61 protein-coding genes and 1 pseudogene (1 of these 62 only partly in view) are annotated in these 54,213 nt (G+C 58.7%); 26 read left to right on the forward strand and 36 right to left on the reverse strand.

All coding sequences use genetic code 11. The features are described 5' to 3' along the window. Positions 1–162: 162 nt before the first annotated feature. From ACGSLL_RS24260 to ACGSLL_RS24270, 3 genes are all read right to left on the reverse strand, one after another. On the reverse strand, positions 163–1,179 hold the full coding sequence (locus ACGSLL_RS24260) for an ABC transporter substrate-binding protein (RefSeq protein ID WP_394508232.1): 1,017 nt from the start codon (positions 1,177–1,179) through the stop codon (positions 163–165). Between the two features lie 126 nt (positions 1,180–1,305). Beyond that, the gene (locus ACGSLL_RS24265; RefSeq protein ID WP_394508233.1) at positions 1,306–1,503 is read right to left on the reverse strand and encodes a hypothetical protein; all 198 of its coding nucleotides are present in this window, start codon (positions 1,501–1,503) and stop codon (positions 1,306–1,308) included. Further along, positions 1,500–1,949 (reverse strand): hypothetical protein, encoded by a 450-nt coding sequence (locus ACGSLL_RS24270; RefSeq protein WP_394508347.1) that lies wholly within the window; start codon positions 1,947–1,949, stop codon positions 1,500–1,502. The genes ACGSLL_RS24265 and ACGSLL_RS24270 overlap by 4 nt, the downstream gene beginning before the upstream one ends. Positions 1,950–2,427: 478 nt before the next feature. On the opposite strand from ACGSLL_RS24270, the gene ACGSLL_RS24275 reads away from it, so the two are divergent. Together ACGSLL_RS24275 and ACGSLL_RS24280 are read left to right on the forward strand one after the other, a co-directional pair. Beyond that, positions 2,428–2,637, forward strand: a complete 210-nt coding sequence (locus ACGSLL_RS24275; protein ID WP_394508348.1) for a hypothetical protein — start codon at positions 2,428–2,430, stop codon at positions 2,635–2,637. 50 nt (positions 2,638–2,687) lie between these two features. Continuing rightward, positions 2,688–2,927 (forward strand): DUF2789 family protein, encoded by a 240-nt coding sequence (locus ACGSLL_RS24280; RefSeq protein ID WP_394508234.1) that lies wholly within the window; start codon positions 2,688–2,690, stop codon positions 2,925–2,927. A 5-nt stretch (positions 2,928–2,932) separates the two neighbouring features. On the opposite strand, the gene ACGSLL_RS24285 is transcribed toward ACGSLL_RS24280, so the two are convergent. The 3 genes from ACGSLL_RS24285 to ACGSLL_RS24295 form a co-directional block, all read right to left on the reverse strand. Next, the gene (locus ACGSLL_RS24285) at positions 2,933–3,136 is read right to left on the reverse strand and encodes a hypothetical protein (protein WP_394508235.1); all 204 of its coding nucleotides are present in this window, start codon (positions 3,134–3,136) and stop codon (positions 2,933–2,935) included. A gap of 113 nt (positions 3,137–3,249) precedes the next feature. Next, on the reverse strand, positions 3,250–4,854 hold the full coding sequence (locus ACGSLL_RS24290) for a methyl-accepting chemotaxis protein (RefSeq protein WP_394508236.1): 1,605 nt from the start codon (positions 4,852–4,854) through the stop codon (positions 3,250–3,252). A 216-nt stretch (positions 4,855–5,070) separates the two neighbouring features. Continuing rightward, positions 5,071–5,475: a TraR/DksA family transcriptional regulator gene (locus ACGSLL_RS24295; RefSeq protein WP_065260998.1), complete on the reverse strand. Its 405-nt coding sequence runs from the start codon at positions 5,473–5,475 to the stop codon at positions 5,071–5,073. A 403-nt stretch (positions 5,476–5,878) separates the two neighbouring features. Between ACGSLL_RS24295 and ACGSLL_RS24300 the strand changes: the two genes are divergently transcribed. Next, positions 5,879–6,787, forward strand: a complete 909-nt coding sequence (locus ACGSLL_RS24300) for a MurR/RpiR family transcriptional regulator (protein WP_394508237.1) — start codon at positions 5,879–5,881, stop codon at positions 6,785–6,787. Positions 6,788–6,812: 25 nt separating this feature from the next. On the opposite strand, the gene ACGSLL_RS24305 is transcribed toward ACGSLL_RS24300, so the two are convergent. Beyond that, positions 6,813–7,919 (reverse strand): hypothetical protein, encoded by a 1,107-nt coding sequence (locus tag ACGSLL_RS24305; RefSeq protein WP_394508238.1) that lies wholly within the window; start codon positions 7,917–7,919, stop codon positions 6,813–6,815. Between the two features lie 129 nt (positions 7,920–8,048). Between ACGSLL_RS24305 and ACGSLL_RS24310 the strand changes: the two genes are divergently transcribed. The 3 genes from ACGSLL_RS24310 (at position 8,049) to ACGSLL_RS24320 (ending at position 10,201) form a co-directional block, all read left to right on the forward strand. Further along, entirely contained in the window at positions 8,049–8,654 is a 606-nt protein-coding gene (locus tag ACGSLL_RS24310; RefSeq protein WP_394508239.1) for a glutathione S-transferase, read from the forward strand. A 2-nt stretch (positions 8,655–8,656) separates the two neighbouring features. Further along, positions 8,657–9,760, forward strand: coding sequence for a DNA alkylation repair protein (locus ACGSLL_RS24315; RefSeq protein ID WP_394508240.1), 1,104 nt, complete (start codon positions 8,657–8,659; stop codon positions 9,758–9,760). Positions 9,761–9,910: 150 nt separating this feature from the next. Next, positions 9,911–10,201, forward strand: coding sequence for a hypothetical protein (locus ACGSLL_RS24320; RefSeq protein ID WP_394508241.1), 291 nt, complete (start codon positions 9,911–9,913; stop codon positions 10,199–10,201). A 486-nt stretch (positions 10,202–10,687) separates the two neighbouring features. Here ACGSLL_RS24320 and ACGSLL_RS24325 read toward each other — a convergent pair whose 3' ends face one another. The 4 genes and pseudogenes from ACGSLL_RS24325 to ACGSLL_RS24340 form a co-directional block, all read right to left on the reverse strand. Beyond that, positions 10,688–10,987, reverse strand: coding sequence for a hypothetical protein (locus ACGSLL_RS24325; RefSeq protein WP_394508242.1), 300 nt, complete (start codon positions 10,985–10,987; stop codon positions 10,688–10,690). A gap of 118 nt (positions 10,988–11,105) precedes the next feature. Beyond that, the gene (locus tag ACGSLL_RS24330; RefSeq protein ID WP_394508243.1) at positions 11,106–11,567 is read right to left on the reverse strand and encodes a hypothetical protein; all 462 of its coding nucleotides are present in this window, start codon (positions 11,565–11,567) and stop codon (positions 11,106–11,108) included. Positions 11,568–11,719: 152 nt separating this feature from the next. Then, a pseudogene (locus ACGSLL_RS24335) lies at positions 11,720–11,944 on the reverse strand (DUF2931 family protein); the annotation flags it as partial. A 181-nt stretch (positions 11,945–12,125) separates the two neighbouring features. Continuing rightward, positions 12,126–12,569 carry a GNAT family N-acetyltransferase gene (locus ACGSLL_RS24340; RefSeq protein WP_394508244.1) on the reverse strand — a complete coding sequence of 148 codons (444 nt, stop codon included), beginning with the start codon at positions 12,567–12,569 and terminating at the stop codon, positions 12,126–12,128. A 215-nt stretch (positions 12,570–12,784) separates the two neighbouring features. Between ACGSLL_RS24340 and ACGSLL_RS24345 the strand changes: the two genes are divergently transcribed. Then, a complete protein-coding gene (locus ACGSLL_RS24345) occupies positions 12,785–13,228 on the forward strand; it encodes a GNAT family acetyltransferase (protein WP_394508245.1) in 444 nt (147 codons plus the stop codon). A gap of 106 nt (positions 13,229–13,334) precedes the next feature. After that, positions 13,335–13,520, forward strand: coding sequence for a hypothetical protein (locus ACGSLL_RS24350; RefSeq protein ID WP_095049917.1), 186 nt, complete (start codon positions 13,335–13,337; stop codon positions 13,518–13,520). A gap of 154 nt (positions 13,521–13,674) precedes the next feature. Here ACGSLL_RS24350 and ACGSLL_RS24355 read toward each other — a convergent pair whose 3' ends face one another. The 4 genes from ACGSLL_RS24355 to ACGSLL_RS24370 form a co-directional block, all read right to left on the reverse strand. After that, entirely contained in the window at positions 13,675–14,358 is a 684-nt protein-coding gene (locus ACGSLL_RS24355; protein ID WP_394508246.1) for a DUF2931 family protein, read from the reverse strand. 2 nt (positions 14,359–14,360) lie between these two features. Beyond that, positions 14,361–15,017, reverse strand: coding sequence for a DUF2931 family protein (locus ACGSLL_RS24360; RefSeq protein ID WP_394508247.1), 657 nt, complete (start codon positions 15,015–15,017; stop codon positions 14,361–14,363). Then, positions 15,017–16,558: a phospholipase effector Tle1 domain-containing protein gene (locus ACGSLL_RS24365; RefSeq protein WP_394508248.1), complete on the reverse strand. Its 1,542-nt coding sequence runs from the start codon at positions 16,556–16,558 to the stop codon at positions 15,017–15,019. The genes ACGSLL_RS24360 and ACGSLL_RS24365 overlap by 1 nt, the downstream gene beginning before the upstream one ends. Before the next feature lie 135 nt (positions 16,559–16,693). Beyond that, positions 16,694–17,056 (reverse strand): DUF6124 family protein, encoded by a 363-nt coding sequence (locus tag ACGSLL_RS24370; protein WP_394508249.1) that lies wholly within the window; start codon positions 17,054–17,056, stop codon positions 16,694–16,696. Positions 17,057–17,945: 889 nt separating this feature from the next. Here ACGSLL_RS24370 and gabP point away from each other — a divergent pair. The 5 genes from gabP (at position 17,946) to ACGSLL_RS24395 (ending at position 22,116) form a co-directional block, all read left to right on the forward strand. Next, on the forward strand, positions 17,946–19,346 hold the full coding sequence (gene gabP, locus ACGSLL_RS24375) for a GABA permease (protein ID WP_394508250.1): 1,401 nt from the start codon (positions 17,946–17,948) through the stop codon (positions 19,344–19,346). Positions 19,347–19,483: 137 nt separating this feature from the next. Further along, the gene (locus ACGSLL_RS24380; protein ID WP_394508251.1) at positions 19,484–20,317 is read left to right on the forward strand and encodes an oxidoreductase; all 834 of its coding nucleotides are present in this window, start codon (positions 19,484–19,486) and stop codon (positions 20,315–20,317) included. Between the two features lie 28 nt (positions 20,318–20,345). Next, positions 20,346–21,287 (forward strand): AraC family transcriptional regulator, encoded by a 942-nt coding sequence (locus ACGSLL_RS24385; RefSeq protein ID WP_394508252.1) that lies wholly within the window; start codon positions 20,346–20,348, stop codon positions 21,285–21,287. A 189-nt stretch (positions 21,288–21,476) separates the two neighbouring features. Further along, positions 21,477–21,800: a type II toxin-antitoxin system RelE/ParE family toxin gene (locus tag ACGSLL_RS24390; protein WP_090284246.1), complete on the forward strand. Its 324-nt coding sequence runs from the start codon at positions 21,477–21,479 to the stop codon at positions 21,798–21,800. Positions 21,801–21,804: 4 nt separating this feature from the next. Beyond that, on the forward strand, positions 21,805–22,116 hold the full coding sequence (locus ACGSLL_RS24395; RefSeq protein WP_394508253.1) for a helix-turn-helix domain-containing protein: 312 nt from the start codon (positions 21,805–21,807) through the stop codon (positions 22,114–22,116). A 732-nt stretch (positions 22,117–22,848) separates the two neighbouring features. On the opposite strand, the gene ACGSLL_RS24400 is transcribed toward ACGSLL_RS24395, so the two are convergent. Continuing rightward, entirely contained in the window at positions 22,849–23,187 is a 339-nt protein-coding gene (locus ACGSLL_RS24400; protein WP_394508254.1) for an FKBP-type peptidyl-prolyl cis-trans isomerase, read from the reverse strand. A 138-nt stretch (positions 23,188–23,325) separates the two neighbouring features. On the opposite strand from ACGSLL_RS24400, the gene ACGSLL_RS24405 reads away from it, so the two are divergent. Both ACGSLL_RS24405 and ACGSLL_RS24410 read left to right on the forward strand, forming a co-directional pair. Further along, a complete protein-coding gene (locus ACGSLL_RS24405; protein ID WP_394508255.1) occupies positions 23,326–24,372 on the forward strand; it encodes a M4 family metallopeptidase in 1,047 nt (348 codons plus the stop codon). Positions 24,373–24,386: 14 nt separating this feature from the next. After that, a complete protein-coding gene (locus tag ACGSLL_RS24410; protein WP_258448758.1) occupies positions 24,387–24,698 on the forward strand; it encodes a protealysin inhibitor emfourin in 312 nt (103 codons plus the stop codon). A 22-nt stretch (positions 24,699–24,720) separates the two neighbouring features. On the opposite strand, the gene ACGSLL_RS24415 is transcribed toward ACGSLL_RS24410, so the two are convergent. Continuing rightward, entirely contained in the window at positions 24,721–25,029 is a 309-nt protein-coding gene (locus ACGSLL_RS24415) for an RcnB family protein (protein ID WP_394508256.1), read from the reverse strand. Between the two features lie 768 nt (positions 25,030–25,797). Between ACGSLL_RS24415 and tcuC the strand changes: the two genes are divergently transcribed. Both tcuC and ACGSLL_RS24425 read left to right on the forward strand, forming a co-directional pair. After that, on the forward strand, positions 25,798–27,090 hold the full coding sequence (gene tcuC, locus ACGSLL_RS24420) for an MFS transporter (RefSeq protein ID WP_394508257.1): 1,293 nt from the start codon (positions 25,798–25,800) through the stop codon (positions 27,088–27,090). Between the two features lie 12 nt (positions 27,091–27,102). Next, positions 27,103–27,873, forward strand: a complete 771-nt coding sequence (locus ACGSLL_RS24425) for a substrate-binding domain-containing protein (RefSeq protein ID WP_394508258.1) — start codon at positions 27,103–27,105, stop codon at positions 27,871–27,873. Here ACGSLL_RS24425 and ACGSLL_RS24430 read toward each other — a convergent pair. Beyond that, positions 27,863–28,777 carry a LysR family transcriptional regulator gene (locus tag ACGSLL_RS24430; protein ID WP_394508259.1) on the reverse strand — a complete coding sequence of 305 codons (915 nt, stop codon included), beginning with the start codon at positions 28,775–28,777 and terminating at the stop codon, positions 27,863–27,865. The genes ACGSLL_RS24425 and ACGSLL_RS24430 overlap by 11 nt on opposite strands. A 247-nt stretch (positions 28,778–29,024) precedes the next feature. On the opposite strand from ACGSLL_RS24430, the gene ACGSLL_RS24435 reads away from it, so the two are divergent. Continuing rightward, a complete protein-coding gene (locus ACGSLL_RS24435; protein ID WP_394508260.1) occupies positions 29,025–30,833 on the forward strand; it encodes a monovalent cation:proton antiporter-2 (CPA2) family protein in 1,809 nt (602 codons plus the stop codon). Positions 30,834–31,101: 268 nt separating this feature from the next. Here the strand turns inward: ACGSLL_RS24435 and hcnC are convergent, their stop codons facing one another. The 8 genes from hcnC to ACGSLL_RS24475 all read right to left on the reverse strand — a co-directional run bounded on the left by hcnC (position 31,102) and on the right by ACGSLL_RS24475 (position 38,065). Beyond that, positions 31,102–32,361, reverse strand: a complete 1,260-nt coding sequence (gene hcnC / locus ACGSLL_RS24440) for a cyanide-forming glycine dehydrogenase subunit HcnC (RefSeq protein WP_394508261.1) — start codon at positions 32,359–32,361, stop codon at positions 31,102–31,104. Next, positions 32,354–33,763 carry a cyanide-forming glycine dehydrogenase subunit HcnB gene (gene hcnB, locus ACGSLL_RS24445; protein WP_394508262.1) on the reverse strand — a complete coding sequence of 470 codons (1,410 nt, stop codon included), beginning with the start codon at positions 33,761–33,763 and terminating at the stop codon, positions 32,354–32,356. Before hcnB ends, hcnC begins: the two co-directional genes overlap by 8 nt. Further along, a complete protein-coding gene (gene hcnA / locus ACGSLL_RS24450; RefSeq protein WP_090284264.1) occupies positions 33,760–34,074 on the reverse strand; it encodes a cyanide-forming glycine dehydrogenase subunit HcnA in 315 nt (104 codons plus the stop codon). Before hcnA ends, hcnB begins: the two co-directional genes overlap by 4 nt. 240 nt (positions 34,075–34,314) lie before the next feature. Next, the gene (locus ACGSLL_RS24455) at positions 34,315–34,854 is read right to left on the reverse strand and encodes a hypothetical protein (RefSeq protein WP_394508263.1); all 540 of its coding nucleotides are present in this window, start codon (positions 34,852–34,854) and stop codon (positions 34,315–34,317) included. A gap of 123 nt (positions 34,855–34,977) precedes the next feature. Then, a complete protein-coding gene (locus ACGSLL_RS24460) occupies positions 34,978–35,382 on the reverse strand; it encodes a delta-60 repeat domain-containing protein (RefSeq protein ID WP_394508264.1) in 405 nt (134 codons plus the stop codon). Positions 35,383–35,409: 27 nt separating this feature from the next. After that, entirely contained in the window at positions 35,410–36,321 is a 912-nt protein-coding gene (locus ACGSLL_RS24465; protein ID WP_394508265.1) for a hypothetical protein, read from the reverse strand. A 289-nt stretch (positions 36,322–36,610) separates the two neighbouring features. Then, positions 36,611–37,540, reverse strand: coding sequence for a hypothetical protein (locus ACGSLL_RS24470; RefSeq protein WP_394508266.1), 930 nt, complete (start codon positions 37,538–37,540; stop codon positions 36,611–36,613). 189 nt (positions 37,541–37,729) lie between these two features. Then, the gene (locus tag ACGSLL_RS24475) at positions 37,730–38,065 is read right to left on the reverse strand and encodes a YdcA family protein (protein ID WP_394508267.1); all 336 of its coding nucleotides are present in this window, start codon (positions 38,063–38,065) and stop codon (positions 37,730–37,732) included. Between the two features lie 167 nt (positions 38,066–38,232). Here ACGSLL_RS24475 and ACGSLL_RS24480 point away from each other — a divergent pair, with 167 nt between their 5' ends. Continuing rightward, positions 38,233–38,916 (forward strand): response regulator transcription factor, encoded by a 684-nt coding sequence (locus tag ACGSLL_RS24480; RefSeq protein WP_203418544.1) that lies wholly within the window; start codon positions 38,233–38,235, stop codon positions 38,914–38,916. Then, the gene (locus tag ACGSLL_RS24485) at positions 38,894–40,288 is read left to right on the forward strand and encodes a sensor histidine kinase (RefSeq protein WP_394508269.1); all 1,395 of its coding nucleotides are present in this window, start codon (positions 38,894–38,896) and stop codon (positions 40,286–40,288) included. The genes ACGSLL_RS24480 and ACGSLL_RS24485 overlap by 23 nt, the downstream gene beginning before the upstream one ends. A gap of 159 nt (positions 40,289–40,447) precedes the next feature. On the opposite strand, the gene ACGSLL_RS24490 is transcribed toward ACGSLL_RS24485, so the two are convergent. The 3 genes from ACGSLL_RS24490 to ACGSLL_RS24500 all read right to left on the reverse strand — a co-directional run bounded on the left by ACGSLL_RS24490 (position 40,448) and on the right by ACGSLL_RS24500 (position 42,208). Continuing rightward, positions 40,448–40,858 (reverse strand): SRPBCC family protein, encoded by a 411-nt coding sequence (locus ACGSLL_RS24490; protein ID WP_394508270.1) that lies wholly within the window; start codon positions 40,856–40,858, stop codon positions 40,448–40,450. A gap of 213 nt (positions 40,859–41,071) precedes the next feature. After that, positions 41,072–41,740 carry an HAD-IA family hydrolase gene (locus ACGSLL_RS24495; RefSeq protein WP_394508271.1) on the reverse strand — a complete coding sequence of 223 codons (669 nt, stop codon included), beginning with the start codon at positions 41,738–41,740 and terminating at the stop codon, positions 41,072–41,074. A gap of 54 nt (positions 41,741–41,794) precedes the next feature. Beyond that, positions 41,795–42,208 carry a response regulator gene (locus ACGSLL_RS24500; RefSeq protein WP_394508272.1) on the reverse strand — a complete coding sequence of 138 codons (414 nt, stop codon included), beginning with the start codon at positions 42,206–42,208 and terminating at the stop codon, positions 41,795–41,797. A 199-nt stretch (positions 42,209–42,407) separates the two neighbouring features. Here ACGSLL_RS24500 and ACGSLL_RS24505 point away from each other — a divergent pair, with 199 nt between their 5' ends. Beyond that, positions 42,408–43,349 (forward strand): class I SAM-dependent methyltransferase, encoded by a 942-nt coding sequence (locus ACGSLL_RS24505; RefSeq protein ID WP_394508273.1) that lies wholly within the window; start codon positions 42,408–42,410, stop codon positions 43,347–43,349. Positions 43,350–43,552: 203 nt separating this feature from the next. On the opposite strand, the gene ACGSLL_RS24510 is transcribed toward ACGSLL_RS24505, so the two are convergent. After that, a complete protein-coding gene (locus ACGSLL_RS24510; RefSeq protein WP_394508274.1) occupies positions 43,553–44,185 on the reverse strand; it encodes a TetR/AcrR family transcriptional regulator in 633 nt (210 codons plus the stop codon). Positions 44,186–44,352: 167 nt separating this feature from the next. Between ACGSLL_RS24510 and ACGSLL_RS24515 the strand changes: the two genes are divergently transcribed. Continuing rightward, entirely contained in the window at positions 44,353–44,793 is a 441-nt protein-coding gene (locus ACGSLL_RS24515; protein ID WP_394508275.1) for a hotdog fold domain-containing protein, read from the forward strand. A 151-nt stretch (positions 44,794–44,944) separates the two neighbouring features. Here the strand turns inward: ACGSLL_RS24515 and ACGSLL_RS24520 are convergent, their stop codons facing one another. The 3 genes from ACGSLL_RS24520 to ACGSLL_RS24530 all read right to left on the reverse strand — a co-directional run bounded on the left by ACGSLL_RS24520 (position 44,945) and on the right by ACGSLL_RS24530 (position 47,702). Next, positions 44,945–45,631, reverse strand: coding sequence for a GNAT family N-acetyltransferase (locus ACGSLL_RS24520; RefSeq protein WP_394508276.1), 687 nt, complete (start codon positions 45,629–45,631; stop codon positions 44,945–44,947). A 75-nt stretch (positions 45,632–45,706) separates the two neighbouring features. Further along, the gene (locus ACGSLL_RS24525; protein ID WP_394508277.1) at positions 45,707–46,264 is read right to left on the reverse strand and encodes a YceI family protein; all 558 of its coding nucleotides are present in this window, start codon (positions 46,262–46,264) and stop codon (positions 45,707–45,709) included. Between the two features lie 82 nt (positions 46,265–46,346). After that, positions 46,347–47,702 (reverse strand): MATE family efflux transporter, encoded by a 1,356-nt coding sequence (locus ACGSLL_RS24530; RefSeq protein WP_394508278.1) that lies wholly within the window; start codon positions 47,700–47,702, stop codon positions 46,347–46,349. 201 nt (positions 47,703–47,903) lie between these two features. On the opposite strand from ACGSLL_RS24530, the gene ACGSLL_RS24535 reads away from it, so the two are divergent. Both ACGSLL_RS24535 and ACGSLL_RS24540 read left to right on the forward strand, forming a co-directional pair. Further along, positions 47,904–48,464 (forward strand): chorismate mutase, encoded by a 561-nt coding sequence (locus tag ACGSLL_RS24535; protein WP_394508279.1) that lies wholly within the window; start codon positions 47,904–47,906, stop codon positions 48,462–48,464. Between the two features lie 135 nt (positions 48,465–48,599). Beyond that, positions 48,600–50,243 carry a sensor domain-containing diguanylate cyclase gene (locus tag ACGSLL_RS24540; protein ID WP_394508280.1) on the forward strand — a complete coding sequence of 548 codons (1,644 nt, stop codon included), beginning with the start codon at positions 48,600–48,602 and terminating at the stop codon, positions 50,241–50,243. A 54-nt stretch (positions 50,244–50,297) separates the two neighbouring features. On the opposite strand, the gene ACGSLL_RS24545 is transcribed toward ACGSLL_RS24540, so the two are convergent. Both ACGSLL_RS24545 and ACGSLL_RS24550 read right to left on the reverse strand, forming a co-directional pair. Next, a complete protein-coding gene (locus ACGSLL_RS24545) occupies positions 50,298–50,684 on the reverse strand; it encodes a c-type cytochrome (RefSeq protein WP_394508281.1) in 387 nt (128 codons plus the stop codon). Between the two features lie 51 nt (positions 50,685–50,735). After that, on the reverse strand, positions 50,736–52,067 hold the full coding sequence (locus tag ACGSLL_RS24550) for an aminotransferase-like domain-containing protein (protein ID WP_394508283.1): 1,332 nt from the start codon (positions 52,065–52,067) through the stop codon (positions 50,736–50,738). Positions 52,068–52,158: 91 nt separating this feature from the next. On the opposite strand from ACGSLL_RS24550, the gene ACGSLL_RS24555 reads away from it, so the two are divergent. Further along, positions 52,159–53,052 carry a DMT family transporter gene (locus ACGSLL_RS24555; RefSeq protein ID WP_394508284.1) on the forward strand — a complete coding sequence of 298 codons (894 nt, stop codon included), beginning with the start codon at positions 52,159–52,161 and terminating at the stop codon, positions 53,050–53,052. On the opposite strand, the gene ACGSLL_RS24560 is transcribed toward ACGSLL_RS24555, so the two are convergent. Next, a complete protein-coding gene (locus ACGSLL_RS24560) occupies positions 53,053–53,871 on the reverse strand; it encodes an AraC family transcriptional regulator (RefSeq protein ID WP_208940659.1) in 819 nt (272 codons plus the stop codon). Between the two features lie 271 nt (positions 53,872–54,142). Between ACGSLL_RS24560 and ACGSLL_RS24565 the strand changes: the two genes are divergently transcribed. After that, positions 54,143–54,213: the beginning of a carboxymuconolactone decarboxylase family protein gene (locus tag ACGSLL_RS24565; RefSeq protein WP_394508285.1), read on the forward strand. Its footprint extends 448 nt past the window's final position; only the first 71 of its 519 coding nucleotides appear in the window; the start codon lies at positions 54,143–54,145; the stop codon falls past the right edge of the window.

Raw genomic sequence — 54,213 nt, forward strand, 5'->3', positions numbered from 1 at the left:
ACGAAGCATTCTTTATCGGCGCTTTGGTGGAAGGGGTGGGGCGATGTCTCCCACGGTCTGTACTGCGGCTAACAGTCAGAAGCCAGCTTGAGGTCCCACCCACCCCTTCGAGTCCTACCATACAAGCCAGCCTGCTGGCGATGAACTCAATCGCCGAGACGACTATTTCAAATCAGCCGAAACCTTATCCGCGACATCTTTCGGCAACCACGCCTGCCAGACATCCGGGTGCGCCTTCATGAACGCGACTGCCGCCTCCCGTGGCGCGGTGTGCTTCTCGCTCATCTGCGCCAGCGCTTTATTCAGCGGTTCGATCGGGAAGTCCACCTTGCTGAAGAATTCAGCGATCTGCGGATATTGCTTCTGGAACGGCGTAGACACGCCGATCGACAGCTTCGAGGCCAGCGAGCGCGTAGGTTTTGGATTGGGGTTGTCGGCGTCGGTCAGGGTCTTCCAGGCTTCGGCATCGAACGCGGGCTCTTCCAGTTGCACCAGTTTGTACTTGCCGAGCAACGGGGTTGGCGACCAGTAATAAAACAGTACCGGCTTGCCGCGACGGATCGACGAGCTGATCTCTGCATCGAGCGCTGCCCCTGAACCGCTGCGGAAATTGGTGAAATCGTTCTGCAGACCGTATGCCGTCAACTTCTGCTTGTTGACCACTTCCGAAGTCCAGCCGATCGGGCTGTTCAGAAAACGCCCCTTGCTGGGGTTTTCCGGGTCCTTGAACACGTCTTTGTACTTCTTCAGGTCGCTGACGCTGCGCAAGTCCGGGGCCATGGGCTTGATGCCCTTGGCCGGGTCGCCCTTGATCACGTATTCCGGCACCCACCAGCCTTCGGTGGCACCTTTGACCGTATCGCCGAGGCTGACCACCTTGCCCTCGGCCTCAGCCTTGACCCACACCGGACTGCGCCCGGCCCACTCCTCGCCGATCACTTGAATGTCATTGTTGGCGAGTGCGGTTTCCAGCGTGATGGTAGTTCCCGGCAACGTGTCGGTCGGCAATCCATAGCCCTTCTCGACGATGACCCGCAAGACATCGGTGATCAGGCTGCCGCTTTCCCAGTTCAGGTCGGCAAAATGGATCGGCGCCTGCGCGGCCGAGACCGATTGCGCTGACGTCAGCAAACCGAAGGTGGCCACGCTGGCGGCCAGAAACCGTCGAAATCCGTTCATGCATTGCACCTCGTGCTGTTCACAGCCATGGCAGTTGGCCTGAGAGAAGACCGCAAGCCGCTGAATACTCAGTCAACTCACTGTAGCCGAGGTTCCTGCTTTTTCCGGGGCGAAGCGTGGACAAGGTTACGTATCAGACTTTTCCTGCAGCCTTTGCAGCTCGCGTCTGACCATTCCGGCATATTCTGCGGGGCGCAGCGTATAGAGCTGCGCCGCCACCCAATTAAGCCACGCGCCGTGCATTTCGGTTTTTGCGGCGAATAAGCGCTGGGCCTCTTGGCGTGCAGCTTCAAGGTGCTGCGAATGGAAATTCGCCCGGCTCACTCGCTTGCCTTGAAGGTCACGAGTTCGCCCTTGCGCCACTTGGCCGCTTTGGCGGTGACGGCTTTGAGGGTCTTGGTCAGGCCTTCCTGCAACTGTTGATGCGCGGCGAACACCGTCACCACGCTGTGACCTTCCTTGAACAGGATCGCATGGCCGTCAGCGGTCTCGACGAAGGCGTAATCGCCCAGGCCATATACGGTCAGTTTGATTTCACGGAAGCGGATATCCATCTTGCCGCCTTCACGGCTAGGCAAGACCGATGCACTGAAATGATCGCCGACCTTGAGCTTGAGGCCGGGCTTGTCGTCGACTACCAGAGCACTTTCGGTATCGATCTCGGCAACGTAAATGCCTTCGGCGTTTTGCTCGGTGATGTAAACAAAACGTGCTTGGAAAAGTTTGACCAGCTTTGCGCGCAAATCACCCAACACGAACAAAGCATGCATATCGAGATTACTGACTGCCAAGGAAACATCCCCACACTTAAAAAAACCGCACACGGAAAACGCGCACGGCAAAAACGTCCAGGCCGATGAAGCTGCCAAAACTCAACTGAAATCCGATTCGAGCAGAGCGCTCGTTCAACGCGAGGTTGGTAAGACTACTGGATTGTCACCCGCGAGACTCGTCCCAAAGTCGCCACAGGTCGAAGGAAAAATCCTTACTGTTGGCGTAAGCAGACTGACTACTGACTTTAGGGAAAATTCTCACGAAAAAAAGCATTTTTCCGACATATCGCTGGCGAAAAATTGCTTTAGATAAGCCCTGTCGTCAACAGGCACTGGCGATTCTAGAGCAGCGATGCTCATTCCGACTACCCGAAAGCGCCGGGAATTCCCGGCTAACTGATGAAAAGGACTTCATATGTGCACTCTGACGCATTTCGCCGTATCGACTGACACCCGCAGCAGCGCATCGCTGATCATGCAGGTCGCCCATCTGAACGGTCTGCCGACAACTTCTAACAACCCGTCTCCGCGCTTTCAGGTTGTACCTGCCGGTAACGCGTTCTTCCATATAAAGGAAACATCCACCGGCCTTGTCAGAGGTTTCCGCGGCGATCACAACGAAGCGTGCGCCCTCGCCCGCTCCCTTGAATTAAAAATCGAACTCCACGCCCACCGCTACCTCTGATAAGGGGAGTGAACGCACACGCCGTACCGGCACCGATCTGGGAGTAGATGATGGAACTGCCAACCGAACTTAACCTGACCACCCTTTTTGCACAGCTGGGCTTGCCGTCGGACGAAGCGTCGATCAACGATTTCGTCGAAGCACACCCGCTCGACCCGGACACCAAGCTTATCGATGCCGACTTCTGGTCGCCGCAACAGGCGCAATTACTCAAGGAATGGCTGCGTGCAGACGGCGAAGAAGCGCCGATTGTCGATGAGCTCAACGTGCGTCTGCATCGCGGCAAATGAGGCAATCAGTGCAGACGGTCGCCAGGCTCGATATTCAGTTGTTCGAGCCAGGCAGCCTTGCACGCCTCAGCCTCGTCGCGGCTGGCGAACGCCGTGCCGCGCCGCTCGCCGTTGAGCAACACCACCCAGCACACACTGCGCCCCATGGCGCGCAAACCGGCCGGCACACCACTGCCGATCATGACCGCCACATCAATTCTGCATTGCATGCAGCCCTCCCTAAATCATTAGGCACCTAACTAAGCGTGCAGATTAAGGGTTTCGGTCGAGCGGAAACAGCAATGCCCGTGCACAGATTCATTGCGCAAGGCGTAACAATCACTTAGCGCGGCTTCTCCGGCTTATACCCCAAACGCAACCCGCCCCAATGTCGGCCCTTGACCATGATCGGCACCGACAAGTCATGCATCAGCTCCCCAGTGTCGCGTGTGTAGGTCTGCAATAGCACCGGTTGTTGATGACTGCCGCAACGAATCCCGGTGCGGTCGGCGAACTTGCGCTTGGTGCGGTTATTGATGGCGTCGACCTGCGCATCGCCCGTCAGCGGCTGGCTGAATTGCTGATTGTGCGTCGGCACATAACCCTGCGGCGTGCAGGCGATGGCGAACACCAGCCCTTCGTGACGCGGCAGCATCGGTTCCTGGATCGCCGGCAGCACTTGATCGGTGTAGCGGTCGAAACGGCTGTGAAATTTCGCCGGCTGGGTGTTCGGGATCGGCTGGTACTGACGATCGAACAGATCTTCCAGGCTGATCTTGCCCTGCTCGACATCCGCCTCGAAACGCGCGGCAATCTGGCTCGCGCCTTCACGGGCCAGATCGTAGACGCGCTGGTGATAGTCATCCAGACCGACTTCGGCCAGACGCTCGCTGATGGTTTCCGCCTGCCCTTCCATCTGTACCGCTGCTTCAGCAAGGCGCCGAGTCTGTTGATCGCTGATCGCCAGGTCGCTGCGCATCTGCTCAATCGCTATGAACAAGCTGTCGAGCTGCTCGCGATTGGTTTGCGCACCCTGGGCGATTTCGCTGACCTGATTCTCCACCCCAGCAGCCAGTCGGGCGATGTTTTCCAGATGCTCGCCAGTGTGCTCGACCTGCTCAACGCCAGTCTGCAGATCGCCGGAGAGCTGGCGTATCTGCTCAACCACCTGAGCCGTGCGCTGCTGAATGTCGGCGACCATTTCGCCAACTTCGCCGGTCGCCGACGCCGTGCGCGCCGCCAGACCACGCACCTCATCGGCCACCACGGCAAATCCGCGACCATGTTCACCGGCCCGCGCCGCCTCGATCGCCGCATTCAATGCGAGCAGATTGGTCTGGCTGGCTATCGACTGGATCACCAGCGTGACGCGCTGAATGTCATCGCTGCGCAGGCTCAGGGCTTCGATCAGTTCACGACTGGCATTGGCGCGTTCACTGAGTTGATGCATGCGCGCAATCGAATCCACCAACTCCGTGCGCCCCGCCGCGCTGCTGTGATGCGCCTGACTGGCGGCTTCCAGCGCGGCGCGGCTGAGCTGCGACGTGGCTTGTTCGGTGGCGATCATCACCTCGGCATTGCTAACGATCTGCGCCGCCGCGTCCAGTTGCGATTCAAGCTTGCTCGCCAGCTCTTTGACCGAAAACGCCACGCCGGCCGCTGACAGCGCGTTATGGCTGGTCGTGTAGGAAAGATCGCGGGTCAGTTCGGAAATCGCGCTGCGGTTGTCGCTTGGCAGCGAATCGGCGACAGTGCGGCTGCGCAGGCGCGGCAGCCAGACAATCAGCACCGCCAGCGGCAGGATGATGTACAGCGACCACTCGGCCAGAGTCATGCCGGTCAGCAAGAGCATCAGGGCGATGCTTTGCAGGGTCGGTGCGATCCAGCGGTTTTTTGCTAATTGCACTGGTGCAGGCAGCGCCGCAACCAGAGATCCGTCTCTCGTCATATCATCACCCCACGCCTGTTCTCATTGTTGTGACTGCATTAAACGCCACTACAACGCCATTATCCATGGTCCGTTAGTCGTGGGGTCTGTGGCAGGTCAATGCAAACGCGGAGGAAATGTTGCAGGCGATAAAAAGCTTCGCGGGCAAGCCCGGCGCCCACCGGTTCGATTCGAACCTGATGGGGCGGACTTGCCCGCGATCACAGCGCCGGAAAATCAGGCCTGACGCTGGTGCTTGTCGATCTGCTCGTGACGCTCCTGAGCTTCGATGCAGTACTTGGTGGTCGGACTGATCAGCAGGCGTTTCAGCCCGATAGGCTCGCCGCTGTCGTCACACCAGCCGAAGCTGTCTTCCTTGATGCGCTCAAGGGCTTGTTCCAGTTGCGGCAGCATGCGCTGGTCGCGATCGATCGCGTTGACCAGCCAGGTGCGCTCTTCTTCAACCGAAGCCGCGTCTGCCGGGTCAGCCGGGGTGTCCAGGCTTTCGATGGCGATACGGTTTTGCTCAATGCGCTCGTGGGTTTCGACTTTCATGTTCTGCAACAGCTCAGTGAAGAAAGCGTGTTGCTCTGCATTCATGTAGTCATCTGCCGGCATCGCCAGCAACTTGTCCTTTGTCATTGATATCTCTATAAAAAAACGTGCATTAAGGCGAATTAGGGAGCGTTTCGGCGAGCCGTGTCCGGTCGTCGAAAAGGCATCGTTTATTGCAAACGCCACCCGGCACTCAATTTACGAAGGGGCGGCAGTCTAAGGCCCGATCGAGGCCTCAGCAACTGTAAATACTGGGAATTTGTCCGACAACGCCCGGAAACTGCTCTGACACAGGCTTCACACGGCCATCGGAGTGCGTTTATAGCAAGAAATTCAGTCGAGCGGCTGTATATAGAAGACAAACGGCTAACTACGCCGCGCTTGCCGATGAATTTTTCCGCGCGAAGTGCATCGTTTCAGCACAGCAGAGCGCGCCAAGCCCCACTACTATCAGGCGCAACGAGTGCTCAAACAGCCTGAAGGATGACGTATGCCCCGCCCCGATCTGCCGGCCACCGCCGAGGGCGCCCTCGCCAGCCCCCCGATCAACGCCGAGCGTTTGCTGCACCTGATCACCGAGCAATACGACAGCTTGCCGCGCCAGCTCAGACGCATTGCCAGCTACATCAGCCAGCAAAGCGAGCGGATCATGGTCGACCGCATCAGCGACATCGCCCGCGAATGCGAAGTGCAACCCTCCGCCATCGTGCGCTTCGCGCAACGCTTCGGTTTCAGCGGCTTCAGCGAAATGCAGGCATTGTTCCGCAGCGCCTACACGCACAAGGCTTCGCCCGCGCAAAACTACCAGCAACGCATCCGCAGCCTGATCGCCAGCCCCTCACGCAACGCCAGCGACGGCGACCTCGCCCGCGAATGCATCGACGCGACGCGCTCAGGCATCGAACGCCTCGGCCGCGAACTCGACGACGTGGCGTTCACAACCGCCGTCGACCTCATCGTCAACGCTGACAACATTTATGTCGTCGGCGTACGCCGCGCCTTCGCCGTCGCCGACTACCTCGTCTACAACCTGCAACACACGCAGAAACGCATCCATCTGGTGTCCGGGCTTGGCGGCAGCTATCGCGAGCAGATGCGCAGCGTGCGCGCCGGTGATCTGGTCATCGCCATCAGCTTCGTCCCCTACGCCAAGGAGACCCAACACTGCCTGCGCTTCGCCCGCGAGCAACAGGCCAGCACCCTGATCCTCACCGACAGCCACCTCTCGCCGCTGGTCAAACAGGCCAACAGCGTGCTGCTGGTCAACGAAGGCAGCGCCCTCGCCTTTCGCTCGCTGAGTGCGACGCTGTGTTTGTGTCAGGCGTTGTTTGTCGCGGTGGCGTATCGGTTGGGGCTGAATGTTGAAGAGATTCACGAACAACCGGGCTTCGACGACTGAGTTACCCAGCACCTAATCGGCTCAATCAAAAGGGTCCTTTATCAGCCTCAGTCATCGGCTGCGCTGTACGAAACAGACAATCGAAGTAAGGTTCAACCGTATTCCAGCTCAAGTGTTTATCCCTCATCTCTTTTATTGCTTGGCCAACATCAACGAGGTTGGGCGTAGGTGTGTTTGATAATTGCCGCGTCACCGCTATCAATTCATCCTTTCGCCCATGATTTCGTGAGTTCTGACCAACATAGGTGTAATACCGGACAGCACGGCCAGGACGGTCATAGTTAGTTTTCTCGCATAAACGACCGTCGGGATCCTGTCGAGCCATATGGGCTTCGGAATAGCTGTCCTGAACGAGGTGTAACAAGGTACCGAAAGCAAAGTCGCGATAGTCTTTGTTATAGCCCGCCTCGCCTTTGAACAGAATGCTCTGGACCGTATCTCTGAGGTCGAAGAAGTCGAGCAACAAAGGCACGTCAACGGATGCTTCTGCGATGGTGGTACCCCGACTGTATTCACTGGTAGTGATTCGCCAGACAAACTCCGCCCACATCATGATGTTGTCCGCGGTCTCACCCGCACGCTCTCCCGGGCGCGAAGCCATCGCATGCAAAAACTGCAGATCGCCAAAATGTGATCTGAGCAACATTGAGTACTGCTCGGGTTTGTTGGATTGGAATTTGTAAAGAACCGCACCCTTGGCCATCTCGGCTTTCTTTTTCCCATCAGAGAAAACCGAAGCCCAACAACTCCCTTGCATAGGCAACTGCACATACACGTTCTTACAGCCAGAAAGTGATGTATCGCTCAAACGAAAAGGTGGGTTGTCATTCCATCGAACTCCAGCCAGCACAGCCATGGGCGCCGCTGGCTGCATGAAACGGTTACCCACCGTCACCGCACAGCCGTCATCCGACCCGCAACCGTAAATCCTGTTGGTAATAATTTCGTGAACCGGGTTGGTGAACTGCTCTATACCCCAGTACCCCACGACATTCATTTTCATTCGCCAGTAGGCATCGTCCGATGCCCTAAGCAGCTTTTCCCCGTTTTTAACCTCCGGTCGCAGTTGAAATGCAGAAGCAGGAACGGCTACCGTCAACGCCAGCAAATAAACCAGTATTGTCCATTGCATGATGAGCTCCATTGGCAATGCGCCATCACATGGATTAGTCGACGCACGTCAACATTGCAAATCCCCGCACCGGTTTTCTTGAAGCCGTTAGGGGCAAAAAACCGAACGATCCAATGCAAGGAGCCATGAATGAAACTGATCGGCATGCTGGACTCCCCTTACGTGCGCCGCGTAGCAATCTCCGCCAAACGCCTCGGCATCGACCTCGAACACGAGTCGGTCTCGGTGTTCCGCCACTTCGAGCAATTCCAGCAGATCAACCCGGTGGTCAAAGCCCCGACGCTGATCCTCGACGACGGCGTCGTGCTGATGGACTCAACGCTGATCCTCGACTACCTCGAAGCCCGCTCTGGCAAGACCCTCCTGCCGACCGAACTGAGCCCGCGCGCCCACGCCCTGCGCCTGATCGGCCTCAGCCTCGCCGCCTGCGAAAAAGCCGTGCAGCTTTATTACGAACGCAACCTGCGCCCCGCCGACATTCAGTACCAGCCATGGGTCGAGCGCGTCGAAAGCCAACTCGCCGCCGCTTTCACCGCTCTCGAACAGGAACTGGACAAACACGCCTTGCCCACCGACGGCGCCCTCACCCAAGCCGGCATCAGCCTCGCCGTGGCCTGGAGTTTCACCGACCTGGTCGTCCCCGATCAAATCGACGGCAATCGCTACCCGCACATCGCCCAATACACCGCGTACGCCGAAACCCTTGAAGCGTTCGTCAGCACGCCGATGACCTGAGCATGAGCGCGCCCGACACCGCCGCTCCGGCGCTAAAGGAAATCTTCAACGCCGAACGGCTGCAACACATCGCCAGCGAGATGAGCGCTGTTTACCCGGCGTTCAACGCCAAGGCATTTCTTGAACATGCCCAGCACGGACTCGCCGAATTATCAGTGATGCAGCGCATGGCGCGTGTCAGCGAAAGCCTGCACGCCGTGCTGCCACTGGATTACGAAGATTCCCTCGAAAGGCTGTTCGAACTCGCCCCGCGATTGAACAGCGGATTTGTGAGCATGTGCCTGCCGCACTATGTCGCGAGCTACGGCGCACACGCGTTCGACACATCGATGAACGCGCTGAAATACTTCACCACCTTCGGCTCCTCCGAATTCGCCATCCGCCACTTCCTGCGCGGCGACCTCGAACGCACCCTGGAACACATGCACGACTGGGCCCACGACGAAAACCACCACGTCCGCCGCCTCGCCAGCGAAGGCAGCCGCCCTCGCCTGCCGTGGTCGTTTCGACTGGAACCCATCCAAGCGAATCCGCAGTTAACCGCCGGGATACTCGAGCGGTTGAAGGCCGATGAGAGCTTGTACGTGCGCAAGTCCGTGGCGAATCATTTGAATGATGTGACAAAAGTGCATCCAGAGTGGGTGCTGGACACGATTGAAGGTTGGTCGCTGGAGAACAAGCACACCGGCTGGATTGCGAAGCATGCGTTGCGCAGTTTGATCAAGCAGGGAGATACGCGCGCGCTGACAGTGATTGGTGCGGGAGCGAAGGCTGAGGTGGAATTGCTGGATGTGCGGGTTGAGCCGGCGGTGGTGCGGTTGGGGGATGCGATTACGTTGTCGTTTGTGGTGAAGTCCACGGTGGCGCATGAGCAGCGGTTGGTGATTGATTATGCGATTGACTATGTGAAGGCGAATGGCGGGGTTTCGCGGAAGGTTTTCAAGTTGAAGATGGTGGAGTTGGCGGGGTATGGGAGTGAGGTGGTGAAGCGGAGGCAGGTGATCAGGGACTTTACGACGCGGAAGCATTTTGCGGGGCGGCATGGGGTTTGGGTGATGGTTAATGGGGAGGTTTTGGGGAGTGGGGCTTTTGATTTGGTTGGTTGAGGGTGCTGTGGATGGAGTTGAAAGAGCGCCCAGTTATTGATGGATGCTCATTCACGGACATGCTGATTCTGCGGAAACAGACATTCGAAAATCGAGCCCCGCAGGCCATGTTATTGTCCGGAACCAGAAAGTAATGCATGGGATTCAAATATGGATTTGGTTCGGCTCAAACCTGCGGCGTACCACATAACAGACAGCTATTGGCATCTTCTCAACGCAGAAGACGGCTCAACTTATATTCTCGTTGAGTGTGAAGCATCTTTTGTCAGTTACGAGTGCCTGATCAAGCTCAACGATGAGGAATTGCGTGACTACAGAGGCCTAGGCTGGCTGTCTATTCAGCACTTGGCTAACCGAATCAATTACTTTGTCGGTGATTACAACGGTCGACGGATCACGGGGCCTTTGCTCGAAGAAGCCATTGAAGCGTCGAAGGACTAGTTAAACCAGGAAGTCTGGCTAATGTTCGTCAGTCCGCAACTGGATGAGGGGTAAGGGTCGGAAGCGTCCGGCCGTCAGCGGAAACGGAACCTTCCGGCCAGAACCGGATGTCTGTGAGCGGCTGCTTTCTGCCATAGCTGCCGTTCGAGAAATGCAGCGTCTGACCCATTACAGACATCGATTCATGGGCCACCGGAATAGATGAGCACGGCTATCAACGCTACGAATGGCGATAGCAAAATCAGTCCACCGACGACAACTGCCCAACCCCAGGCAAAACCATTCTCTCCCTTGAAGCGGTCGCCACTCAGCAAACCCAGCACAAAAACACCAATGCGATGAGCTAACAAATCGATAACGAAGTCTATTACCCCTTTCTCCTTGTTGGTTTTCCGAGCAATGTCAGAACGTCCGCCTCTGGTCGTTTTCCGGCGGTCGCGAGAGGCATAAAACGACCTAAAGCTGACCTTCAGGTGGGTAAGTTTTTCACCTCGTGAATGGCATCTTCAAGGACATTGCGATCCGAGCTAAAATTTTTATGCATTTTTCAGAAACAACGAGCGGTGGTTCGTTAATCATGTAAAGCAGGTGTTCGAACGCTACTCCAGCCTCGTTGTGATCGATATAATCCAGAACTATTTCACCGCCATTCTCTAAACCTGCCTGAGCTAATGCATGGTCTTCCGGTACAGGGCCTAGCTGGTCGTATGCAATGGACATCAGCGTCGAGATTTCCTCAAGTGCCTCAACGAAATCGGCCCTCAAGTCGTTGTTAAGGTGGCTCATAACAAACATTCCTTCGATTGTGGTGAGCTGCGTTCCGTTCCCGTCTGGTCGATTGTTGCCCAAGACCTGGTCTTTGCGCACGCGCTTGGGAAGCTAAGGTCGACTGTCCGTTCTTGGGTCACGCTTTACCCATTTCCTCGTACGAAGCATCGACGAACGTGATGTGCTCATTCCAAGCAACTTCAGCTAGATCCCGGATAATTTCAGCGAGCATCTCAAAACCCACCCCCTGAGCTTCAATGCAGGCCAAGCGTCCGGGCGACCAGTCGATGACGGAACACTGTGGATACTTCCTTAGCAGTGCGGACAGCGCTTCCTGAGGAGGCTCTTTGTGGATATACATGAAGTCAAAGTACGGGTCACTGTCATTCTGAAGCGGGTACACCCGAGCCCAGGCATTTGATTGGCCGGGAAAGCAAATATGGACATTACGATGCGCCCATTCCGGCCCACTGTGTTTGATGTGGCGAAGTACTTCGATGATCGAATGACAATCGGCTATTCGGATCATGCGATCAGGGTCAAACGTCCAGCCAGGCCCAGGCTGGGTTGCTGCGTTACTGGTCTGAGGTGCAGTCATTCTTGTTTTTCTCTTCATCGCATTACCTTAGGTTCGGACGTCTGCTCTGGGCCGTAAGCAGTCAGTCAACAAACGGAGAAGCCACGGAAGTTGAAAGTGACGGCTCAAGTTACAGGCAATGAAAGCGCAGCAAGCCTGCAGATTGCTGACGGCTACCAACTCCCGTACGGAATGCCGTACTTGTCGATATACCGCTTCGCCTTTTCACTCACTGGATAGGCGTAACGGCCACCGTGTTTTCCCTGCTCCGGGCCTAACGGTTCGATCTCTCCCTGGGCATGGGCAACTTTTATTGGGCGGTGGCATGAATCTCTGACCCAAGCTTGAAGCACACCGCCAGGGGCTAGGCCCACATACAACGTGGCCATATATCGGGCGGCTCTTTACGCCTTTCCCGGTGTCCATTTACTCGGCTGAGGGCAAAATTGGCGCGGCATTCATCACGGGCTACGAGATGGACTACATCCGTGAAGTACTGACACTCCCGGAAGGCTGTTTTCGGAAGACGACTTTCGGCCAAAGGCAGGCTTCAGATGGCTCACAACTGAAATCCCTTAGTCAGTTATCGGTATTATCCGGTCTCAAGTCTTTCAGAAGCGTATGGCGATTCCAAGGTCCGCAGTACTGAGGAAGATGTGCGACAAGTCGGTAGCCACACCGCTTGTACCATTGCGCCACGCTGTCATCGAGGGTTTCAATGAGTGCTTCATGGCAACCATGTTCCAGAGCAAGTGCCTCAAGCCTGTGCAATAGCTCGGTTCCGATGCCTTTCCCCCGCAAAGGAGCATCTACCCATAGGTAACTGATAAAAAGACGACCAAACTCAGTTCGACCTGTGATACCGCCGACTAGGGCCTCGTCATGCATCAACGTGCAAGCTATGGGTTCGGCATTTCCGCCATGTCCGCGGGACAAGTTCTGCCCGTGTTGTATGACGCCATCAGATACGGCACGCAGGTCCTTCTCCTGAATGCTGCCGGTCGTACGCCACTCCTTCCTCATTTCATTCCCTTATGTCGCGTTGAAACAGAGTGACATGCAAGTCAAGTGCCGTTTCTAGCGCTTTGGGCTGGCTGATATAACCACTTGCCGAGGTCACAAATGGCAGCGTCTGGCCGATAGCTGTCGCTCCTGACCGTCCGCATTCGCCAGGAGCAGCCAGTGGACACAGGCCTTCACAGGGAGTTAGCGTTGCCCTTTAATCAAGAGGCTGCTCCATGGATGTTATTGCCGATTACTCAAACGAACATCATCGAATTCCTGTCATGGCGCTATGGGAAACCGTTTTCGGTTACGAAACCGCGCACAACACACCGAGCCTTGCTATCGATAAGAAACTGGCCGTCAAGGACGGCCTCTTTTTTGTCGCGCTGTCCGGAAATGACGAAGTCGGCACCGTTCTCGCGGGGTATGACGGTCATCGTGGCTGGTTATATTCAGTTGCCGTGCACCCTGCACATCGCAGAGAGGGTTTGGGCGCACAACTCGTTAATCATGCTGAGCGCGCCTTGACCTTGCGCGGCTGCATGAAAATCAATCTGCAGATCGTCAGCACCAATGAAAGCGTCAAAGCCTTCTACGAGTCTCTTGGCTACTCGACCGAACCGCGCATCAGCATTGGGAAAAAGGTCGATTCGAATATCGCAACGCCTGGGCGGTAGTTTAGAGAGTGTCCGCTGGCTGGTTGCTGACTATCGCGAAGGGTAGTAGTCGGCCGGGAGTGGACGTTCTGACGTCTCATGGAAAACCGGCAAGGAGAAACGATCAATGGACTTCATTATCGATTTGATAGCTCATCGAATTGGCGTGTTTGTGTTGGGCTTGTTGAGTGGCGGCCGTTTCAAGGGTGAGAGTGGTTTTGCCTGGGGCTGGGCAGTTGTCGTCGGTGGACTGATTCTGCTATCTCCATTCGCAGCGCTAATAGCTGTGCTCATCTATACCAGTGGCCAGTGAATTGATGTCTGTAATGGGTCAGAAGCTGCGTTTCTCGAACGGTAGCTTCTGGTCGTAAGCAGCCAGTCAACAAAGGGAGGAGTCGCAGGAGTCGAAAATTGATGGCTCAAGGTACATACATTGAAAGCGCAGCAAACCTGCAAATTGCCGACGTCTACCAACTTCCGTAGGGAATGCCAAATTTCTCGATATACCGCTTGGACTTTTCACTGACGGGATACGCGTAGCGCCCTTGATTTTTACCTTGGCTAGGTCCTAGTGGTTCGATTTCAGCCTGTGCTCTAGCCACTTTGACTGGATGGTGGCATTCGTCTCTGACCCAAACCTGCACAACGCCGCCCGGAGCCATTCCTAAATAGACTGACGAAATATAGGTGCCCCGCTGCTCCGGTGTTTTCGCGCAGCGTTGATTGACGGACTTCAACATCAACTGTCTTGCCTCTTCGGGTATGTCTACCCAAGCGCGGTAAGTCTGAGGTTCTACGATAGATTGCCAGCGAACGAAAATCCGCTTCGGAAGGTCAGCGCCAACCACCGCTTTTGCGTTTGCGCCCACTCCGTCCCAGCCACGGGCCGACTCGGTGCCGTCTTCAGGCTGTCCGCCCGATGCGGATCCACCACCGGTGCGCAGGAATGTTTTTTCCTTTATATCTTCCACAGCAGTGTCTTCAACCCACACCTTCATGTAGTTGGGCTCGGTAAACCCGAGTTCCCACCATGGGGATTTGGGGTCATGGTTGGCCGAGAGTGGCTGGGCATGACAACCAGCTATAAACAGTGCGCACAGCGAGACTGAAAATAGCTTGGTTAAAAGAACGTGCAGTTCGGCACCTGACACCACTACCAACTCCCGTATGGGATCCCGTATTTTTCGATATACCGCTTGGCCTTGTCACTCACTGGATAGGCATAACGACCACCGTTTTTGCCTTGCTGCGCGCCTAGCGGCTCAATCTCGGCTTGGCCTCGCGCAACCTTGATTGGATTTCGGCACGCGTCTTTTACCCAAGCCTGTAAAACGCCGCCTGGGGCAAGGCCTACGTAAAGTGAAGCGATAAATCGAGTTGGTTTATCTGGTGTTTCCGGGCAACGTTGATGCGTTGATGTCACCATCAACCGCCTGGCGTCTTCAGGAATATCGATTAACCCGCGATAGGTTTTCTGCTCCGTAATTGACTGCCAGCGCACGGAAATTCGTTTTGGAAGATCGGCGCCCGTGACAGGCATGCCCGAGCCCGTGATCGCTCCCCAGCCTCGCGCCGATTCGGCCGAAATATCGGGTTCTCCTGAGGCAGCTGTGCTTTTGCCTGCTTTGAAAAAAACCTTGTCATTAATGTCTTGGACGGTGCTGTCCTCTACCCAGACTTTCATGTAGTTCGGTTCGACGAACACTAACTCCCACGCCGAGGATTTAGCGTCGTTTCCACTGAATTTGGCATCTCCGGCTTGGCATCCCGCCAACAACAACGCGCTCAATAAAGCGATCATCGCTTTCATTACCAAAAACTCCAGTCAGGTACATGAGGATGTTGTACACGGATCCCATCATCTGTCGGGGCATTGATATACACCGCGTCTATACCCCTTCCATCCCTTCGTCCGAGAGGGTGATTCCAGTTGGCGGACGTATGAATGTACTTCAGCTTCAGAAGTGCCTCTTCATCTGGAGAGATCGAGTAATCACCAGAAACAAAGCGATCGCATAGGGGTTGGAGGTCGTCAGGTACGGAGTATTCGCCATCTTCGGGCATGTCGATGAACCGAACACCCTGTTCTTTCGCCAAGTGATACATGACTCTTAAATAAACTCTGGAAAGCTTGCCGCTGACTGGGCGCTTGAGTTGCAGAGCGGCGAAAACACGCTTCTGCTTAGGGGAAAGTCTATCGTGAGGCTCACTGGGAAGTTCAACCGACGCGGGAGTGACTATCTCCAGCAAATTTGCGGGCCATCCCTTTGCGACCCATTCAGATTTTGCACGTTCGGCGTCACGGTAGATTGAGGTATTTGTGACGTCAGTAAACATAGATACGGCCAGCCCCTGCATTGGGCTAACCAGCACGCACTCTTCAACGTCGTCGAGATAGCTACCGCCGATATCGGAATGGACGCCAGGAAAGGTGTACTCCGGGTGAGCGGGCTTAACCCGGCTGAGCGCGAAATTTGCGCGGCATTCATCACGAGCGACCAAGTGGACAACATCCTTGAAATAATTTCGATCCAGATAAAGTTTCACACCGGGAGCAACGGGGCTTTGCACTTGCCCGAGATTCGAGAAACCGGCAACTGAGGGGACGGTATCGAACAGCCCAATGAATCCCACGTTGATTCCGCGTCCGTACTGACTATCAAAGGTTCGACTGAAGTCTCGCGCGCTTCCGTTTAGTACGTTCGCTAAAAGCCCTTGCTTCCCCCTGACAACCTCGTTTGAAAAGTGCCGAGCTGCAGCGGCTCCACGACTGAATCCAAACGTATCAAAGGTCAGGGATGCAATTTCGCAGTTTGGATTTTCCTTCAACGCATCTTCTACGATGTAGTTGATTTGAGCGAAGGATGCTTGTACGCGGCCGACGACACCTGTGTCGCCGCGCCCCGCTCCAGAGCCAAGCGCGCTGTCTTTTTTATCGTTTTGTGTACCGATACCGCCAACGTATAGAGCGCGCGAAACGCGCCTCAGAGAACCTTCGTCCTCGGTCTCTTTAATTTCTTCGTACAAGGAGAATAATTTCTTCACGTTGGTAGGACCGGCGCCATAACTGCTATCCGGATCCTTCATGTAAGGCTGACAGCTAGCAGGAATATCCCCCGGCGCAATCGGATGATGCGCCCCACACAGCAATCCAGCCGCTGTGTTATTCGCATTATTCCCCGTCCCATCAAAAAACACTCCAATCCGCAGCGCTATCCCAACCTTCTCAGGCTCGGGCGCTGGTTCTTTGCCGTGTTTTTCGTATTCCGCCCAGTGCTGGGCGTGGAGGTCGACGGGTTTGGCTTGTTCGTAGCGGTAGTTTTTCGGGGGGTTGGGTACGTAGCCACTCATCCTTGTTTCCTTGGTCCTGATCCTTGAGAACGGCGCGAAGCGTGACAGTCGGGGCTTGGCGGCGCAAGGCGTGGCGGTGTGCCAGCGCGGTTTCTTCGATGCTGCGACGAGGGTTTCCCCTCGTCGTTGTTGCGGTCAGCTGGCGATTTCTACGTTGTCGAGTGCCTGGTTGACGGCGAGCTCGCCGAGCATTACGACCTGGGCGATGCCCAGTGCGGTTTTGCGGTGTTGGGGGTCGAGCATCGCGGCGAAGTTGACCAGCATTTCGCTGGCAGAGCCGAGGGTTTCGCTGGCGTTGGCGAGCAGGGATTCGCTGTCGAATTTCGGGTTGGCGAGGTACATGCGTTCGGGTTCATTGACGCTGGCCATGATCTGACTGGCGGGTTTGAGGTAGTGGTCGAGGGCGCGTTCAGCGGCTGGGTGGAAGCGCTTGGAATCGGGGGACGCGTAAGGGGATGCGGGGTCGGTTTCGGGTGGGTTGGGCGTGACTTTGAACATGGTGAAACTCCTAGTTGAGAAAAAGGAGCCTTCACATTCGCTACCAAACGAAGGTGGCGGCCATACGCGGGTTGGTAGACCGGTAACTAGGACCCGGCACACCCGAAGGTGTCCTGCGCATGGCCACCATTGAGCAGAGACCTGATGAGGCCTGCGAACGGTTCGCGATGCGACTAGTTATGACGGGCTACCAAACCCGATCACTGCTTTTTCAGTGACCGCCAAACGATAGAACCCGCGTACTAGACGCACAAGCCGGCGGATTCTGGCGTAGTCGTAGGTAACGGCGCAAGACGTTGTAGGGTTTGGGTGGTGTGCGTATTTCGCTTTTAAACAAATGCTGGATTTTGCGTTTAGTGCCTTGCTGGATGGTTTTGCCCTTGCCTGTTTGTGGTCGGGTATTGTCGATGAGGGCACATCGGGACGGTGGCGATTCGGGAGTTGTGGCGGGTACTGAAAATCGCTGCCCTCACCCTAGCCCTCTCCCGGAGGGAGAGGGAACCGATCGGGGGAGATTCGGGAGCGTCGCTGACCTGATCGATCTGCTTTGAATCCATGAATGTAGCGATCGCCAGATCTCTTCACGGCGACCCCTCGCCCTTCATAAACACACTTTGCCACCCCATGACCAACCAGTTCTCACTTCAAACAATCCCCCACCCGAATGTCGATATCAGACACAACCGCGGCGTGATCAGGCATCTGATTCGGCGTACAAGCCGGGTAAGGTGACGCAGCTTTTGCGCAAAACTCCCGTCCATTGCGACGGATTCAATAAGCACTGCGACGTTCAAAAGGGCCGATTTAGAGCTGTTCAGCAAGCACCATCGGTAATCGCTCGGCCCCTTTCCATTCGCTTGAACGTCGATCAGCAGAGAATAAGAAAACAATGATCAGCCCCACCTCCAAGGATTCGACTGGCCACTTGGCGCAGGGCTTCAAGCCTCGTCATGTGACGATGCTGTCTATCGCCGGGATCATCGGCGCCGGTTTGTTTGTCGGTTCGGGGCATGCCATTGCGGCGGCCGGGCCGGCGGTGTTGCTGGCTTATCTGTTTTCCGGGCTGCTGGTGGTGCTGGTCATGCGCATGCTCGGCGAGATGGCGGTGGCCAACCCGGACACCGGGTCGTTTTCCACCTATGCCGATCAGGCCATCGGGCGCTGGGCCGGGTTTACCATCGGTTGGCTGTACTGGTGGTTCTGGGTGCTGGTGATTCCGATCGAAGCGTTGGCGGCCGGGCATGTGTTGCATCAATGGTTTCCACAAGTTGATGCTTGGCTGTTCGCCTTGGGCTCGATCATTGCGCTGGTGGTCACCAACCTGTTCAGCGTGTCGAAATATGGCGAGTTCGAGTTCTGGTTTGCCATGGCCAAGGTGGTGGCGATCATCGCCTTTATCGGCGTTGGATTTGCGGTGCTGATGGGCTGGATTCCCGATCGTGAAGTCAGCGGTTTGAGTGGCCTGATGGCGGCACACGGCGGGTTTGCGCCGAACGGTTTGTCGGCGGTAGTCGGTGCGTTCATTACCATCATGTTCAGTTTCATCGGCACCGAAGCGGTGACCATCGCCGCAGCCGAATCGAATAACCCAGCGCAGAACATTGCCAAGGCCACCCGCTCGGTGATCTGGCGCATCGGCGTGTTTTATCTGCTGTCGATCTTCGTGGTGATTTCAGTGGTGCCGTGGAATGACCCGCTTTTGGCCTCGGTCGGGTCTTATCAGCGGGCGCTGGAAATCATGAACATTCCGCACGCCAAATTCATGGTCGATGTGGTGGTGTTGATCGCCGTGGCGAGTTGCATGAACTCGTCGATCTACATCGCCTCGCGCATGCTCTATTCGCTGGGCCGGCGTGGCGATGCGCCGAAGGCGTTGAAAGTGACCTCGTCCGAAGGTGTGCCGCGTGCGGCGGTCATCGCCAGCACCGTGCTTGGCGCGGCGATCACCGTGTGGAGCTATGTGATGCCGGCCGGGTTGTTCGAGTTTTTGCTGGCCAGTTCCGGCGCGATTGCCTTGCTGGTGTACCTGGCGATCGCCGTGTCGCAACTGCGCATGCGGCGGATGCTGCGTCGGCAGAACGTTGAGTTGACGTTCCGCATGTGGCTGTTTCCGTGGTTGACCTGGCTGGTGATTGCATTCATCTGCGCCGCGCTGGCGGTGATGATGATCACCCCGGAACACCGCACCGAAGTGAGCACGACGATTGGTCTGGCGCTGGCGATATCGTTTATCGGTTTGCTGACCTCGCGACATCCTGCGCAGACGGTCAGTGTCAACCCTGCCGGCTGAAAATGGGCCGGAGTAAATCCGGCCCCTCGCCAATCCTCGCTGATAGGAACAGGCAATACTCAGATCCGATTCGGCATCGCCCCCCGCCCTCCTTCGCCCTAGCATGTTCGCACCTTGTCTGTTCTGGAGAGTGCGACATGAAGACTGCAAAAACCCTGTTCATCACCGGTGTCAGCAGCGGCTTTGGCCAGGCGCTGGCGAAGCAGGCGCTCGCCGCAGGCCATCGGGTGATTGGTACCGTGCGCAGCGAATCCGCCGTGGCGACGTTCGAGGCGCTGTCGCCCGAGCGGGCGCATGGCATGGTGCTGGACGTGACCGATTTCGAAGCCATCGACAGCGTGGTCGCCGCCGTGGAAAAACGTCACGGGCCGGTGGATGTGCTGGTGAACAACGCCGGTTATGGTCACGAAGGGATTTTCGAGGAATCGCCGCTGGCGGAAATGCGTCGTCAGTTCGATGTGAATGTGTTTGGCGCAGTGGCGGTAACCAAGGCGTTCGTGCCGTATTTCCGCCAGCGCCGCGCCGGGCATATCGTTAACATCACCTCCATGGGCGGCTATATCACCATGCCCGGCATCGCCTATTACTGCGGCAGCAAGTTCGCTCTGGAAGGCATCTCCGACACTCTGAGCAAAGAGCTCGCCCCCTTCAATATTTTTGTCACGGCAGTCGCGCCGGGGTCTTTTCGCACCGACTGGGCCGGGCGTTCGATGCAACGCACGCCGCGCAGCATCAGCGACTACGATCAAAGCTTCGACCCGGTGCGCAAGGCCCGTGAAGAGAAAAGCGGCCAGCAACTCGGCGATCCGCAGAAAGCCGCGCGGGCCATGCTGACGCTGATCGCCAGCCCTGCCCCGCCAGCGCACCTGCTGTTGGGCAGCGACGCCGTCGCGCTGGTGCGTGACAGGTTGCAGCGCACGGCGGAGAGTATTGAGCAATGGCAGGCGCTCAGTTGCTCTACCGATGGCTGAGCAGTTTCGTGAAAAAAAGGTGCCGTGAATGGCGAAATCCGAAGACCTGACGACGGCGCGCATGGTGCAGCTGATGAGCGAACTGGCGCCGCTGGAGGGTTACAACCTGAGCGTGCTCGACGACGTGCGGTTTCTGCGTTCCAACCGCCCGTTGACGCGCACGCCGGTGCTGTACGAGCCGGGTATCGTCATCCTCTGTCAGGGTCGCAAACGCGGCTATCTGGGTGACGAGATCTACGTCTACGACGCCCAGCATTATCTGGTGGTTTCAGTGCCGGTGCCGTTCACCATGGAGACCGATGCCAGCGAGGATCAGCCGATGCTGGCGGTGTATCTGCGTCTGGATTTCGCCCTCGCCGGCGAGCTGATCCAGCAGGTCGATGAGGTCCGCGGCTTCGACGCCACGGTGCCGCGCGGCATGTACGCCTCGCCGATGGATGATGCGCTGCGCGAGTCAACCTTGCGCTTTCTGCACATCATGAACGACCGCAACGACGCGCAGATCCTCGGTCCGGCGATGTTGCGCGAGTTGTATTACCGCATCCTCACCGGCGCCCAGGGCGGCACGTTGCGCGCGGCCATCGCCCAGCAAGGCCAGTTCGGCAAAGTGACCCGCGCGATCCATAAAATCCACAGCTGTTATCACGAACACCTGGATGTCGAAGCGCTGGCCGAGGAAGCGCAAATGAGCGTGCCGAACTTTCACCTGCACTTTCGCAAGGTCACAGACACCTCGCCGATGCAGTACCTCAAATCGACGCGCTTGCATCAGGCGCGGTTGCTAATGCTGCGCAATGATTTCACCGCTGCCCGCTCGGCGTTCCTGGTCGGTTACGAAAGCGCCTCGCAATTCAGCCGCGACTTCAAACGCTTCTTCGGCCGCACCCCGCTGGCGGAAGTGGCGTGGATGAAACGCACGTATGCGTTGCCGGCACCGTGTACGCCGTCGCCGTTTGTGTCGTCGCATTAACGGATGCGATATTTGGTTGAGGGGCCATTTTGCGTAGGCAGCGCCCAGCGGGCATACAATTCTCACTTGATTTATATCTGTTTTGATATAGCCTTTCTACAAAGCCTTCCAGCCATTTCTTGCAACAGTACGCCCCATGACAATTGCGCTTGGGCGATTACGCTTTTCCTTTCAACAAAGGAGAAGTCGATGCCAAGAAACAAGGATGTTGAATTCATCGGAAACGCGCTCAAGGACCTGAAAGCGCTCCCGATCGATGCCCGCAGAGCGGCAGGATTTCAGTTGGATCTGTTGCAGCGGGGAGATGAACCCTTTGACTGGCGTCCAATGACAACAATCGGACGCGGCGTTAACGAGATCAGGATCACCGAGGATTCAGGGGCGTTCAGAGTGTTTTACGTGGCGAACCGACCTGAAGCGATCTATGTGCTGCATGTCACGCACAAAACCACACGTAAAACCGAAACGCGAGATATCGAACTGGCACGCGCCAGATACCAGGAAATCAGGTAAAACCATGACGGATCATCAGAACAACTCCCAGCGCTATTCAAGTGTCTGGGATGCACTGGAAGACACGCCGCAGGACGCGGCTAACATGCGTTTGCGGGCCAAGCTGATGCGTACGCTTTGCGAGACCATCCGAGCTTGGGAGCTTCCCCAGAAGGAGGCAGCCAAACGCCTGGGAATCACCCAGCCACGTCTCAACGATGTGCTCAATGGCAAGATCGACAAATTCTCGTTGGACGCATTGGTCAATCTGTCAGCAGCTGCGCAATTGGAGGTAGATATCTGCTTCCCGCTGGGTCAACCACTGCAATGGGGCTGACCCGATAAAACAGTCAGCCCTGCGCGAGTCAACCTTGCGTTTTGGAACGCACCTACGCGTTGCCGGCACCGAATGCACCATCGCCGTTTGTGTCGTTGTATTAAGAAGACAAGGTATGCGCCGTGGTGGGGCTGACGGAGCCGGCGCTTGCGAAAGCACGCCACCTGTTATTTACACTTGTGACGACGCGCGAGTTTCAGACCCGTCCTACATCCTTTGAATGTCCGTTGATATACCGTCCGCCTCGTTTTGTAAAACAAACAAGCACGATCGTGGTGTGCAGAAAAGACATACTCAAAGTACAAAATCCACCTGCCGGTGATGGGCACCAAGTGAGTCTGATTTATCAAGATCCATCTATGAGTCATGCGGATGCCAAAAGACTTCTTGGCAGCGACACGAATGCAGACGTGATCGCTGCACTCGTATAAATTGGCCTGAATGAAAGTGACGGAAACTGGGCTCAGAATATTTGCCTTGAATATCTGACCCATAATTCCGAGGCGATTATCGCCGCTGCGGTCACCTCCATTGGCCACATCGCTCGCCGTCATGGGGTAATGGAGACTGAGAGAGTTTTCCTTGCACTCGAATCAGTCAGGCACGAACATCCTTCTCTGGAAGGAATAGTCGATGACACGCTCGATGATATCGACGCGTTCACCTGACCGGCTCTAGTCATGTCTCACCTGGATGAAGTATCAGCTTCATCCAGCGTAATGTTCTGAAAACTCAATCCTCCCGCGTCAAGACCTCCAGCAACTCGATCTCGAACACCAGATCCGAATTCGGTGGAATCTTGCCCATCGACCGTTCGCCGTAGCCCAGATGCGCCGGTACCAGCAACTTGCGTTTGCCACCGACCTGCATGCCCATCAGGCCCTGATCCCAGCCTTTGATCACCCGCCCCGTGCCGATCACGCATTGAAAAGGTTTGCCGCGGCTCCAGGAGGAGTCGAACTCGGTGCCGTCTGGCAGCCAGCCGGTGTACTGGGCGGTGATCAGTGCGCCTTTGACGGCGGCTTTGCCGTCGCCCGGTTGCAGGTCGATGATTTGCAGTTCTTTTGACATGTGGTTGACTCGTTAAGAATGGCCCTGATGGCGCGGACGGTTTTTCGCAGAATTGCGCGTCGATGGCAATCGATGGAACCGAAATTCGCGCCGCGGCTCACATGGATATCGACATCGTATGACGACAAGGATGCTTTGATGACCGACTCTCGTTTGCTGCGCAGTTTTATCCCGCCTTACATCCTCAACCGGATCATTGCCCACGGTTCGGAGCCGCAGCGCAACGCGGCGATGCAGACGCTCAACCACGTACGCAGCCTGTTGCCCAACCCCGGCCGACCTTCGCAGCCGCCGGCGCGGGCAGTTTTGCCACAGGCTACAAAACCGGGGCTGGCCCGGCGCAGCGTGCACGATGCGCAGAACAAGATGCTCCTTCCGGGCATGCCGGTACGTCTCGAAGGCCAGCCGCCGTCGGGGGATCCGGCGGTCGACGAAGCCTACGACGCGTTGGGCGCCAGCTATGATTTCTTCTGGAAAGTGCTCGGGCGCGACTCGATCGACAATCAGGGTTTTGCGCTGATCGGCAGCGTGCATTACGGCCAGGGCTATGAAAACGCGTTCTGGAACGGCGCGCAAATGGTCTTCGGTGATGGCGACGGTGAGATTTTCCAGCGCTTCACCCGCTCGCTCGACGTGATCGCCCACGAACTGGCGCACGGTGTTACCGAGAGTGAGGCTGGTTTGATTTACGCTAACCAGTCAGGGGCCTTGAACGAATCGCTGTCGGACGTGTTCGGCGTGCTCACCAAGCAATACACCCTCGGCCACACGGTCGAGCAGGCCGACTGGTTGATCGGTGCCGACCTGCTGATGCCCAAAATCCAGGGCAAGGGCTTGCGCTCGATGTCGCACCCCGGCACCGCGTACGACGACCCCTTGCTGGGCAAGGACCCGCAACCGGAGCACATGCGCAAATTCGTCATCACCAGCGAAGACAATGGCGGCGTGCACATCAACTCCGGCATCCCCAACCGCGCGTTCTATCTGGCGGCTCGGGCGCTGGGCGGTTTTGCCTGGGAAAAGGCCGGACGGGTCTGGTACGACACGCTGTGCGATGATCGCTTGAGTCAGGACGCCACATTCGACGCGTTCGCAAAACTGACCATCGACCACGCCGGCCAGCGCTTCGGTGCCAAAGAAGTTGAAGCGGTGCAGCAAGCCTGGGCGCAGGTCGGCATCGAATAAGCTGAGGAGACTGTATGAAAACGCTACCCGATTTAGGTGACGATTCCGTTCTGCGTGTCTCTCGCCAGGGTGGCGTTGCCGCGATTCACAGCCTGAGCCGCCCGCGCGAAATCGAATTCGCGCAATGCGACATCAGCCAACGCTCACGCATCTGCTCGGTCCTCGAAGGCTGCCTGCCGCTGGACAGCAGCGACTCCGGACGCGGGGACCAGCGCTTCTATCAGATTGAAGTGCGTTACAAGTCGGGGGAAATGTTGCTGAAGGTGCCTGAGGACCGGGCGCCGGGTGAACTGGTGCATCTGTGGGACAAGGGAGAGGTTTTGTAAACGCTCTCCCGGCATTCGGTGTTTAACGCTCGACCGGCTGCATCTCGACAATCGTACCGTTGGTGATCATCACCATCACGTACTTATCGTTGATCTGCACCCACTGCGCCTGCTCGATTGGCGCCTTCAGACCTTTGGCCTTCCAGTTCTGCAGGGCCTTGTCCTTGCGTTGATACATCTCCGGCGCACGGTCGTTGACCTTCAACTGACGATCGCTGGTCGGCGATTGAACGGAAGGATCGCTTGAGGTTTGCGCCGCTTGAACAAGGGGGGTGATCCCGGCAACGCCGGCAACCAGAGCCAGACTGGCGATAAGGGTCTTGCTGTTCATCGGTGAACCTCCTGAATTGGGTAGTACCTGAACTCCGACTGCGTGGCGCGCGAATCATTCCTTTTTTTGCCCGGGGGTGGCTGTCGACGGGTTTGTGGAAAACAAAAGCAAGATCAAGAGCCCCTCACCCTAGCCCTCTCCCGGAGGGAGAGGGAACTGATCGTGGTGTCTGGGCGAGATGCGCCGGCCTGCAATACCGAGTTGTACTTAATTTCCAAAGCCAACGCAGATCGGCTCCCTCTCCAGGGGAAGAGGGCTGGGGTGAGGGGCAGCCACACCACAAATCCCAAGCCTAGCGCCGCTTCTAACCACTCAACAATGAGCGTTAGCTCGCGTGCTTTTGATCTTGCGTCACCGGCGACATCGGAAGGCTGAGCGCAGGGATTGATCCGGGCGTGGGAGCGCAGCGACCGTACGACGAAGTCGTACACAGCGGAAGGAGGTGCAGCGAAGCAAACCGTAGCCGCTGCGCCCGGATCGATCCCGGAGCGAAGGGACCCGAGCCTGCGAGGGCCGAACGTAGGAGCAAGCGTTTTTTGCTTACTTTTTTAGGCGCTTGTAAAAAAGTAAGTCGCCGTCAGGCGAAACCGCTAGCCGCAGCACCCGAAGCAACGGATATGCACTCAAAACCATTGATCCGCTATGAACATCAATCCATGCCAACAATGCAATTAACAGATTGTTACATCTGCGCCACCATCCACCTCAATAAAAACCGTGCGCCGCCCTCCCGTAGCGCACGTCATAAAAGCGGTGGAGTCCTTTACCATGACAACCTCAATCCCACACGGCGGCTCGCGCGCCGGTGCCATCTTCCGAGTCACCTCGGGCAACTTCCTCGAACAGTTCGACTTCTTCCTGTTCGGCTTCTACGCCACACAGATCGCCGCGGTGTTCTTCCCGGCAAGCAGCGAATTCGCCTCCCTGATGATGACCTTCGCCGTGTTCGGCGCAGGCTTCCTCATGCGCCCGCTCGGCGCCATCGTGCTCGGTGCCTACATCGACGACGTCGGCCGGCGCAAAGGCCTGATCGTCACCCTGTCGATCATGGCCAGCGGCACGATATTGATCGTGCTGGTGCCCGGATACGAAACCATCGGCCTGTTCGCCCCGGCGCTGGTGCTGATCGGGCGCCTGCTGCAAGGCTTCTCCGCCGGCGCCGAACTGGGCGGTGTGTCGGTATACCTGTCGGAAATCGCCACGCCCGGTCGCAAGGGTTTCTTCACTGCATGGCAATCGGCAAGTCAGCAAGTGGCGATCATCGTCGCTGCCGCGCTCGGCTATGGCCTGAACCAGTGGATGGCACCGCAGGCGATCGCCGACTGGGGCTGGCGCATTCCGTTTTTCGTCGGTTGCATGATCGTCCCGTTCATCTTTTTCCTGCGCCGCAACCTGGCGGAAACCGAAGAATTTGCCGCGCGCAAACACCGTCCAAGCATGGGCGAAGTGTTCCGCACCCTCGGCCAGAACTGGGGCGTGGTGCTGGGCGGCATGTTGATGGTCGCGCTGACCACCACGGCGTTTTACCTCATCACCGTGTACGCGCCGACTTTCGGTAAAACCGTGCTGCACCTGAGCACTTCCGATGCGCTGCTGGTGACGCTGCTGGTCGGTGTTTCGAACTTCTTCTGGCTGCCGATTGGCGGCGCGCTGTCCGATCGCATCGGCCGTCGCCCGGTGCTGATCGCCATGGCATTGCTGGCGCTGGCCACGACCTATCCGGCGCTGTCGTTTCTGGTGCAGTCGCCAAGCTTCACCAACATGCTGCTGTCGCTGTTGTGGCTGTCGTTCATTTACGGCCTGTACAACGGCGCAATGATTCCCGCCCTTACCGAAATCATGCCGGTGGAAGTGCGCGTCGCCGGTTTCTCCTTGGCCTACAGCCTCGCCACCGCGATTTTCGGCGGGTTCACTCCGGCGATGTCGACCTTCCTGATCCAGTACACCGGCGACAAAGCCGCGCCGGGTTACTGGATGAGCATCGGTGCGCTGTGTGCCTTGTGCGCCACCCTTTATCTGTACCGCCGTGCCGGTGGTCGTCTGCAACCTGTCGCGGCCTGAGGAAAACTCGCCATGAAAAAACTCTTTACCGTCACCGCCCTCCTCGCCGGTCTGGCGTTCAACCTGAGCGCTCACGCCGCAGAACTCAGCGTGATGACTTCCGGTGGCTTCACCGCCGCCTACAAAATCCTCGGGCCGAAATTCGCCGCCGCCAGCGGTAACACGCTGACCACCAGCCTCGGCCCGTCGATGGGCAAGGCACCGGAGGCGATCCCCAATCGCCTGGCGCGCGGCGAGCATGCCGATGTGGTGATCATGGTCGGCTACGCCCTCGACGAATTGATCAAGCAAGGCAAGGTCGACCCGGCTTCGCGGGTCGAACTGGCGGATTCGCGGATCGGCATGGTGGTGCGTGAAGGCGCGGCGAAACCGGACATCAGCAGCGTCGACGGCTTGAAGAAAACCCTGCTCGGCGCGCAGTCGGTGGCGTACTCCGACAGCGCCAGCGGCGTGTACATCGAGCAGCAGCTGTTCAAGAAACTCGGCATCGAAGAGCAGTTGAAGCCGAAGGCCAAGATGATCGCCAAAATCCCGGTGGGCTCGGTGGTTGCCAGCGGTGACTATCAACTGGGCTTCCAGCAGGTCAGCGAGTTACTGCCAGTGCCAGGCGTAAGTTTCGTCGCGAAGATTCCGGAGTCTGTGCAGTCGGTGACCCGTTTCGCTGCCGGCATTCCGGTCAAGGCTGAGCATCCAGAAGAAGCCAAAGCCCTGCTCGCCTACCTCGCCGCGCCTGCCGCCCAGGCCGACGTGCAGGCCACCGGGATGGATTCGGTCAAGCGCTGATCGTTGGCGGCTGGACCTTCATTTCCACCACCAGCCGCTCCAGTTCCAAAGCCGCCGGGGTCAGCGTACGACCCCGGCGCTTGAGGATGCCGACGCTGCGCATCACTTGCGGATCGATCAGTGGCACCCGTGTCAGGATCGGATGATCCGGCCCCGGCAGCGCCATCATCGGCACCGCCGCCACACCCAACCCCGCTTCGACCAGGCCGATCATCGTCGTCACGTGCCGCGTCTCGCAGATGCTCTGACGCTGCGGCACCACCCCGCCCAACGCCTGGTCCAGCAGAAAACGATTGCCGGAGGTCTTGTCCAGGCCGATGTAATCCTGCTGATAGAACTCGTCCCACGTCACGCTGCTGCGCTGCGCCAACGGATGATCACGGCGGCAGGCGAGCACGTAGCACTCCTGCACAAGCGGTTCGAAGTCGACTTTGGCATCCTGCGTGCCGAGAAAACTCAAACCGAAATCCGCCTCGCCATTGACCACTGCACTCAACACATCGTGGGCGCTGGAGTCGAGGACCTTGACCTTGATCCGCGGAAACTGCTGGTGATAACGCGCGATGACCCGTGGCATGAAGTAGTACGCCGCCGAGGGCACGCAGGCGACGGTGACATGGCCCAGCCGCGTCGACGCCACTTCGCTGATACCCAGCAATGCCACGTCGAGATCATCGAGCAGACGTTCGACGCTGGGCATGAAACCGCGCCCGGCCTGGGTCAGGCTGACCTTGCGCGTGGTGCGCTCGAAGAGTTTGACGCCGAGCGCGTCTTCGAGCTTTTCGATGCGCCGGCTCAGCGCCGGTTGCGACAAGCGTACGGTATCAGCGGCCTTGCGAAAGCTGCCCTGCTCGACCACCGCGCGAAAGGCTTGCAGGTCGTTGAGGTCGAAGTTGATGGCCATGGCGTTTCCGGAAATTGATGCGCAGGGGTTATAAATGTAACGATTTGATGCAAGTTATTACAGCCACAATGAAATTCCCCTGTGGGAGCGAGCCTGCTCGCGAAAGCGGTGTATCAGTCAAAGGATGTGTGGCTGACCCACCGCCTTCGCGAGCAGGCTCGCTCCCACATTGGATATGCGATGGTCTGAGGTCTGTGCAACCCTTATCCTTGTCGCCCCCCGCCGTACCGTTGTCAGGAGTAAACCCATGCCCCATGAAGGCAATCTGTTGCAAGCCGCTGTCGTATTTTTGTTCGCGGCGGTGCTCACCGTGCCTTTGGCCAAACGTCTGCAACTGGGCGCGGTGCTCGGTTATCTGTTCGCCGGGGTGATCATCGGCCCGTCGGTGCTCGGCCTGATCGGCAACCCACAGAGCGTGGCGCATATTTCCGAACTGGGCGTGGTGTTGCTGCTGTTCATCATTGGCCTTGAGCTGTCGCCGCGACGCTTGTGGGTGATGCGCAAATCGGTGTTCGGCGTCGGCCTGGCGCAGGTACTGCTGACGGCTTCGGTGATCGGCGTGCTGGCGTTGTCGGTTTTTGGCCAGCCGCTGAACAGCGCGATTGTGCTGGGTCTGGGCCTGGCACTTTCCTCGACCGCGTTCGGCCTGCAAAGTCTGGCCGAGCGCAAGGAACTGACCAGCCCTCACGGGCGCCTGGCGTTTGCGATTCTGCTGTTCCAGGACATCGCCGCGATCCCCTTGATTGCCCTGGTGCCGATGCTCGCCGGCGTCGATCACCACACCAGTACCGCCGACGATATCCGTCACAGTCTGCAGGTGCTCGGCGGCATCGCCGTGGTGGTGATTGGCGGACGCTATCTGCTGCGCCCGGTGTTTCGCGTGGTGGCGAAGACCGGTTTGCCTGAGGTGTCCACCGCCACCGCATTGCTGGTGGTGATCGGCACGGCGTGGCTGATGGATCTGGTCGGTGTGTCGATGGCGCTGGGGGCGTTTCTGGCCGGTCTGCTGCTGGCGGACTCGGAATATCGGCATGAGCTGGAAGCGCAGATCGAACCGTTCAAAGGCCTGCTGCTTGGGCTGTTTTTCATCAGCGTCGGTATGGGCGCGAATCTGAGTCTGCTGCTCAGTGCGCCGATCACCGTGCTGGGGCTGACGCTGCTGCTGATCGGCCTGAAATTGCCGCTGCTGTTTGTGGTTGGACGGCTGGCGGGCGGCCTGAACAAGATCAGTGCGATTCGCCTCGGCATCGTATTGGCGGCCGGTGGTGAATTCGCTTTCGTGGTGTTCAAGATCGGTCGCGATCAGGGCCTGTTCGAACCGCGCCTGTACGACCTGCTGGTATTGACCATCACCCTGTCGATGGCATTGACGCCGTTGCTGCTGTTGCTCTGCGCACGCCTGGTCAGCCCGAAAGTGCAGCCGGTGGAAGTGCCAGAGAAATTCCGCGAAATCGATACCGAAGCACCACGCGTGGTGATTGCCGGCATGGGCCGGATGGGCCAGATCGTTGCGCGGATTCTGCGCGCGCAAAATATCAATTTCGTCGCGCTGGATACGTCAGTGGAAACCATCGAACTGTCGCGCAGTTTCGGCGGTGTGCCGGTGTTCTATGGCGACCCGATGCGCCCGGAAATCCTCCATGCGGCGAAGGTCGGCGAGGCGGAATATTTCGTCATCGCCACCGACGATCCAGACACCAACATCAAGACCGCCGAGGTGGTGCGCAAGCTCTATCCGCACATGAAAATCATCGCCCGCGCACGTAACCGTCAGCACGTGCACCGCCTGGTCGATATTGGCGCCGAAGCGATTCGGGAAACCTATTATTCGAGTCTGGAAATGAGCCGACGCACGCTGGTCGGGCTCGGTCTGACCCAGGAACAGGCCGATGCACGGATCAAGCGCTTCAAGCATCACGACGAACAGGTGCTGGAGGCGCAGCACGCGGTCTACGACGACGAGGCCAAAGTCCTGCAGACCGCCCAGGAAGCCCGGGCGGAACTGGCCAAACTGTTCGAGTCGGATCAGCTGGAAGAAGAAGCCCGAAAATCCTGAAAATGTGGCGCAGCTCACGCCGCCATCGCGGGCAAGCCCGCTCCCACAGTGGTCGAGTCGAACCGATATTTCGTGTACGCCATCTAACCCTGTGGGAGCGGGCTTGCCCGCGAAGAAGCCGGCACCGTCAACACTAATATCCTGATTGTTCCCACGCTCCGCGTGGTAACACAGCCCGGGACGCTCCGCGTTCCATTCGCGAGCTGGAACGCGGAGCGTCCCTTGAGGCATTCCCACGCAGAGCGTGGGAACGATCATGTCGTTCAGGTCAGGCCAGTTCGGCCGTGCGTTGCTCCTTGACCGGCGCCACCGCAAACCGGTCCGCCAGAAACGGTGCGATATCCAGTGGCAACGGCTCGTCATTCACCAACTTGTCGAGCAATACGCCGGTAATCGCCGAAGTCAGGATGCCCGTGCGAAAGTGCCCGCAGGCATTCAGGTACCCCTCCACCCCCCGCATTGGCCCGAGGATCGGCAGTTCGTCCGGCGAACCTGGACGCAGCCCGGCCCAGGTGCGCTTTAGGTTTACATCGGCCAGTTCCGGCAGGCAGCGCACCGCGCCCTGCACCAGCCCGGCGATTTCCGGGTAGGTGGTGGTGACGTCGAAGCCTTTGTCTTCGGTGGTGCTGCCGATGAGGATCTCACCGTTGTCCTTCTGCGCCACGTAGCAGTCGCTGGTGGTCAGGCAGCCGTTGAGGATCTTCGGCATGCGTTCGGTCAGCAGAATCTGGCCTTTAACCGGTTTCACCGGGATGCGAATCCCGGTGGCCCACTCACTCAGATCCGCCGCCCAGGCACCCGCAGCGTTGATCAGCGTCTTGCAGTGGAACACGCCCTCCTCGCTCGTTTGCACTCCGGTCACTCGCGTGCCGTGATGCAACACCCCGGTGACGTTGGTGTTGACGAAAATGTCCACGCCGTTCTGCCGCGCGCCTTCCATATAGGCATCGGCGAGGCGGAACGGGCTGACCTGATGATCGCAGAGAAACTCCAGCGCCCCGCGTGCCTCATGGCTGACGCTCGGCTCGGCGGCGCGCAGTGCGGCCTGATCGAGCCAGCGCACTTGATCGGCCAGATGTGGAATACAGCCAACGATGTGCTCGGCGTAGAGCCGGTCTTCCTCGTCATAGATGACGAATTTCAGCCCGGTCCGCTCGAACTTGAAATCCATCCCGTGATTGTCTTTCAGCTCGCGGTGCAAGGCCGGGTACAGTGCGTTGGACTGCAAGGCGAAATCGAAAAACGACTCCGGCAAAATGTGCGGCGTACTCGCATCCACCGCCACCGCCGCGCCTTGGGTTTCGCGTTTGCGATTGGCCGACATCATGCGAAAGAAAATTACCCCGCAGCCCAGCCCGACCGACTCGCCGATCGCCCACAAACCACCGGCCGACGCACGGGTGGCGTTGCCGGGGCGCTTGGCGTCGATCAGCGCAATCCTCAGGTTTTTGCGTTTGGACAATTGATAGGCGCAGGACGCCCCGATCACGCCGCCACCGGCAATGACCACGTCGTAGAACTTACTCATGGGCAGCGGCCTCCGTGCCGACGGACTGGAACGCGGAAAAAGGAATCGGATCAATCGGGAAGCGCGGACGCAGCCAGCCGACATCCTTACGACCGGTGGCCTGGCGCAGACGATCACTGCAGTAACCGACGCACATGCGCCCTTGGCAATCGCCCATGCTCACACGAGTGCGCATTTTCAGGCTGGCGATGTCTTGCACGCCTTGCTCCAGCGCTCGATCAATGTCGGCGCGGGTGGCGTTTTCACAACGGCAGATCACCGTGTCGGCCGCCGGCAACGCGGTCTGGCCAACGCCGCGCTCGGTGTAGCGATCCACCGCCGCACGAAAACGCACGATGGCTCTGAGTTTGCTCAAGTAGCGGTCGCGGCGCACCCGCGCCAGTTCTTCTTCCAGCACACCGCGTTGCAGCAGAATCGACGTCGCCGCAATCCTGCCAGCGAGCATCGCCGCTTCACCGCCACGAATTCCGCCCATGTCGCCGGCCAGATGCACGTGCGGCTCGTTGCTTTGCTGCCAGATATTGGCATTGGCGCGCAGGTAACCGTCGTCACTGAAGCCGTGATCGAGGCCCATCTGCTGGCTCAACTGCGTGCGCGGGATAAAACCGTAGCCGACCGCCAGGGTCTGCGCTTCGGAGCGCTCGACGCGGCTCAGGTCCGGTTCCCAGGTTGCCGAATACGGCGCGACGCTGACGCTTTTCAGCTCGCCCTCGCCATGCGCTTCGACCACGCCCCAGCCGTATTGCAGGGGGATGCCGTGCAGTTTCAGGTACGCAAGCATGCTCAAGCCATCGAGGAACAGCTGCGGCTTGTTCAGCAACGCCAGACTTTCGCGGGCGATCTTGCCGAATGCGCAGGCCTCATACACGCCCGCGACGCGCACGCCGGAGGCATGCAGTTGCGTCGCCACCAACGGCAACAGCGGCCCGGTGCCGGCAATGATCACCGGCCCTCGTGGCTTGACCACGCCACTTTTGATCTGCAATTGCAGGCCGCCCAGCATGATCACGCCCGGCAACGTCCAGCCGGGAAACGGCACGCTGCGCTCGTGACAACCGGCGGATAACAGCAACTGTGCGTATTCGATTTCATGCAGTTGCTCGTTGTCGTCGAGCACCACCAGCGCGCGAGTGCCTTCGGCGCCGACCACGCGATGGTTGAGGCGCACATCGATCAGCCCGGCCTGGTCCTGAAATTCACCGTGCAGCTTGCCCAGCGCTTCGGCGTAACGCGGGCCGAGGTAGTCCAGTTGCACGCCGTCACGCAGCGGCCCGCGATAGACCACGCCGCCGAGACGCGATGCTTCTTCGAGCAAGGTGCAACGCACGCCGTGACGGGCCAGTTCGATGGCGGCGGCCATGCCGGCAGGGCCACCGCCGACAATCACTGGTTGCAGGTTCATACAACCTCCTGCGCAGTGATGCGATTGACCTGGGTTTGAATCTGCATGCCGTCGCGCACCACGGTCTGACAGGCGCGGCGTTTATGCCGACCGTTGATTCGCACCAGACAGCACTGGCACACACCCATGCCGCAGTAGGCGCCGCTGATCTGGTTGTGGTCGTTGCGCGCGATCTGGCGCAGGCCGAGGGATTGAATAACGCTGAGAACGGTTTCGCCGATGGCGGCGGTGACAGGCTGGCCGTTGATGTGGACGGTCATGTCCGCCTGCACCAACGGCTGGATATCGAAGGATCTTTCTAGGCAGTTCATTGCAGTGTTCGTCCGTGAAGGTTCGGTTGAGGTGGTGTCAGCTCCTTGCTGCACTACACCGTGTCGACGCGTTTATTGTTGCTGTGTGGGCCGTCGACGCGGGTACTCTGTCAGCGCAACAAGGTGCGCGTGAAGCACTGTAGTTCATACCTCAGCAAAGGCCTGGATCATTTACGTTAGGCGATATCACCAGAGGAAATATTGATCCAGGCCAGTAAAAGCGGTGGGATTGTCCGGCGATCAGTTGGAGAAAACGAACTGCCCTTTGATCTTCTTCGCACCAATGAAGCCCAGGTCCGGGAACAACAGGGATTTGATCCAGGCGGCGTAGAACACAATGGCCAGCGTGATGCCGACGGCGATCAAAGTCGACAACGGATCTTCCTCATAGCCTTTGAACATGCGCGACACCTGACTGATGGTGAGGAGAACGTAAACGGTGTAAGCGGCTGCAACGTTCTTGTAGAAGCCCCAGGCAAACAACAACGGGATGCCACCGGCGATCAGCAACATTATGAGTGCCAGAACCGGGGTTGCGTCATAGAACAGAAAGAAACCGAAGACTGCGCCGATCAATGCCTGGATGCAGGTCAACACGATCAGCAGAGTGACTTTGAGTGAATGCTTTTCTCTGAGGGCCGGATCCGCACGCCCCCCAATCCACGCCGCCAACACGCGATCTTTGACCGCTCCACCCGACAACGCTTTGAACGTTTCGGTTTTCGAGCGCCCGGCTTCGAGCATTTCCACCAACTGGCGTTTGATTTCCTTCTTGTTCAACGTGTTCATCCTTAAAGAGATAAAGCGGCCAATCCACTTCCGGCGGCGATTCTCGCCGTTGGCCCCGCAGAAAGCAAAGAGCGGCTTCCACTTTAAAGTGAAAGCGGCTGCAATCTAATTGCTTTAACCCAGATGACGTGTGGCCCACCCACCGAATACCACCCATTCCCATGTATCAAGCAAGTAATAGCCACAGGCAACGATTCGCCCGTCGTCCAGCACGTTCATATCCTTGTAATAACAAAACATCGTTTCATCATCAAAAACGTAGAAACCTTTTCCGTTAAACGCCGGATCCAATGAGCCGTCAGCACGATAGCGGGCTGCAATATACGTATCCCCACCGTTGATATATCGAATGCTGCCATTACCGGCTACGACGATTGCCCCATCCTTCTGCGATACGCATTTTTTCCAGTGAACGCCAGCCTCTTGCAGGGGCGCAAACAAAGGTTGGCCTCCATTGAATACAAGGTTGTAACTACCATTGGAATTAAGCACAACAATGGCGCCTTGTAATGTGCCCATTGGAGCACCTGCACCTACGACTACAATTCACCCATCGCCTTGTCTCACCGCTATGTCGTTGAACTCGACCCAGCGGTGCTTTAGCGTGAAAGCCCGGCCATCATTGAAGGAATTATCGATATGGCCGGAACTATCAAAACGAATCAGGTAACCACCCTGTAGCCCCGGGGAATCGTCAGTATATTTTCCACAGACCAAAACCTTGCCATCAGGCTGAGTAGCGACTCCCAAGGCCGTATTGGATGTATTTTCAAAGTCAACCAGCGCAAACCCATGATCATTGAACGTCTTGTCTTTCGATCCGTCCGGGTTGAGCCGAAGAATGATTCCGTTCGAGTTCACGAATTCGTCGAAGACATTGGAGACCACGATTATCTTGCCATCCGCTTGTTCTGTGACTGAACTGCCCGATCCCGCAGTTGCCCGCGAAGACCGTACTCTCTTCCAATGTCGCGGACCTGAACTGACATTGCCGGGCGGAATCAGCTCAGGCTTATCCATTTCATCGAAACGAAGGTAACAAACACCTTTTTCACCGAAGGACGGATCTTGCTGTCCATCAGGGAGACAACGCACGAGCGCTATCCCCTCTACAGAGCCTGCTTGTTGATAGGTACCCCGCAACAGCCACGCGCCATCTTGCAAGAGACTGAGCCCGACAACATGCGCCATGATTGCGTTTTCCAAAGCAATTACTACAAACCCCTTTCCCCCGCCGAATCCAGTGTCCAGTGTTCCGTCTTCGTGGAACCGGGCAACCGTGGCCGACCCGAATAAATCAAACGGGTAAAATCCAACCAGAGTCTTTTTGTCAGGCAATGCCAATACGGCTGCTGATTCGATATCAGGCAATCCGTCTAACGGAAACTTTAGCCTCCCCGCATCGGCGAAGGCCGGATCAAGAGTACCTGCGTTTTCAGGTTTCAATCGCGTGTTCATGTCAGTCACTCGAGGCAATCGTGAATAAACGTCTTGTCTATTCCCGCTCCGATTCCAGCACTTTCATCACGCGGCGCCACTGTCAGAAATACTAGTTCTACTTGCCTTGCAGGCCAAATACATGACCCTATAAGCCTTAAATGAAAAAGCCGCTTTCACCCGAAGATGAAAGCGGCAGAGGCATCCTGCCTCAGAGGGATCAGTGTACGAACAGGGCGATCAGGATGATGATCGGGATGGGCACGCCGAGGAAAAACAGCAGTAATGAGCGCATGGTCTTGCTCCTTGTTTAACGGACTGGAGTGGTCGTGGTGTAGGTGTCGACTTCGACGTATTCCACCGCGTCGCGACGACGACCGCCGAACGTGGCGGCGAGGCTGGCAAAGAACGCACCGGCCAGCAGCGCGACGAACATCCACAGCGAGGTGTAGGCAGCGACTTTGGCGGCGGTGTCGGCGGCTTGCTGAGCTTTCAGTTTGGCGTCGGCGATGGCTTTCTGCGTACTGGCGTAGATCTCGTCGACACGACGTTCAGCATCGGCCTGACTCAGGTTGGTTCGCTGGGCGACCAATTGTGCGAGGTAGGTGCGGTCTTCCGGGCTGAGCTGACCGTTGGCCAGGCTCTGGGCGAAGATGCGGGTCACGGTGCCGCGTGCGGCATCATCGCTGACGGCAGCAGGACGATCGTCGCGGAACAGGCTGTCGACGAAGTAGCCGTACTGATCGCTGTCAGTGTTGGCAGCAGCAGAACCCGCCGCCTGGCTCATCGCACCGGCAGCACCGCCGACAACGTTGGCACCGGCCTGCACACCGCCGCTGACGACGCTGCTGACCGAGCCGACCACCAGAATCGCGGTGACCAGTGTGGCTACGCACCAAGCGAGGAAACCGTGAGCGGTGTCGCGGAAATACACCTCGTCACCGTGCATGTTCGCCCACTTCACTCGCAGACGACCGGCGATGTAGCCACCCATGCCGGAAGCGATAATCTGCGTCACCGCCAGCCAGATTATCGTGGAAATACCCAGGCCCTTGGCGCTGACGCCCTCTCCGGCCCAAGGCGAAACAGCGGAGAAACCCAGACCGAAGCCGAGCAACACCAGAATCATCGACAACGCCGCAGCTGCTGCAGCGCCCGCGAAAATTGCGCCCCAGGACACACCCGAAACGCTGCTTGACTCTTCAACGGCAGAATAAAATCCATCAGAAGATCTGTTCATTGTTGTTCTGCTCCAGGCATGAAAAATGATGTTACAAGTACTCACCGGAGCAATTGCAGCGACCGTGCCAGTCGTCAGCACAAAATAAACTCAATATTTTCAATTACTTAGAAAAGATGAACTTCCTCAGACCATGCAAAATGCAACAAGCGCATGTTAAAGGCGGGTTTTCTGCATTGGCAAAAGCGTTTATTTGCGTTTGTAGCTCTTGTTACCGCTTGGCGTGAGGCAATACACCCCGCCACGTGGGCCAGTGCAAAACGAACCGGTGCCACAGGCGCAGCCATCGTCGCTTTGCAGCAAATTCTGCGGACGCGCCTGCTGACGCTCGCCAAACATCGCTGCACAGCTCTTTTTCGAGCCACTGATGGAGCCGTCATTGCACAGGAACAGGTCACCGTCGCAGCGATTGATCCCGCCCTTCTTCCCGGAACACGGAGTATTGGCGGCCAACGCTGGAGCGCCAAATAGCACAAGCAGCAAACCGGTCATCAGCATCCAGCCAGGGCAAATGAATTTACGCATGGCACCACTCCTGTGAGAAATTATGGCCAGATGATATCAATGTTTCGTTTAACTCACCCCAGTCACCGGCCCACTGGCCGTAGCAACATGAAAGTTAATTTAAAGCGTCACGGGAATTTCTTGGCAAAATGCTGCCATTCCGTTTGAACCGATCCGCAGGCCTGCCTATGACTCGTATCTTGACCATCGAAGACGACGCCGTGACCGCTCGGGAAATCGTCGCCGAACTCAGCAGCCACGGGCTCGATGTCGACTGGGTCGACAATGGCCGCGAAGGCCTCGACCGCGCCGTGAGCGGCAATTACGACCTGATCACCCTCGACCGCATGTTGCCCGAGCTCGACGGCCTGGCCATTGTCACCACCCTGCGCACCATGGGCGTGGCAACGCCGATTCTGATGATCAGCGCCCTCTCCGACGTCGACGAGCGCGTGCGTGGCTTGCGCGCTGGCGGTGACGATTACCTGACCAAGCCGTTCGCCACCGACGAAATGGCCGCGCGGGTCGAAGTGCTGTTGCGCCGCCAGACCAGCGTCGCCACGCAAGCGACGACGCTGCAGGTCGCTGACCTCGAACTCGACTTGATCAGCCACGAAGCGCGCCGCGCCGACCAGGTACTGACGCTACTGCCGACCGAATACAAACTGCTCGAATTTCTCATGCGCAACAGTGGCCAGATCCTTTCGCGGATGATGATTTTCGAAGAGGTCTGGGGCTATCACTTCGACCCGGGCACCAACCTGATCGATGTGCACATCGGCCGCCTGCGCAAGAAAATCGACGCCGCCGGCAACGTTCCGCTGATCCGCACGGTACGGGGCTCCGGCTATGTCATTGCCGAACCCGTCTGACGGCTGGCGCTCTTCCAGCAGCCGTTTGCTGGCGCTGTACAGCTCGCTGTTCGTGGCCTGGAGCGCGATTCTCATGGGGGTCATGTATTACGAGGTGTCGGGCTACCTCGACAACCTCGCCAAGCACTCGCTGATGCAACGCCAGCACCTGTTTTCGCACTTTCGTGGCGAGCAACTGGAAGACGCCCTCGCCGCCAGCATGACTTTCGATATTCGTGGCATCGACGCCTACGGCCTGTTCAGTGCCGACGGCGTTTACCTCGGCGGTGCGCTGCAGCAGATTCCCGAAGGCCTGCCGCTGGACGGCAAGATTCACATGCTCGCCGACTGCGCCGATTCCGACGACCCGACCCTGCCGAGTGACAGCTGCGATGCCGTGGCCACGCAAACCCGCGATGGCCGCTGGCTGGTTTTGTTGCGCGACAACGGCTCGTTGTTCGCGGTGACGCGGATCATTTTGCATGCGTTGTTCTGGGGCGTGTCGCTGACCATTCTGCCGGGCGTGGCCGGGTGGCATCTGCTGCGGCGTCGGCCGTTGCGGCGGATTCGGGCGATTCAGGACAGCGCCCAGGCAATCGTCGCGGGTGATCTGACCCATCGTTTGCCGCTGTCCAACCGCCGCGATGAGCTGGACATGCTCGCGGCCATCGTCAACGCGATGCTGGAGCGCATCGAGCGGCTGATGAATGAGGTCAAAGGTGTCTGCGACAACATCGCCCACGACTTGCGCACGCCACTGACGCGTCTGCGCGCGCAGTTGTATCGCATGCAGCAACAGGCCGGCGAAGGCTCGCAGGAAGCGGCGCAACTGGATCTGGTGCTGGCCGAAGCGGACACGCTGATGGCGCGGTTTCGCGGTTTGCTGCGGATTTCCGAGCTGGAAGATCGTCAGCGTCGCTCGGGTTTCGTGCAGCTCGACCCGGTGCAACTGCTCGAAGAACTGCATGAGTTTTACTTGCCACTGGCTGAAGAAGGCGAGCTGCGTTTCGAGCTGAACATGCCGGAAACCCTGCCGCCGCTCAATGGCGATCGGGCGTTACTGTTCGAGGCACTGGCGAATCTGTTGAGCAATTCGATCAAGTTCACCCCGCCCGGCGGCACGGTCATGCTGCGCGGGGTGAATGCCGGTGGGCAGACGCAGATCGAAGTGCACGACTCGGGGCCGGGAATTCCCGAAGCGGAACGCGAGGCGGTGTTCCAACGGTTTTATCGCGCCGAGGGTGGGCAACCGAAGAGCGGCTTTGGCCTTGGGTTATCGATCGTTGCAGCAATCGTCAGCCTGCACGGCTTCAGCCTGCAGGTGAGCCGCAGCGATCTGGGCGGGGCGAAGTTGCTGCTCGATTGCCGGCAGAGCCTGATTACCCGGGCCTGAAAATTGAAATGCAGGCCATCCTGTGGGAGCGAGCCTGCTCGCGAATTCGGTGTTTCAGGCACAGCAACGTTGACTGACCTGACGCCTTCGCGAGCAGGCTCGCTCCCACAGGTCTGGTCATTCCCACGCAGAGCGTGGGAATGATCGGTCCGAAGTGACCTAGGCCGGGTAATTGGCGCGCAATGCGTCCAGCCCGCCCTGGTAGATGCCATTGAACAGCGCCACCGCCTCCTCGTCGCTCACGCCGACGGCGGTAAATCGTCCCGACCAGGTTACTCGTGCGCCCTGCCCCTGGGCCTCGACCTTGAGCGTGGCCAGATAATCAGTCGCCGGAAACGGTGCCTGTTCGATCGAATAGCTGTACGTCATGGCGGCGTTATCGAAGCTTTGCAGGCGCTCGATCACCACGCCGCCGTCAGCGGTTTTCAGGCTGCGCACACGTCCGCCGTCGGTCAGGGTGCTTTCAGTAATGAGCGGCAGCCACTCGGGCAGCGTGTTGAAGCCGCCGATCAATTGCCAGACCTGATCGGCTGAAGCCGGGACGTCGATGGTTGCAGAAGCGGTTGCCATGGAAGTGGTCTCTCTCGTCAGTTCAAATGTAGCCCCTCACCCTAGCCCTCTCCCGAGGGAGAGGGAACCGATTGGGGGAAATTAGCGATGTGCGCCGACGTGGAAGATCCGCGCTGAATCCATAATCGCTTAGGTCGGTCAGGTCGGCATCTGACGCGGCACAACTCGGTCAGTCCCCTCTCCCTCCGGGAGAGGGTTAGGGTGAGGGGCCTTTCAGTTCTCAAACAACCGCAGCAAACCCTGATCATCAACCTCAACCCTGATCGCGTCATAACTGGCAATCGTCGCATGCGTGGTCTCCAGCGGATGCTGATGAGTCGTGGTAATGATCATCAACGGCGCGCCTGCCGCTTCCGCCGCCTGAATGCCCACTGCCGCGTCTTCGAAAATCAGGCAATCACCCGGTTCAACACCGAGGCGTTGCGCCGCCAGGCGATACCCCGCCGGATCAGGCTTGCCGGCCTTGACGTCTTGCGCGGTGATCAACACCGCAGGCGCGGCAATCCCGGCGGCTGCCATGCGCCGCAACGCCAGATCCCGCGGTGCCGAAGTGACCATGGCCCAGCGCTCGGCCGGCAAGCTGTTGAGAAACGCCGCGGCGCCCGGAATCTCGACAATGCCTTCGACGTCGTCAATTTCCGCAGCGGTAATGAACGCCGCTTGCGCTTCGGCATCCACCCCCGGCAGGTTCAGACGCGTGATGGTATCGATGGCGCGCGCACCGTGAATGGTCGGCAAAAACGCCTCGACATTGACCCCATGACGTACCGCCCAGGCCGACCAGATGCGCTCTGCAGCGGCGATGGAATTGAGCACGGTGCCGTCCATGTCGAACAGGAAGGCACCGAACGCGCGGTCGAAAACAGAAACTTCAGCAGACAAAAGGACACATCCTCTGACAGGGGCGGACTAACTTGCCCGCCAATGTAGCATCTGTCAGTGCAGCTGCGGGGCCTTGGATTTGAATGCACTTTCCACACAGTCGAGCAACTGACCGATCGCCCAGGGCTTCTTGATGAAGGCCACCGAATGCTTGACGCCCGAAGTTTCCGGGGTCTCATAACCGGACATGACCATCACCGGTTTTTCCGGCCAGCGATCACCGACCAGATTGGCCAGGTCGGCGCCGTTGAGCGTGCCGGGCATGGTGATGTCGGTCAGTAACAGCGCAACGTCTGCTGCATGTTTTTCCAGATACAGTGATGCTGCGTCAGCGCTGGTTTGCGGCTCGACCTTGAACCCTTCCTCCTGAAGAATTTCGCAAAGAAACTCCAGAATCAACGGATCGTCCTCGACTACCAGAATCAACCCGCCAGGAAGGTGCGCGCTCGACGTAGGTGTAGGGCACATGAACAGCACTCCCCCGAATTACATTTTTCGATTAGCGGTTTGGATCCGCTGCTTATCTGGTATGAGCCACGCGCTCTGCAGAAATTCACTTTTGATACAGGACTTTTCGACAACCCGGTTTCCAGCGGTATGGGTCGGGATTCGCAACGCAGCAATTGTGGTTAAAATGCCGGCCCATTCTGCTTGCCGATCCTGACCGATGACCCCTGACGCTCTCACCACCCTCCGCGCCCATTTGCTGCCGGCGCTCGCCGCCGCACCCAGCGAAACCCGTCGCCTGTTTCACGGTCGCGGACGCTGCTGGCCGGGGCTGGAGCAGTTGACAGTGGACTGGCTGCAGGGCGTGGCGCTGGTGTCGCTGTTCAAGGAACCGCCGCCTGAGCAACTGGAAGACCTGAAGCGCTTGCTGCTGGACATCACTGCCAGCGAAGAATGGCGGCAGTGCGGTGCGCATACTCTGTTGATCCAGCATCGCTACTTGCCACAAAGCACCGCCGAATGGCTGCTCGGCGACGAGATCGAGGAAATGATCATCGTCGAGGGCAGCTTGCAGTACCGCGTCGACCTCGGGCGCAAGCAGAACGCCGGGCTGTTTCTCGACATGCGTTACGGGCGCGACTGGGTGCGTGAACAGGCCAGCGGCAAACGCATTCTCAACCTCTTTGCCTACACCTGCGGTTTCTCGGTCGCGGCCATCGCTGGTGGCGCCAGCCATGTGGTCAACCTCGACATGTCCCGTGCGGCGCTGAGCCGCGGTCGCGACAATCATCGCCTGAACGGCCATGACCTGGGCAAAGTCAGTTTCCTCGGCCACGATCTGTTCAAGTCCTGGGGCAAGGTCATCAACAGCGGCCCGTACGATCTGGTGATCATCGATCCACCGTCGTTCCAGAAAGGCAGTTTTCTGCTGACCAAGGATTACCAGCGCGTGCTGCGGCGCCTGCCGGAATTGCTCACGGCGCAGGGCAGCGTACTGGCGTGCATGAACGACCCGGCGTTCGGCTCGGACTTCCTGATCGATGGCGTGACACGGGAAGCGCCGGGATTGCGCTTTGAACAACGGCTGGAAAATCCGCCGGAGTTTCCGGACATCGACCCAGAGAGCGGCTTGAAGGCGCTGGTTTTCCAGCGCAACGCCTGACTTGAAGGAAATTTTCTGAACGACACCCATCTCCTGTGGGAGCGAGCCTGCTCGCGAAAGCGGCCTGTCAGTCACAGCGATGTTGACTGAGCTAGCGCATTCGCGAGCAGGCTCCCACAGGGTTAGCGTTTTTGCTTGAGAAACTTGGCGGGGGGCAGCGCAAACAATTCGGGATGCCATTACTGCCATCCCCCTGCGCAAGATCAGTCTGGCAACGCCGTGTCAGCGCAAATCGAACGCCATGCGGCTTGCGCCAGTACTTCACGATATTCCATCGGGCTGCCCTTGACCCGCCCCGCCAGCCAAGCACGGCAGTAGCTCTCGGCCTGACCAATGATCAGCGAGGGCAACAATTCGAACGGCAAATCGCGCAGTTCGCCCATGCGCCCGGATTCACCGAGCCATTCGCGCAGGCGTCGATTACGCATTTTGTTGCGCTCGGCCAACTCATCCTTGAACGGCCCTTTGGTCACGGCAAACCGTGCGTGGTACTGAAAGCGCGCCCACTGCGGCTGGCGCTCGACCCAGTCGAGGTAGCTGAACACCAGCGCCTGCACGCCTTGTTCGGTGGTTTGCCCGGCATCCAGATACTCATCGCGCAGCCGCGTCTGATCCTCCAGCGCGGTGAAAAACAGCGCTGCGACCAAGCCTTCCTTGTTACCGAAATGGTGATAGATCGCGCCGACGCTGGTATCGCATTCGGCGCGAATCATCTCGATGGTGGTGGCCTCGATCCCCTGCTCGTTGAACAGGTTCAGCGCCTTGCGAAAGATATCGCGCTTGAGTTCGGCGCGGCGGCCGGGGTAACTGCGTTCAAGTAGATCTGCGGTGTCCATGCTGCTCACAGCCTGAAAAATGAAAAAGTGGAAGACACGCTCGTGCCCAATAAAAAAAGCCTGCACAGGTTGACAGATTTCCCGCGGACAGAATACCGTTCCGTTACAGAACATTGTTCTGTAACGGAACATCATTCTGCAAAAACACTTATCGCGAGGCGTTTCCCATGAGTCAATCTCTCAGCATGTTCAACAGCGTCGGCTCCGACGCCTTCAGCAAAATGGCCTGCCAGTTCGCCCCCTACTTCAGCACGATCAATCCCCTGATCACCGAGCTGCGCCCGAACGCAGCCACGGTGCAAGTGCCGTTTCGCAAGGAAATCACCAACCACCTCGGCACGGTCCATGCGATTGCGATGTGCAACGCCGCAGAACTCGCCGGCGGCATGATGACCGACGTCTCGATCCCGGACGGCGCACGCTGGATTCCCAAAGGCATGACCGTGGAATACCTGGCCAAGGCCAAAACCGACGTGACGGCAGTGGCCAGCGCTGAAGGCGTGGATTGGCAAAGCGCGGGCGACAAGGTGGTCACCGTCGATATTCACGATACCGAGGGCAAACAGGTCTTCACGGCGCGGATAACCATGAATGTGAAGCTTGGCTGAATAGCCGGGTCTTGCGTGAGCCTGCCCTCTCCCGGAGGGAGAGGGCGCTGCGGTTGGCTGCCGACCTGATCGTTCCCACGCTCCGCGTGGGAATGCAGCCGCGGACGCTCCGCGTCCACGACGCAAAGCGTGACGACGGAACCCGGTTAACTCAATGCAGCGTCAGCCGCTGGCGGACGAATTCTTCGGTATGCCGGGTCGTCTGATCCAAATGCCGGTCACGCTGTTTCTCGGCGTCGAGCATCGCCCGCTTGCCGTTTTTCTGCAGCAGATAGGTATGAATCTGCTGAACCTCGAGCGAGCGATAGATCGGGGTGGTGTCGATGAATCCGCGCAGGCCGTTGCTGCGGTAGTGCCGGGTGCTCATCAATACCTGGGTTTCGCGCGAGCCGATCACCTCAAACCCCAGCGCCTCGAAATACGGAACCTTGCCGACACTGCACGTCAGTTCGGCATGCGGATAACGCCCGACCATCTCGCCGAGCATCGCCCGTGCCACACCCTGGCGCCGATGCCCTTCGCGCACCGCCATGTAGGCGACGCTGCACGCTTCCCAGTCGCCCTGCACCGGCAGGTACAGAACAAAGCCGATGACCTGCTCCGGGTCGTCCTCGGCGGTCGCAACCAGCAATTCCACTTCGGTGCCCTTCTCGCCGTTCAACGCTTCCAGATACAGATGCACCTCATACCCCACCGCGTACTGATAGACGTTGTACAGCAGGTTGCTCGGCCCCAGGCCGACGGCGCTGATGTCGGTCAGGTAGTCGACGACCATTTGTAGAATCTGGCTGTTGACGCTTTCAGGGCATGGGGTTTTGTAGTGGGTGATGCGTGGCATGACAGGCAAACTCCGGCGGAAAACCGCGACATCATACCTCGTGGATCTACAGAATCTGCCAATGTCAGCTCAGCGTCACTGCTGCGGCGCCACGACTTTGAACTTGATGATGATCTCTGTGGACACCACCGAATCTGCCCACTCCCCTGCGCCGAGGCCGAACTCGTCGCGCTTGAGGATCATCTCGCCGTCGAAAACACCGATGCCACTGCCCGGTTTCAATTCCACCGGCACCTGCACATCACGCGTCATGCCTTTAAGGGTGAGCTGGCCGTCGACCAGATAGCGATACTCGGCCACTTCGGTGAAGCGCGTCGACTGAAACACCGCTACGGGAAATCGTGCCGTATCGAACCACGCCGGTTTCACCAGTTCGGTGTTGGCGTCGTCACTGCCGGCATCGATGCTGCCGAGGTCGATATGCAGAGTGGTCCGGGCATTGTCGAGGTGGACGCTGTCGAAATCCAGCACCGCCTCGAACTTGCTGAACGTGCCATACATCGGTGCGCCCATTTGTTTGTAGCTGAAGCTGATCTGGCTGGCGGTGGTGTTGACCCGTTTGTACTCGACGGCCTGCGCAGCAGCCGTGGCGCATAAAAAAAACGCAGCAGCCAGGAGCAATCGGATCGACATGACATTCTCCAGGCTGGGCTTGCCGTTCAGGGACCTGAATGACTTAAGCAAACAACTGAGCGTTACGCCAACCCTCGCCGGGCTAAACCAACCGCTCGATCTTCTGATGCCGCCAGACCAGTTTGTAATACAGCGTTTGCAGCACCAGCATACCCAGATACGCGACTGGAAATGCCATCCACACACCCTGCAAACCAAACTGCCCGTCGAGCCAGTACGCCGCCGGCAGTTGCACGCCGACGACGCAGATGATCGCGATGGCCACCGGCACCAGCACCGTACCGCTGGCACGCATGATGCCGCCGATGATGGCCTGGAAGCCAAACACCAACAGGCTCCACAACATGATGTGCAACAGATGCTCAGCCATCGCCCGGGTCGAGTCATCGGTGAGGAACAGCCCGAGCAACCAGTGCGATAGCAGGTAACCGAGAACGATCAAACCACCGGTCAGGCACACGTTGATCAAAAGGCCCGTACGCAGGATCGGGCCCATGCGTTCCAGCCGCCCGGCACCGATGGCCTGTGCACCAAGAATCGATGCGGTGATCGCAATCGACAGCGCCGGAAACTGCACGTAGTTGACGATCTGCGTCACCGCGCCGTAAGCCGCGGTTGCTTGCGAACCGTGCTGATTGACCAGTGCCAGAATCACCAGCTCCGACAGCGACAGCACAATCATTTGCACGCCGGTCGGCAGGCCAATGCGCAGCACCTTGCCGAGAATCGCCCCGTCGAGTCGCAGCGCGGCAAAAAATTCCCGGTCCGGCGCCAGTGGATGCCCCTTGCGAATCAAGCGCCACGCCAGCCACGCCATCGCCGAAAGGTTACCGGCCAAACCGGCATAGGCCGCGCTTTGAATGCCCAGTTGCGGCAAGCCGAACCAGCCGCGGATCAGTGCCGGCGTCAGCGCCAGCCCGACGCAGGTCGAGACCATCAGTGCCAGCAGCGGTGACAGCGTATCGCTGACCCCACGCAGCAGTTGCGTGAACAGCACGAACACCAGCAGCGACGGCAGAATCCACAGCATCACATGGGCGTACGCTACGGCATCATCGAGTACATCCGCTGGTGTCCCCAGCCCGGTCAGCGCCTGCCGCGCGAATACGCTGCCGAGCACCGCTGCGAGCAAACCGATCAATACGCCCAGCAACAGCGTTGCGCCGGCAATCGCCTTGACCATGTGCGGTTCGCGCGCGCCCCAGGCCTGCCCGATCAACACACCCGCTCCTGCACCGAGGCCGATCACCAGTGCAATGAAAAAGAACACCACCGGAAACATCCCCGATACCGCCGCCAGCGCCTGGGTGCCGAGCATCTGGCCGATGTAGATGCTGTTGACCGTGCCCGACATCGATTGCAGAAAGTTCGACAGCACCATTGGCGCAAGGAACAGCAGATAGGTTTGCCAGAGCGGGCGGTGGTCGGCGACTTGCATTGAGGGGTGGTCCATCTCTACGGCAGGAGGGTTGATGGAGGATAGCTTCGATGACATGCGGGCGGTGTGCAATTAACATTTCCGTTCGCTGTTTATCAGCGATCCAAACATTGTCTAAACAATCGCTGAAGGCAGTAGGTAGCGTGTCACGGGCTGTGGTAAATAAAACGCACGCCAATTTCTCTGCTTGAGGTTCTGTACATGCCGCACCTTGCCAATCTGCTGACCGGGACCTTTCTCGCCCTCCTCGTCACCGGCGCTCAAGCCGCTATGCCCGCCGAAACCCTGAAGCCGTTGGTGCAGACGCTGAACGAACGCCTGAACATCGGCGACCTCGTGGCGCTGACCAAATGGGACAGCGGCAAGCCAATCCAGGACAGCCCGCGTGAAGCGCAGGTCATCGCCAATGCGCGAATGCTGGCCGCAGAACGGCAACTGAACCCGGAGGACGTTGCGCAATTGCTCGCCGCGCAAATGGAGGCGAACAAGCTGGTGCAGTACGGTCTGCTGGCGCAATGGCAAGCCGCCGGTGCAGCGCCGGACACGCCGCGTCCCGATCTGGGCAAACAGATCCGCCCGCGCCTGGATGAATTGCAAACGCGGCTGCTGCAACAGTACGCCGACTTCGCACCGTATCGTCGTGACGCCGATTGCCCGAAGTGGCTGGCCAATGCACGCAACGGCCTGACTCAGGATGCGCTGCATGATCTGGCGCTGACCCGTGCAACCGGTGAGCTGTGCATTCGGCCAATAGCGCCGTAATCAACAGCATACGCAGCTCTTTCAAAAGCCCAGGCAAGCCAACCTGAGACTGCCGGGGCTATCCACACGCGACTGGCCCCCGCCGCCCATTGCGCATACCATTCGCCGACAAAATCAGAACAGACCCTGCCTGCCATGCTCAAAGCCAGTCTGCGTAGCCACCTCACCCTCTGGTTCGCCGGTTTGTCTTTGCTGACACTGTTGAGCGTGGGTTTCTATGTCGGCCATATCGCCACCGAGCAGATGAAGCAGGCCAGCGGCAACGCGCTGCTCAATACCGCGCGCGCGGCGGCGTCCTTGTTGGGTGAGCAACTGCGCGAACGCCAGCTGGAGGTTTATCTGCTCAGCCGTGCGCCGCATCTGGAACGTGGCGATCTCGACAATCCGGCAATTCTCAAATCGATGCAATTGCGTACCGAGGCCCGCGCCGAATATGCGTGGATGGGCGTCACCGATGCCGAAGGCAAAGTGCATCAAGCGGTGGGCGGTTTGCTGGTCGGTCAGTCGGTGCAGCAGCGGCCATGGTTCCGGGCCGGGCTGGATGGTGAGTACACCGGCGACCCGCATGAGGCGGTGCTGCTGGCGAAAATGTTGCCCGGCCTGCCCAATGGCGAGCCGCTGCGTTTCATCGATTTTGCCGCGCCGATCCATAACGCCGAAGGCCAGGTAATCGGCGTGCTGGGCGCGCATGCACACTGGAGCTGGGTGACCCGCATGGTCGAGTCGGCGGCGTTCGCGCATAAACATTCGGCGCCGGACATCGAAGCGTTGATCATCGATCACGATGGCAATGTTCTCTATCCGCAAGCACTGGCAGGCCAGCAAGTGTCTACGCCCGACGACGAGCTGCAAGGCTGGACGGCGAGCAATGGTTTTCTGACCAGCACGGTCAGCGTGCCGACGCCCTCCAGCACGGCACTGACCTGGTCGATTGCCGTGCGCCAGCCATTGGAAACCGCACTGCAACCGGCACGCCTGCTGTTTTACAAACTGCTGATCCTCGGCGTGTTCGCGGCGCTTATTTTCGGCTTGGTCGCTTACTATCTGGCGCTGTATCTGAGCCGGCCGATCGAGCAGCTCGCGCACTCGGCCCGGCAGGTGCAGAACAAACAGACCGGTGTGCAATTTGCCCTGCAACACCCGGTGCAGGAGATTGCCCAGCTCGGCCAGTCGATCGAGGCCATGACCCAGTCGCTGCTCGCCAAGGAACGTGAGCTGCAACAAGCCAATGCGTCGCTGGAGGCCACCGTCGCGCAGCGCACCGCGGCGCTGACCCAGGCCAATGCCGAACTGCTGAGTCTGGCGACCCACGACGCCTTGACCGGGGTTTATAACCGCCGTCGCTTCGACGAAAAACTCACCGAGTACACGCTGCTGTTTCGCCGCACCGGCCGCCCGTTCTCGCTGCTGCTGATTGATGCCGACCACTTCAAACGCATCAACGACACCCACGGTCACGCAGTGGGCGATGCCGTGCTGCAACAATTGGCGCAACTGATTCAGGCCAGCGTGCGCACAACCGACTTCGTCGCGCGTTACGGCGGCGAAGAGTTCGCTGTGCTACTGCCGGAAATCGCCACCCCCGACACACCGGAAGTGGTCGCCGAAAAGATCCGCGCGGCCATCGCCAGCGCGGATTTCCCAGGCATCGAACAAGTCACGGTGAGCATCGGTATCGGTCTGGCTGACCCGGCCGACAACAGCCATGCCGCGCTGCTCAAACGTGCTGACCAGCAGCTCTATCAAGCCAAGGCAAACGGTCGCAATCGGGTGGCGTGATCAGGCGATGTTCAGATATCGCTTCGGCGTCGCAGTTGGAAATCGCCGCAGGATTTACTGAGAAAACGTCTGCAGATACGCCAGCAGATTATCCAGTTTTTCCTCGTCGCTCAGTCCCCAGAAAATCATCCGCGTGCCGGGCACCACGCCTTTCGGGTCTTTCAGGTAGGCAATCAGCGTTTGGCGGTCCCAGGTCAGCCCGGAGTTTTTCATCGCGTCGGAATACACATAGTTCGCTGAAGTCCCCGCCGCCCGGCCAATGATGCCATTGAGTTGCGGGCCAAATCCGGGGCGGGCCGATTCGCCGACCTGATGGCAGCCACCGCACAGGCGCGGGAAGATTTTTGCGCCGGCTTCGGGATCGCCTGCGGCCTGCGTGAGAGGACTGAGCAGGCCGGTGCCGAGCAGCAGCGCGAGGGTCAATGCAGCAGAGTTTTTCATCACGGATTCCGGTTCGATTGCAACGGGCGGCGCAAGGTTAGCATCTTGTCTTCATAGATAAGCACCGAGGATCTGGCGGATTTTCTTCAGCGCCTGGCCAAGCACATCGATGTCGACCGAGCCCAATGCCAGACGAATCGCGTGCGGCACATGGCTTGCCACGGCAAACGGCTCGGCGCTGGTGACCGAAATCTGCTCACGCATCAATTCGACGACGACTTGGTCCGCACGCACATCCTCCGGCAGCGGTAACCAGAGGAAATACGAGGCCGAATGGCCAATACAATGCAGGCCTTTGAGCACCTCGGCGGCCAACGCTTGTCGCGCCATGGCGTCGTTGCGTTTCTGCTCTTCAAGCAGCGTCACGGTGCCGTCGTCGAGCCAGCCGCAGGCGATGGCAGTCATGACGCCGGGGGTGTTCCAGGTCGTGGCGCGGATTACCCGTTCCAGCGCTGGCACCCGCTCGAGCGGTGCGGCGATGAAGCCCACGCGCAGGCCCGTGGCGATATTTTTCGACAGGCCCGAGACGTACACCGTGCGCTCCGGCGCCAGATCGATCAGCGCGCGCGGTGGGTTTTCCACCAGAAACGCGTAGGCCGCATCCTCGATCAACGTCAGATCGTGCCGCCGGGCGATCGCTACCAATTGCTCACGTTGCGCCAACGGTGTCACCCAGCCCAGCGGATTGTGCAGTGTCGGCATGCAATACACGGCGCGCACTGCGCGATGGCGGCAGAGTTTTTCCAGGGCGTCGAGATCCGGACCCTGAGCGCCGGACGGGATCGCGACAATTTCCAGATGCAGTGCTTCGGCCAGGACCTTGAAGCCGGAATAGGTCAACGCGTCGGCGGCGATCACATCACCGGGCTTGAGCAGCGCCATCAACGTCACCGCCAGCCCCTGCTGGGCGCCGTTGACGATCAGCACCTGCTCGGCAGTGACCTCGACGCCACGGCTCAGCAAATGCCGGGCGACCGATGCGCGCACGTGGCTGCGACCGGCGTGGGGTTGATAGCGCAGCAGCGCTTCAAGGTCGCCCGACAAGGCCAATTGGCGCAGCGCGGTGCGCAATAGCTCGGCCTGCCCAGGCAATGACGGGTAGTTGAAATTGAGGTCGATCATGCCGACCGCCACGTCTTTCTGATCGATGCCTTGCCCCGGCGCCAGCAACGTTTCACGGACAAAGGTGCCGCGCCCGGTTTCGCCGCTGACCAGGCCCATGGCCTCAAGCTCGGCGTAAACGCGCGAGGCGGTGACCAGCGCCAGCCCTTCCTGCGTCGCCAATTGCCGATGGGTGGGCAAGCGTGTGCCCGGTGCCAGACGCCCCGAACGAATGTCCGCAGCATAAGCGTCGACCAGGGTTTTATAGCGGGAGCGTGGCATGTCGAGGTGTATCCATGACAATTTTTTGATTGTGCTGATTCGTGGCCCTAGCATCGGCGCAACGCCACTCACTTGTCGAGCGTGACTTCGTATGGAACAGACTTCGCACCTGCCCGCCCCGGCACTGGGAAAAACCAGTGGCTGGATCAATGGTTTCATCGGCGTACTGATCTTCAGCGGCTCGCTGCCCGCCACGCGCCTGGCGGTGCTGGAGTTCGATCCGGTGTTTCTGACGGTGCTGCGCGCCGCCATCGCCGGGGTGCTGGCCGTGACTCTGCTGGGGTTGTTCCGCCAACCACGGCCGGCGCGCAATCAATGGCTGTCGCTACTGATTGTCGCGCTCGGCGTGGTGCTGGGTTTTCCACTGCTGACCGCGTTGGCGCTGCAATACGTCACATCCGCGCATTCGATTGTGTTTGTAGGATTGCTGCCACTGGCCACGGCGATTTTCGGCGTGTTGCGCGGCGGTGAGCGGCCACGTCCGGTGTTCTGGCTGTTTTCGATTCTCGGCAGTGCGCTGGTGGTCGGTTTTGCCCTGTCGCAAGGTTTGACCGCCTCGCCCATCGGCGACCTGTTGATGCTCGCAGCGATTCTCGCCTGCGGCCTCGGTTACGCCGAAGGCGCGAAGCTGTCACGCAGCCTGGGTGGCTGGCAGGTGATTTGCTGGGCGCTGGTGCTGTCGTTGCCGCTGATGGCGATAACGAGTGTGTGGCTGGCGCCCGCCTCGTTCGCGACCATCAGTGCATCGGCTTGGCTGAGTCTGGGCTACGTGTCGCTGTTCAGCATGCTGATCGGTTTTGTGTTCTGGTATCGCGGCCTGGCTCAGGGCGGTATCGCAGCGGTCGGCCAGTTGCAATTGCTGCAGCCGTTTTTCGGCCTGGCGCTGGCGGCGACCTTGCTGCACGAACAGGTCAGCCTCGGCATGCTGGCGGTGACGTTAGGGGTGATTCTCTGTGTCGCCGGAGCGAAAAAATTTGCGCGATGATTATTCCAAAGCGGCCTTCCATTCGCGCGGACTGAGCCCGGTCTTGCGACGAAACGCCCGGGCCAATGCCGACGGACTTTCGTAACCGACTTCCTCGGCGATCAGCGCGATGGGCCGGCCCTCACGCAGGCGTTTCTGCGCCAGACTGACGCGCCAGCTCAGCAGATAATCGGCCGGCGTCTGTCCGACCACCCGACGAAACTGCTCGGCGAAACCGGCACGGGACAGGTTGGCGACTGACGCCAGCTCGGCCACGCTCCAGGGTTTTTGCGGTTGTTCATGCATCAAGTTCAAGGCCCGGGACAAGCGCGGATCGGCGAGCCCGGCGATCATCCCCGGTTGTTGCTCGCGGCTGCTGATCAAGTGCCGTAACAGCAGAATCACCAGCAATTCGAACAGCCGATCCATCACCGCCACACGGCCGCAATGGCCTTCGAAGGCTTCCTTGAACAACCATTCGAGGGTGCTGCCCAATTCGGGAATGTCGGTCAGCTTCAGCACCAGATAATCCGGCAGCGCCGCCGCCAGGGCATTACCCGAGCCGCCGTCGAAGGTCAGCGATGCGCAGACCAGCCGGGTGTCCATGGCTTCGTCGGCAAACATGCGATGAGTAAAGGGCCGGGGAAAAAAGATCAGCGACGGTTCAGTCAGCCGCATCTCACGCTCACGGCCCGGCTGCAACAGCAGCTCGCCCGCCTGCAATAGATGAACATGGCCGACCGGTTCGTCCTCATGCACGCTGACGCCACAAAACGCGCCGCTGTGAAAGGTCCCGGCATTCACGCCGAAATGGCTGAGCAAGGTTGACAGGCGATCCATGGACGACTCCGGCTTTGTTGGCTGTGGGGTGTTGCAACGCTGGCTCCGCGTCGACACTTTCGCGAGCAGGCTCGCTCCCACTTTGAAATGCATGCTTCCTGTGGGAGCGAGCCTGCTCGCGAAGGCGGCCGCCCAGTCGATGAATCGTCTAAGCGCTGATCTGGACGATCTGCAGCATATCCTCGACGATTTGCCGCCAAAGCACCAGTCTCTCTCAATAACATGGCCTCCATCCCCGGCGCACTTCGCACCGGTACTTCGGAGAATCTCCATGAGCCGCATCAACGCTATCAGCCTCGACACCGCCACCGACGCCACCCGCCCAGTGCTCGAAGGCGTGAA

This window comes from Pseudomonas retamae, assembly GCF_043496865.1.
In the GTDB taxonomy this organism is placed as follows: domain Bacteria; phylum Pseudomonadota; class Gammaproteobacteria; order Pseudomonadales; family Pseudomonadaceae; genus Aquipseudomonas; species Aquipseudomonas retamae.

Coding starts and splice junctions, on each gene's coding strand:
- ACGSLL_RS24260 (WP_394508232.1), bottom strand. CDS start 1,179: ATGAACGGATTTCGACGGTTTCTGGCCGCCAGCGTGGCCACCTTCGGT.
- ACGSLL_RS24270 (WP_394508347.1), bottom strand. CDS start 1,949: ATGCATGCTTTGTTCGTGTTGGGTGATTTGCGCGCAAAGCTGGTCAAA.
- ACGSLL_RS24275 (WP_394508348.1), top strand. CDS start 2,428: ATGCAGGTCGCCCATCTGAACGGTCTGCCGACAACTTCTAACAACCCG.
- ACGSLL_RS24280 (WP_394508234.1), top strand. CDS start 2,688: ATGGAACTGCCAACCGAACTTAACCTGACCACCCTTTTTGCACAGCTG.
- ACGSLL_RS24285 (WP_394508235.1), bottom strand. CDS start 3,136: ATGCAATGCAGAATTGATGTGGCGGTCATGATCGGCAGTGGTGTGCCG.
- ACGSLL_RS24290 (WP_394508236.1), bottom strand. CDS start 4,854: ATGACGAGAGACGGATCTCTGGTTGCGGCGCTGCCTGCACCAGTGCAA.
- ACGSLL_RS24295 (WP_065260998.1), bottom strand. CDS start 5,475: ATGACAAAGGACAAGTTGCTGGCGATGCCGGCAGATGACTACATGAAT.
- ACGSLL_RS24300 (WP_394508237.1), top strand. CDS start 5,879: ATGCCCCGCCCCGATCTGCCGGCCACCGCCGAGGGCGCCCTCGCCAGC.
- ACGSLL_RS24305 (WP_394508238.1), bottom strand. CDS start 7,919: ATGCAATGGACAATACTGGTTTATTTGCTGGCGTTGACGGTAGCCGTT.
- ACGSLL_RS24310 (WP_394508239.1), top strand. CDS start 8,049: ATGAAACTGATCGGCATGCTGGACTCCCCTTACGTGCGCCGCGTAGCA.
- ACGSLL_RS24315 (WP_394508240.1), top strand. CDS start 8,657: ATGAGCGCGCCCGACACCGCCGCTCCGGCGCTAAAGGAAATCTTCAAC.
- ACGSLL_RS24320 (WP_394508241.1), top strand. CDS start 9,911: ATGGATTTGGTTCGGCTCAAACCTGCGGCGTACCACATAACAGACAGC.
- ACGSLL_RS24325 (WP_394508242.1), bottom strand. CDS start 10,987: ATGAGCCACCTTAACAACGACTTGAGGGCCGATTTCGTTGAGGCACTT.
- ACGSLL_RS24330 (WP_394508243.1), bottom strand. CDS start 11,567: ATGACTGCACCTCAGACCAGTAACGCAGCAACCCAGCCTGGGCCTGGC.
- ACGSLL_RS24340 (WP_394508244.1), bottom strand. CDS start 12,569: ATGAGGAAGGAGTGGCGTACGACCGGCAGCATTCAGGAGAAGGACCTG.
- ACGSLL_RS24345 (WP_394508245.1), top strand. CDS start 12,785: ATGGATGTTATTGCCGATTACTCAAACGAACATCATCGAATTCCTGTC.
- ACGSLL_RS24350 (WP_095049917.1), top strand. CDS start 13,335: ATGGACTTCATTATCGATTTGATAGCTCATCGAATTGGCGTGTTTGTG.
- ACGSLL_RS24360 (WP_394508247.1), bottom strand. CDS start 15,017: ATGAAAGCGATGATCGCTTTATTGAGCGCGTTGTTGTTGGCGGGATGC.
- ACGSLL_RS24365 (WP_394508248.1), bottom strand. CDS start 16,558: ATGAGTGGCTACGTACCCAACCCCCCGAAAAACTACCGCTACGAACAA.
- ACGSLL_RS24370 (WP_394508249.1), bottom strand. CDS start 17,056: ATGTTCAAAGTCACGCCCAACCCACCCGAAACCGACCCCGCATCCCCT.
- gabP (WP_394508250.1), top strand. CDS start 17,946: ATGATCAGCCCCACCTCCAAGGATTCGACTGGCCACTTGGCGCAGGGC.
- ACGSLL_RS24380 (WP_394508251.1), top strand. CDS start 19,484: ATGAAGACTGCAAAAACCCTGTTCATCACCGGTGTCAGCAGCGGCTTT.
- ACGSLL_RS24385 (WP_394508252.1), top strand. CDS start 20,346: ATGGCGAAATCCGAAGACCTGACGACGGCGCGCATGGTGCAGCTGATG.
- ACGSLL_RS24390 (WP_090284246.1), top strand. CDS start 21,477: ATGCCAAGAAACAAGGATGTTGAATTCATCGGAAACGCGCTCAAGGAC.
- ACGSLL_RS24395 (WP_394508253.1), top strand. CDS start 21,805: ATGACGGATCATCAGAACAACTCCCAGCGCTATTCAAGTGTCTGGGAT.
- ACGSLL_RS24400 (WP_394508254.1), bottom strand. CDS start 23,187: ATGTCAAAAGAACTGCAAATCATCGACCTGCAACCGGGCGACGGCAAA.
- ACGSLL_RS24405 (WP_394508255.1), top strand. CDS start 23,326: ATGACCGACTCTCGTTTGCTGCGCAGTTTTATCCCGCCTTACATCCTC.
- ACGSLL_RS24410 (WP_258448758.1), top strand. CDS start 24,387: ATGAAAACGCTACCCGATTTAGGTGACGATTCCGTTCTGCGTGTCTCT.
- ACGSLL_RS24415 (WP_394508256.1), bottom strand. CDS start 25,029: ATGAACAGCAAGACCCTTATCGCCAGTCTGGCTCTGGTTGCCGGCGTT.
- tcuC (WP_394508257.1), top strand. CDS start 25,798: ATGACAACCTCAATCCCACACGGCGGCTCGCGCGCCGGTGCCATCTTC.
- ACGSLL_RS24425 (WP_394508258.1), top strand. CDS start 27,103: ATGAAAAAACTCTTTACCGTCACCGCCCTCCTCGCCGGTCTGGCGTTC.
- ACGSLL_RS24430 (WP_394508259.1), bottom strand. CDS start 28,777: ATGGCCATCAACTTCGACCTCAACGACCTGCAAGCCTTTCGCGCGGTG.
- ACGSLL_RS24435 (WP_394508260.1), top strand. CDS start 29,025: ATGCCCCATGAAGGCAATCTGTTGCAAGCCGCTGTCGTATTTTTGTTC.
- hcnC (WP_394508261.1), bottom strand. CDS start 32,361: ATGAGTAAGTTCTACGACGTGGTCATTGCCGGTGGCGGCGTGATCGGG.
- hcnB (WP_394508262.1), bottom strand. CDS start 33,763: ATGAACCTGCAACCAGTGATTGTCGGCGGTGGCCCTGCCGGCATGGCC.
- hcnA (WP_090284264.1), bottom strand. CDS start 34,074: ATGAACTGCCTAGAAAGATCCTTCGATATCCAGCCGTTGGTGCAGGCG.
- ACGSLL_RS24460 (WP_394508264.1), bottom strand. CDS start 35,382: ATGGGCACATTACAAGGCGCCATTGTTGTGCTTAATTCCAATGGTAGT.
- ACGSLL_RS24465 (WP_394508265.1), bottom strand. CDS start 36,321: ATGAACACGCGATTGAAACCTGAAAACGCAGGTACTCTTGATCCGGCC.
- ACGSLL_RS24470 (WP_394508266.1), bottom strand. CDS start 37,540: ATGAACAGATCTTCTGATGGATTTTATTCTGCCGTTGAAGAGTCAAGC.
- ACGSLL_RS24475 (WP_394508267.1), bottom strand. CDS start 38,065: ATGCGTAAATTCATTTGCCCTGGCTGGATGCTGATGACCGGTTTGCTG.
- ACGSLL_RS24480 (WP_203418544.1), top strand. CDS start 38,233: ATGACTCGTATCTTGACCATCGAAGACGACGCCGTGACCGCTCGGGAA.
- ACGSLL_RS24485 (WP_394508269.1), top strand. CDS start 38,894: ATGTCATTGCCGAACCCGTCTGACGGCTGGCGCTCTTCCAGCAGCCGT.
- ACGSLL_RS24490 (WP_394508270.1), bottom strand. CDS start 40,858: ATGGCAACCGCTTCTGCAACCATCGACGTCCCGGCTTCAGCCGATCAG.
- ACGSLL_RS24500 (WP_394508272.1), bottom strand. CDS start 42,208: ATGTGCCCTACACCTACGTCGAGCGCGCACCTTCCTGGCGGGTTGATT.
- ACGSLL_RS24505 (WP_394508273.1), top strand. CDS start 42,408: ATGACCCCTGACGCTCTCACCACCCTCCGCGCCCATTTGCTGCCGGCG.
- ACGSLL_RS24510 (WP_394508274.1), bottom strand. CDS start 44,185: ATGGACACCGCAGATCTACTTGAACGCAGTTACCCCGGCCGCCGCGCC.
- ACGSLL_RS24515 (WP_394508275.1), top strand. CDS start 44,353: ATGAGTCAATCTCTCAGCATGTTCAACAGCGTCGGCTCCGACGCCTTC.
- ACGSLL_RS24520 (WP_394508276.1), bottom strand. CDS start 45,631: ATGCCACGCATCACCCACTACAAAACCCCATGCCCTGAAAGCGTCAAC.
- ACGSLL_RS24525 (WP_394508277.1), bottom strand. CDS start 46,264: ATGTCGATCCGATTGCTCCTGGCTGCTGCGTTTTTTTTATGCGCCACG.
- ACGSLL_RS24530 (WP_394508278.1), bottom strand. CDS start 47,702: ATGCAAGTCGCCGACCACCGCCCGCTCTGGCAAACCTATCTGCTGTTC.
- ACGSLL_RS24535 (WP_394508279.1), top strand. CDS start 47,904: ATGCCGCACCTTGCCAATCTGCTGACCGGGACCTTTCTCGCCCTCCTC.
- ACGSLL_RS24540 (WP_394508280.1), top strand. CDS start 48,600: ATGCTCAAAGCCAGTCTGCGTAGCCACCTCACCCTCTGGTTCGCCGGT.
- ACGSLL_RS24545 (WP_394508281.1), bottom strand. CDS start 50,684: ATGAAAAACTCTGCTGCATTGACCCTCGCGCTGCTGCTCGGCACCGGC.
- ACGSLL_RS24550 (WP_394508283.1), bottom strand. CDS start 52,067: ATGCCACGCTCCCGCTATAAAACCCTGGTCGACGCTTATGCTGCGGAC.
- ACGSLL_RS24555 (WP_394508284.1), top strand. CDS start 52,159: ATGGAACAGACTTCGCACCTGCCCGCCCCGGCACTGGGAAAAACCAGT.
- ACGSLL_RS24560 (WP_208940659.1), bottom strand. CDS start 53,871: ATGGATCGCCTGTCAACCTTGCTCAGCCATTTCGGCGTGAATGCCGGG.